Consider the following 50,090-nt stretch of genomic DNA (forward strand, 5'->3'; position numbering starts at 1 on the left):
TCGTTCGGGATCAGCGGCACGAACGCGCATGTGATCCTGGAGGAGGCCCCGGACGAGGACATCCCCGTGCACGACGGGACCGAACCCCACGCCCCCGCCGTGGTGTTGCCGCTGTCCGCCCGTTCCGCGCGCGCCCTTCCCGGGCAGGCCGAACGGCTGCACGCCTTCCTCATGGATCGTCCCGAGCTGCCGCCGTCCGCCGTCGCACGCGCCCTGGGCACCCGCCGCGCCGCGCTCGGCCACCGGGCCGCCGTCACCGGCACCGACCGGGACCGGCTCCTGGCCGGCCTCCAGGACCTCGCCACCGGCCGCCCCTCGCCCGGCGTGGTCACCGGACGGGCCCGAACCGGCGGACGCACCGCTTTCCTGTTCACCGGGCAGGGTGCCCAGCGCCCCGGCATGGGTCTCGAACTGCGTGCCCACTACCCGGTGTTCGCCGCCGCCTTCGACGAGATCGACGCCCTCCTCGGACTGGACCTGGTGGGCGTACTGGGCGGCGACGACCCGGAGGCGGTGCACCGCACCCAGTACGCGCAGACCGCCCTGTTCGCCTACGAGGTCGCCCTGTTCCGGCTGCTGGAGTCGTTCGGCGTCAGGCCCGACGCGCTGGCCGGGCACTCCGTCGGCGAGATCGCCGCCGCCCATGTCGCCGGGGTGCTGGACCTGGCCGACGCGTGCGCCCTGGTCGGTGCCCGCGGCCGGCTCATGCAGGCGCTTCCCGAGGGCGGCGCGATGGTCGCCGTACAGGCGGGCGAGCACGAGGTGCTGCCGCTGCTGGACGACCGGGTGGGGCTCGCGGCGGTCAACGGACCGGAGTCGGTGGTGCTGTCCGGGGAACGCGACGCGGTGCTCGCCGCCGCCGCGACGTTCCCGAGGACCAAGCGGCTCAGTGTTTCGCACGCCTTCCACTCGCCCCTGATGGACGGCATGCTCGACGACTTCCGCGCGGTCGCCGGACGCCTGGCCTTCCGCGAGCCGCGCGTCGAGGTGGTCTCGGCCCTCACCGGGCGCCCCGCCACCGGGGAGCAGCTGTGCGACCCGGAGCACTGGGTGCGGCACGTGCTCCGCACCGTGCGCTTCGCCGACGCCGTCACGGCCCTCGCCGCCTCGGGCGTCACCCGGTACGTCGAGCTCGGCCCCGACGCCGTGCTGACCGGCCTCGCCCGGGAGAGCGCGGGGGAGAGCGGCGGCGTCTTCGTCGCCCTCGGCCGGCGCCGCGGCGGCGAACCGGAGGTCCTGCTGTCCGGCCTCGCCCGCCTGCACACTGACGGACTGCCCCTGGACTGGGCCGCGCTCTTCCCCGGTACGCTTCGCGCCGAACCGCCCACGTACGCGTTCCGGCACGAACGGTACTGGCTGAACGCCGACGTACCACTCGTCCCCGACCGCCCGGCCCCGCAGGGCCCCGCCGACGCCGCCCGGGCCACCGGATCCGTCGACGCGGCCCACCTCACCGGCACCACCGAGCCAGCTGCAACCACCGAGCCCACGGACGCCGGCGACCTCACCGACGCCGTCGGCCCCACCGACACGCAAGCCCTCCGGCAGCGCCTGGCACAGGCCCCGCCGGCCGAGCAGGAGGCCCTGCTGACCGATCTCGTCCGCTCCCGGGCCGCCGTGATCCTCGGACACCGGGAACCGGAGGACATCGAACCCGACGCCGTCTTCCTGGAGATCGGCCTGGACTCGGTCTCGGCGGCCGAACTGCGCGCCGCGCTCGGCGCCGCGCTCGGCCTCGACGTCCCGGCCGGTGCCGTGTTCGACCACCGCACCCCTCTCGCGCTCGCCGCGCATCTGCGCGAACGCATCCTCGGCGGCGGTGGCGGAGCGGAACCGGCCGACGCCGACGACCTCCGGACCATCGGCGGACTGGTGCGGCGCGCGGCGGCCGACGGCCGGTGGGAACGCGCCCTGACGCTGCTGCACGCCGTGGCCGACATCCTGCCCGGCTTCTCCTCGGCGGCCGAGTTCGGCGACGTGGCCGAACCGGTGTGCCTGGCCACGGGTGACGCGGGGCCGCGCCTCATCTGCCTGCCCTCGCCGATGGCGCTGGGCGGCGCCCACCAGTACGCCCGGTTCGCCCGGCACTTCCGCGGACGGCGCGACGTCCTGGTGCCGGACGTCCCCGGCTTCGTGCCCGGCGAGCCGCTGCCCCGGTCCGTGGACGCGGTCGTGGAGGTGGTGGCCGAGGGCATCCGCAGGGCCGTCGCCGGGGACGATCGGCCCTACGTACTCCTCGGGTACTCCTCCGGCGGACAGCTCGCCCACGCGGCGGCCGAGGTGATGGAAAAGGCCGGACGCCCGGCCTCCGGCGTGGTCCTGCTGGACACCTATCTGCTGGGCGACGGCGACACGGAACACCTCCGGCGCGAGATGTTCAACGGACTGCTCGACCGCGAATCGGCCGTCGGCGGCTTCGGCACCGCGCGCCTCGCCGCGATGAGCCGCTACAGCGACCTGATCCCGTACTGCCTGCCGGGCGCGCTCACCGCACCGGTGCTGTTCGTACGGCCCCGGGACCCCTTCGCACCGGGCCTCGACGACTGGCGGGCCGTCTGGAACGGCGCACACGAACTCGCCGAGGTGCCCGGCACCCACTTCACGATCCTGGAGGACCGCGCCGGATCCACCGCCGAGGCCGTGGAGAACTGGCTGCCCGGCACCGCGGCGCGCTGACGCGGCGGCGGACGGGAGAACGTCCGCGGATCGAAGGAGTCCCCGGCCGCCGGACCCGCCGCGGGGCGCCACGGGCCTCTCGCCCCGCGGCGCCCCGCGGCTTCCTCATCCGCCCGCCCGTGGCTTCTCCGCCCGCCCGCTCGCGGCCCCTTCACCGCGCACCCGCGGCTTCTTCACCCACCCGCCTCACGAAAATGCGACATCCAGGCATCTATATCGCACCGAATACTGTCCGGATCCACACCCAATCGAAAAGCGACTTCTTCCGCGGCCAATTCTGACCGCCAATCGCTCCGTTGCAGGGCCAGCCACATCGTCGTGCCCTGCGGGCCGCACCTGTGACGCTTTCCGGTGCGCGGTGAGAACAGTTCCAGGTATCCGTCGGGGCGTACACTCGCGATCAGCCCCTGGTCATTCCCCATACCGCACCGACCCCGTGCATGACGTGCGGTGCTGCCTCTCGGCCGTGAGGAGGCCGGCTGTCCTGGACACAGAGAATCCCATCCCTAGAGGGTTCGTCGGACGCCTCGACGTTACCCGTTTCCCATGCGCCGGGGCACTGGCGGTGCCTGCATTTTCCGAGAGGGGAAATGATCCGGACAAGGTGGTGGAACCTGCTGTGGCCGACGAGCATTTCCGTCCGCTTGACAGAACGCCCGTACGACATTCGAAGGTCTTTTCCATAGCGGGTCGGAAATCGTCGGACCACTCCACTTACGTGCCGTATCGAGGTAGAGAAACCTCTACCTCGAATCGGCGAGACAAGGCCAATGTGCGGCGGCTTCCCCCCGCCTAATCTGATCCGCAGAAACCGCGTGGCAGGCGCGTCATCTCATTGGGGAGCCCGAGTGCACACAACACACGACCTCCGCCGGGCAGAGGCGGTACGGCTGGACGCCGTGTCGAAGATCTACGGCCGAGCCGACAGCCAGGTGACGGCGCTCCGGGAACTCTCCATGAGCTTCGCCGACGCCACCTTCACCGCCGTGATGGGACCCTCCGGTTCCGGCAAGAGCACCTTCCTGCACTGCGCCGCGGGGCTCGTCCGGCCCACGTCCGGCACCGTCACCGTCGGCGGCGACGGCCTTGACGGCCTCGACGACACCCGGCTGACCGAACTCCGCCGCGACCGCATCGGCTTCATCTTCCAGTCGTTCAACCTGCTGCCCGCCCTGACCGTGATGCAGAACATCATGCTGCCGCTGCAACTCGCCGGACGGCGGCCCGACAAGGCCCTCATCCATTCCGTGGTGCAGCGCGTCGGTCTGGGCGAACGCCTCGGCCACCTGCCGTCCCAGCTGTCCGGCGGTCAGCAGCAGCGCGTCGCCATCGCCCGCGCCCTCGTCACCCGCCCCGCCGTCGTCTTCGCCGACGAACCCACCGGGGCGCTCGACACCCGCACCGCCGCCGCCGTCCTCGCCCTGCTGCGCGAATCCGTCGACACGGCGGGCCAGACCCTGGTCATGGTCACCCACGACCCGGTGGCCGCCTCGTACGCCGACCGCGTCGTCTTCCTCGCGGACGGCAGCCTCGCGGGCGAACTGCACCGGCCCACGGCCGACGCGGTCGCGGCCCGGATGACCCGGCTCGGCGCCTGGGAGGACGAGACCCGCGAGCAGCCCACGCCGCTCACCACCGGAGGACTGTACTGATGTGGCGGCTCGCCCTGCGCACCCTGAAGTTCCGGCGGACGAGCTTCGTCGCCACCTTCCTCGCCATGTTCCTCGGCGCCGCGATCGTCATCGGCTGCGGCGGCCTGATGGAGACCGGCGTGCGGATGGCCGCCGACCCGCAGCGCCTCACCGGCGCCCCGGTCGTGGTCACCGGTGAACAGACCTACGACTCCAATGCCCTGACGGAACGTCACCGCATCGACCCGGGCCTGGTCGACGAGGTCGCCCGCGCCCAGGGCGTCCGCGAGGCCGTCGCCGACGTGTCGTTCCCCGCCACCGTCCTCAAGGACGGCAAGCCCCTGACCGGTGAGGACGCCTCCTACGGCCACGGCTGGGCCGGCGCCCGCCTCACCCCCTATACCCTCGCCGCCGGTGCCTCCCCCGTCACCGGCGGCGAGGTCGCCCTCGACACCCGGCTCGCCGAACGCGCCGGCGCCCGCCCCGGCTCCTTCGTCGATGTCGTCGTCCGCGGCGAGACCCGGCGCTACCGGGTCAGCGGCACCGCCGCGCAGCGCGGCGACCACAATCCCGACGCCGCCGTGTTCTTCAGCGACGACGAGGCCCGCGCCCTGGCAGGCGGACGCATCGACTCCATCGGTGTGCTGCCCGAGACGGGAGCCCCCACGTCCGCCGTCGCGGCCGCCGTACGGTCGGCCGTCGGCGACCGGGCCGAGGTCCTCACCGGCGAGCGGCGCGGCCTGGCCGAACTGCCCGGCACCCTCTCCAGCCGACGCACCGTCGTGATCCTCGCGGCCATCTTCGGCTCCTCCGTCGTGCTGATCGTGATGTTCGGCGTCGCCTCCACCCTCGGGCTCTCGCTCCAGCAGCGCTCCCGCGAGATGGCCCTGCTGCGTGCCGTCGGTTCCAGCCCGCGCCAGCTGCGCCGCATGATCCTGTGCGAGACGGCCGTACTGTCCGCGGGCTCGGTGCTGCTCGCCCTGTACCCGGGCCAGTTGCTCGGCCGGCTGCTGTTCGGCGTACTCACCTCCAGCGGCGTCGTGTCCTCCTCGATCGTCTACCACGCGGGCTGGATGCCGATGGCCGTCGGCGTCGTCGTCACCGTGCTCGCCGCGGCCGGGGCCACCCGCTTCGCCGGCCGCAGGGCCGCCCGCACCGAACCCGTCGCCGCCCTGGCCGAGAACGACGCAGCCAGCCGCTGGTTCAGTGTCCCCCGTCTGCTGCTCGCGGTGTTCTTCCTCGTCAACGGCATCGGCCTCGCGGTCGCCACCGCCACCGTGATGGAGGACGGACCCTCCCTCGCGAGCACCGCCGGACCCGCCTCCGTGCTCTTCTGCATCGGCCTGGCCCTGCTCGCCCCGGGCATCGTCAAGGCGATGACCGCCCTGCTGTGGCTGCCGGTGCGCGCCCTGACCGGGGTCTGTGGCCAACTCGCCCTGCGCAACGCCACCACCGCCAACGTCCGCATGGCGGGGGCGGTCGCCCCCATCGTCCTGCTGATCGGCATCGCCACCGGCACCCTCTACATGCAGGCCACCGAGGACGCCGTGTCGCAACGCTCCTACGACCGCAACATCCTCGCCGACTACGTCCTCGACTCCACCACCGGCGGTTTCGCCCCCGACGTCCTCGACCGCGTCCGCGCCACCCCCGGAGTGGCCGCCGCCTCCGAGTTCGTCACCAGCCGCGGCTTCGTCGACGCCCCCGACGGACCGGCGGACGTCGACCTGCGCGGCGTGTCCGCCGACGGCGTGGCCCGCAGTCTCGATCTGCGCCCCGTCGCCGGCTCGCTGACCGACCTGCGGGACGACACCGTCGCCCTCTCCGACAAGAAGGCCCGCGAATACGGTGTACGGGTCGGTGACCGGCTGCCCATGCACCTCGGCGACGGCACCGCCGTACGCCCCACCGTCGTCGCGCTCTACACCGACAACCCCAAGCAGCAGTACCTCACCCTGCCCGCGTCGGCACTCGCCCCGCACACCGGCGACGGGCTCCCGCACCAGATCCTCGTCCGGACCGCGCCCGGCGCCCTTGCCGAGGCCCACGACCACCTGGCCCGGCTCGCGGCCTCCGTACCCGGCACCGAACTGGACGACGGCTCCTCACTGGCCGGCCGCAACAACCAGATCCAGCAGATCCTGGTCGCCGCCAACTACACCATCGTCGCCATGATCGTCGGATACGCCGCCATCACCGTCGTCAACACCCTGGTGGCCGTCACCCGCAAACGCCGCGCCGAGTTCGGCCTGCAGCAGCTCACCGGAGCGACACGTCGTCAGGTGCTCGGCATGCTGACCGTCGAGGGCGTGCTCATCGGAGTCATCGCGACCGTCCTCGGCACGATCGCCTCCGCGACCACCATCGTCCCGTACAGCATGGTCAAGGCCGACTCCTACCTGCCCTCCGGATCCATCGGCATCTACCTCGCCGTCGTCGGCGGATCGCTGCTGCTGGTCTTCGGCGCCACCCTGCTGCCCTCGTGGCGCGGCATGCGCACGCCCGCCGTCGAGACCGTGAAGGCAGCGTGAGCCGTACCGAAGCCGGGCCGTCCCCCTCGCCCCCGTGCGGGGACGGCCCCTCCGCCGTCGCCCCGTCCCCCGTCACCCGGTCCTCCGTGGCCCGGGGATGGAATCATGGGCGCATGCGACTGCGCCGCGCCGCCCTCGACACATTGATCGGCGTGCTGATCGCCGCCGGATCCCTGATCTCGCTGGTCCTGTTCCTCACCACCAGCTACTTCATCATCCTGTGCCTCATCGGGATCGGCTTCCTCACCCTGCCCTACCTGACCACGGCGGTCCGCCGGGTCTGCGACCTGAACCGCCGGGCCGCCGCACGCTGCGGCGTCCCCGTGGAACGGCCGTACCGGCCCGAACCGGAGGAGGTCGAACGGGACATCGTCGGCTGGACGCGCCGCTGCAAGTGGATCCTCGCCGACCCCGCGACCTGGCGGGACCTGCTCTGGCTCCTCCTCAACTCCGCCGTCGGGCTGCTCCTCGGCTTCGCCCCGGCCGCACTGCTCTACTACGCGGGCGAAGGACTGGTGCTGGCCTGCGGGCTGTGGCGGCCCCTCGCCGCCGACGGCGTGGGTCGGTGGTACGCGTTCATCACCGTCGACAGCGGGTCCGACGCCCTCGCCGCGGCCCTGGCGGCGCTCCTCGTGCTCACCGGCTGGCTCCTCCTCAGCCCCTGGCTGCTCAAGGGCCACGCCTACTTCGTCCGCTTCCTGCTGGGCCCGACCGAGCGGGCCCGCCTGGCCTCCCGGGTACGGCACCTGGCCGAGACCCGCTCCGGTGCGCTCGACATCCAGGCGGCCGAACTGCGCCGCATCGAACGCGATCTGCACGACGGCGCACAGGCCCGGCTGGTCAGCCTCGGTCTCGAACTCGGCGCCGTGGACCGGAAGCTGGACCAGGACACCGAGGAGGCCCGGCGGCTGCTGCGCCAGGCGCGCGAGTCCTCGGTCCAGGCCCTGCGCGAACTGCGCGACCTGGTCCGCGGCATCCACCCCCCGGTCCTGGCCGAACGGGGCCTCGCCGACGCCGTGCGCGCCCTGGGCCTGGCCAGCCCGCTGCCCGTCACGGTCGTGGCGGACCTGCCGGGGGACCCGCCCGACCCCGTGGCGTCGGCCGTCTACTTCTCCGTGTCGGAACTGCTCACCAACGCGCTCAAGCACGCCGAGCCCCGGCACGTGGACGTGGTCCTCGGATATGCCGACGGCGTCCTCCACGGACGCGTCACCGACGACGGCCGCGGCGGCGCCGCGATCTCGGCCGGGAGCGGTCTGGAAGGCATCCGGCGACGACTGGCATCCTTTGACGGGGTGCTGGAGATCGACAGTCCCCCCGGCGGCCCGACCGTGATGAGGATGGAGTTACCGTGCGCGTTGTCCTCGCCGAGGACCTCTTCCTGCTGAGGCAGGGGATCATCCAACTGCTGGAGGCGTACGACTGCGAGGTGGTCGCCGCGGTCGACAACGGGGAGGACCTGAGAGCCGCCCTCGCCGAACACCGGCCCGACGTGGCCGTGGTGGACGTCCGATTACCTCCCACCTTCACCACCGAAGGGCTCCAGGCGGCCCTCCGCGCCCGCCGCGAACAGCCCGGCCTGCCCATCCTCGTACTCTCCCAGCACGTCGAGCAGATGTACGCCCGCGAACTCCTGGCCGACGGCACCGGCGGCATCGGCTACCTGCTCAAGGACAGCGTCCTCGACGACGAACAGTTCATCGACGCGGTGCGCCGGGTCGCCGCGGGCGGTACGGCCATGGACCCCGCCGTCGTGGCCCAGCTGATGGTCTCCCACTCCCGCGACGAGCCGCTGTCCGCGCTCACCGCCCGGGAACGCCAGGTACTGGAACTCATGGCGGAGGGATGCTCCAACACCGCCATCGCGCAACGGCTCACCGTCACCGAGGGCGCCGCGGCGAAACACATCTCCAGCATCTTCTCCAAACTGATGCTCCCGCCGTCGAGCGACAGCAACCGCCGCGTCCTGGCGGTCCTGGCCTACCTCAACGCGTGAACGCCGCACTCCGCCGGACCCGTTCCCCGTCCCGCCGCAACGGGCTGGGGACGGTAGGGGTGGAGATCCGCACCCGCCCCGACGAGACTGCCGGGGCACACCCCGTATCCCGTGCCCCCGGCACCGCACACCCCGCACGCCCCGGTACCGCGCCGCCACGAAGGGAACCCGCACCCCATGACCACGCCCGCCGAGCAGGACCGCCTGTGGATTCGCCGCTACCACCCCCGCCCCGACGCGGCGGTCAGGGTGGTGTGCCTGCCGCACGCGGGCGGTTCGGCGACCTTCTACCGGCCGGTGTCGGCGGCCCTGCCCGCCTCCACCGACGTACTCGCCGTGCAGTACCCGGGGCGTCAGGACCGGCGCGCCGAACCCTGCGTCGCCACCATCGAGGAACTCGCGGACCGGGTCACCCCCGTACTCCTGGCCTGGACGGACCGCCCGCTGGTCCTGTTCGGCCACAGCATGGGCGCCACCCTCGGCTACGAGATCGCGCGCCGTCTGGAGCACGACCACGGCATCGTCCCGCACGCCCTGTTCGCCTCCGCGCGCCGCGCCCCCTCCGTGTCCCGCACGGAGACCGTCCACCTGCGCGACGACGACGCACTCGTCGAGGAGATGCGGCTGCTGAGCGGGACCGAGTCGGCGATCCTCGACGACACGGAGCTGATCCGCATGGCCCTGCCCGCGATCCGCGCCGACTACCGGGCCGCCGAGACCTACGTCCACCGGCCCGGACCGAAGCTGCGCTGCCCCGTGTGGAGCCTGGTCGGCGACAACGACCCCAAGGTCGCCCTCGACGAGGCGCGGGCCTGGTCCCGGCACACCGAGGGCGCCTTCGAGTTCCGTGTCTTCGAGGGCGGACACTTCTACCTGACGGAGCATCAGCAGGAGATCGTCCGGCTGATCACCGAGCGCGCGGCCGTCCCGGCGGCCACCACCGGCTGAACACGGCCGGGGCGCGGTCCCCGGCCGCCACGCGCGTGCCGGCTCAGAGCACCCGGCGCAGCCAGCCGTGCTTGTCCTCGGCACGCCCGTACTGGATGTCCAGCACGTGCTTGCGCAGGGCCATGGTCCGCTTGCCCGGGGTGCCGTTGCCGACGGTGAACTGGTAGCCGTTGCCCTTGAAGCCGGTGATCGGGGTGATGACCGCCGCCGTGCCCGCGGCGAACACCTCGGTGACGGAGCCGTCGGCGGCGCCCGCGCGCAGTTCGTCCAGAGTGACCGACCGCTCCTGCGGGGTCAGGCCGAACTCGGGGGCCAGGGCGAGGACGGTGTCGCGGGTGACGCCCTCCAGGATCGTGCCGAGTTCCGGGGTCACCAGGCGCCCGTCCGAGGTGACCAGGCACAGGTTCATCGTCCCGGACTCCTCCAGGTGGCCGTTGCCCGCGCTGTCCAGGTACATGACCTGGTCGCAGCCGTGTTCCTCGGCCTCGGTCTGCGCGGCCAGGCTCGCGGCGTAGTTGCCGCCGCACTTGGCGGCGCCGGTGCCGCCGTCCGCCGCCCGGGTGAACCGTTCGCTCACCCACAGGGTGACCCCCGTGACACCGGACGCGAAGTAGGGGCCGGCCGGGCTCGCGATCACCGAGTAGACCACGCGGGCGGCGGGCCGCACACCGAGGAACGCCTCCGAGGCGAACATGAACGGCCGCAGGTACAGGCTCTCCTCACCGGACGACGCCGGGACCCACGCCTCGTCCGCGCGGACCAGCTCCTCCACGCTCGTGAGGAAGTCCTCCTCCGGGAGCGCCGGCAGCACCAGGCGCTCGGCCGAGCGGACGAAGCGCCGGGCGTTGGCCTCGGGACGGAACAGCCAGACGCTGCCGTCCGCGTGGCGGTACGCCTTCAGCCCCTCGAAGATCTCCTGCGCGTAGTGCAGGACGGCGGCGCTGGGGTGCAGGGAGAACGGCTCCAGCGGGCCCACCTTGTGATCGTGCCAGCCGGCTTCCCGCGTCCACATGGCCGAGGCCATGTGGTCGGTGAAGTGACGGCCGAAGCCCGGGGCGGCGAGGATCTTCTCGCGCTCGGCCGTCGGCGTGGCACGCGTCGTCCGGGACAGGGGGAAGCCAGTACTCATAGCCAATTCCTTACGCCGGAGCGGTCCTTCGGCGGGTGCGGATGCCGCCCGCCGGATCCGGGCCCCATGGTAATGGCCGTCACACCCGGGAGGACCGGCGTGGAGACTCGCCGATGCCGCCCACGACGGCGTGCAATCCGCCGTCGGCGTGGACCACTCGACCGGTGGTGCACCGCGCCGGGCCGGACAGCAGGAACAGCACCGCACCCACCACCTGCCGGGGATCGGCGCGGTCCTGGCCCAACGGGGCCCAGCGCTCGTGAGGGGCGTCGCGTCAGCGCGTCGCCGGCCGCGCCGTACGTGCGCGGCGGGCGGCCCGGTACGCCTCGACCGGATCGGCGGAACATCCGGCGGCCGGCCGCCACTCCCCGCCGAACGAGGTGAGGGGGAACCAGCGGCCGTCCGGTCCCGGGCGGAGCTGGACACCGGCGGTGGTGTCGGTGAGGGCGCCGTCGACGACATCGATACCGCCGAGGGACAGCGCCCGGGACGTGCGGACGGCGTCCCGGGCCCGTTCCAGGACGGCGTCCGGGACCGGGGCCGGGGCCAGGGCGGCATGGGCCCCGGCCGGGCCGCCGTGCCGGTATCCGATCATCGACGCGCGCAGCGCGGCCTCGTCGTGGCCGGTGGCACGGACGGCGTCCGGGATCCGGTGCACACCGTCGGGCGTGGCCAGGACCCTTACCACGTCGGCGAGTTCGTCGTGCGGCCGACCCGCCGCCCCGGCCCCGGCCAGCAGGGCGCGGGCGCGGTCGGCGGCGTCCTCGGTCATCCACGCCAGTTCCCGCGCCGGGGGGCAAGGCGCGGGCGGGTCGTCGAGGGCGTCGGTGATCGGGTCGACGGAGTCCGGACCGTCCCCGGCCCTCCGCCCGGCCCCGGTCTCCGCGCAGACCCCGGCCCCGGCCTCGTTCCTGTCCTCCGCCCCGGGCCTCCGCCGCGGGCGGTGCGTCCAGAGCGAGTAGGCCTGGTCCGCGCGGACGGTTCCGTTCGCGTCGGCGGGCAGCGCGCCGGGAACGGTGTCGGTCACGCGAGCACGGAGGAGCGCGGCGAGATCCCGGGTACGCATGCCCCGGGCGGTGAGCAGCAAGGAGGCGCCCCCGGCGAGGCGTTCGGCCACGGCGTGGCCGACGGCCGCACTGTGGTCGCACACGCGGCCGGAACGCCCGGGCGGGCAGGTGCACGAGAAGCGGATCTCGTCTGCTCCCGGGACGACGCAGACCCCGTCGACGCGGGAGCCCGTGGCCCCGTCCCCGCCCCCGGCGGGAGCGTCGGCCGTGACCGGTACGCGTTCGGCCAACAGGTCCGCGATCGCTGCGGACAGGCGTCCGGCCAGGAGGTCGGCGACCGCGGCGGGAACGTCGACGAGCCGGGCGGTCAGCGCCTGCCCCTGCTCCTCGGTGAGTTCGGGGAAGGAAAGGGCGGCCTTGAGAGCGGCCTTCTTCACGGTGACGGCCGCCGAGAACCGTCCGGGGGCGGCGTGGATCTGGCCGACGGCGCCGTTGCGGTGCAGGGCGAGGCCCTTCGCGTGGGAGGCGGAGCCGTCGGTGGCCAGATGGAAGTGCCGCTTCCAGACCGTGACGAGGGGCTCCGTGCTGCGGGGGCCGGCGGAGGTGGTCATCGGGTTCCCTGGAGGGTGACGAGGGCGGCGAGTTCGGTGTCGTCGAGATCGGCGAGGGCGCTCTCGCCGGAGGTGAGGACCGCCTCGGTCAGGGCGCGTTTACGGGCGAGGAGTTCGGCGATGTGGTCCTCGACCGTGCCCTCGGTGATCAGGTGGTGGACCTGGACGGTACGGCGTTGGCCGATGCGGTGCGCGCGGTCGGTGGCCTGGTCCTCGACGGCGGGGTTCCAGGGGCGGTCGTAGTGGACGACGTGCTCGGCGCGGGTGAGGTTGAGCCCGGTGCCCGCGGCCTTGACCGACAGGACGAACAGCGGGGCCGGGTCGGGGTCGTGCTGGAAGCGGTCGACCAGGTCCTGGCGGCGGGCGGGCGGCGTCTGCCCGTGGAGGAAGTAGACGGAGCGGTGGCCGCGGGCGCGCAGGTGGCGTTCGAGGATGCGGCCCATCCCCACGTAGCCGGTGAAGATCAGAGCGGCCTCGCCGCGGCCGGCGAGAGTGGACAGCAGCTCGTCCAGCGCGGCCAGTTTGCCCGACCGCCGTACGGAGCCGGCCGGGCCGTCGGCGCCGTCGTCGAGAGGTTCCTTGAGGTAGAGCGCGGGGGCGTCGCAGATCTGCCGCAGGGCCTGGAGGAGCCCCAGGACCAGGCCGCGGCGGGCGATGCCCGTGCTGCGGGCGATCGCGTCCATGGTGTCGCGGACGGTCGCCTCGTACAGGCCGGTCTGCTCGTCCGTCAGGGACACGACCCGGGTGTGGTGGACCTTGCCGGGCAGTTCGGGGGCGATGCCGGGGTCCGACTTGTGTCGGCGCATCATGAACGGGCCGATCAGACGGGCGAGTTGCGCGGCGGCCGGTGACCCGACGTCCTTCTCCACGGTGGCGTAGCGGGCGCGGAAGGCGGTCTGGGAGCCGAAGAGGCCGGGGTTGGTCCAGTCGAGGACGGCCCACAGCTCCGTGAGGTTGTTCTCGACCGGAGTACCGGTGACGGCGAGCCGGGCCCGGGCGGGCAGTTCGCGCAGCGCGACGGCGGTCGCCGAGGCGGGGCTCTTGGCGTGCTGGGCCTCGTCGGCGACGACGAGCCCCCAGTGGAGGGCGGCGAGCGCGAGGGTGTCGCGGCGCAGCGTGCCGTAGGTGGTGACGACGACGCAACGGTGGTCGAGGGCCTCGGCATCGAGGGCGCGTCCGGTGCCGTGGTAGCGCACGACGGTCGTGCCCGGGGCGAAACGGTCGATCTCCCGCTGCCAGTTGGTCATGAGGGAGGCGGGACACACCACCAGGGTCGGCCCGGCGTCCGGGACGGTCTCGGCGCGGTGGAGGTACAGGGCGATGGTGGTCAGTGTCTTGCCCAGACCCATGTCGTCGGCCAGCAGTGCGCCGAAGCCCATGCCCGTGGTGTGGGCCAGCCAGGTCAGGGCCCGTTGCTGGTAATGGCGCAGGGTGGCCTTCAGCCCGGACGGCGGCGGGACGGGCCGCGGGTCCGAGGGGGCCCGGCGCAGCTTCTCGACCAGGGCGGCGAGGGTTCCGGCGGGCCGTACCCGGAGCATCTCGCCGTCGACGGCGAGCGCACCGGACAGGGCGGCGGCGAGGGCGTCCAGCGACGGCAGCGGCGCCAGAGCGCGGTCGCGGGCGCGGCGGGCGGTGTCGGGGTCGACGAGCAGCCAGCGGCCGCGCAGCCGGATCAGCGGCCGTACGGCCTCGGCCAGGGCGGTCATCTCCTCGTCGGTCAGCGGCTCGCCGTCGAGGTCGATGTGCCAGCGGCAGTCCACCAGCCTCTCCAGGGTCAGACAGCCGCCACTGCCCGCGGTCGGCGCGCTCTCGTCGTGGCCGCCGACGACGGCGGTGGAGGTGAGGGTTCCGACGAGGAAGGCGGGCCACTGGACGGCGACGCCGAGACCGGAGAGCGGGCCGGCCGCGTGGAGACGGAGCCGGACCAGGTCGTGCGCGGACAGGGTGGTCCCGTTGGGTCGCTCCTGCACGGCCAGGTCGGCGAGGGGAGGGAAGACGCGGGCGGCTCGGCGCAGGACCCGGCGCACGCCGGGCAGGAGCGCGGGCGTGAGGTCCGGATGCGGCGCGTGCCCGTCCCAGACGCCGATCGCCGACACGGTCTCCCGCCCGTCCGGGGCGCCGAGGTGCAGGGTGACGGGCACCGAGGGTGCCTCCCCGGTCGCGTCGGGCTGCTTGACGCGCAGCACCAGACCGGGGACGGGGCGGGGGTCGACGGTGTCCTCGATCGCGTCGGCCCACTTCCACAACTCCGGCAACGGCCCGGCCTGCTGCTCGGGGGGCCCGCAGTAGGGGCCGGCCCCGAGGAGCACGGAGGCGCCCGGGGTACGGAGCATGCTGTCGGCGACGGCGTCCAGGAGGGCCCACACCGCCGCTTCGGGCGCGGGCACGCGGGCGGGCGTCGAACCGGCGAGGAGGCAGTGGCCCTCGGGGGCCAGCCGCACGGCGACTTGGGCCGCGGCCCGGCGCAGCACGTCGGTGACCGGCCCGACGCGCCAGCAGTCCTGGCCGTCGGCGGTCAGGGCGGGGTGGACGCGTCGCCGCGCCACGCATTCCAGGCCCAGCCGGACGGCGTGCCGCCATCCGGTCACCGACGGATGCTCCCCGTCCCGGGATGCCAGCAGGGCCGGCAGGGCGAGGCCGAGCGGGACGGCGATCCCGGTCACGGTGGCGCGGCGCGGCATGATGCCGCCCGGGCCGGCCAGGACGAGCTCGCGGGTGACCGCCCGCAACGGCGCCGCGGGGGCCTCGGCCTCGGCGAGCGGTGAGCCGTCGGGCCGGAAGGCCATCCACGCGGTGCGCGCCGGATGTGTGGAGGACAGCAGGGTGAAGGCCGCGCCCCCGGCGAGGAGCCGGTCGACGAAGGCGCGTGCGCCGAAGAGTTCGGACGCGCTCGCCGCGAGGGCCCGCGGGGGTTCCTGGGCGGACGCGGGCGGGACCGGCGGCCCGGCCGGAACCGGTGACGCGGGTGGGACCGGTGGCGCGGGTGGAACCCGCGGTGCGGGGGCGCGCCCCGGCGCCCGCGCCGGGGGCGGCACCGCGTCGATCGGTCCGGGCCACGCCCCGGTGTGCCCGGCGAAGGGATCCTCCATCCCGGCGAGCGCGGCGACGAGGCCCGCCATGGCCCGCTGACGGGCGGCCTTGCGCGTGTGGGCCCGCTGGACGCTTCCGGTGACCTCGTGCCCGTCGGACGCGAACGCCGCCCGCGCTACGAAGGCCGGCTCGTTCCCGGGTTCGTGCCCTTCCCGGACCGTCGCCGAGGGCAGACGCAGCAGTTGGGCGTGCAGGGAGACGACGCGGGGCGCGAGGGCGGGATCGGAGGCGATCGCGCCGAGCGCCGCCCGACGGGCCCGCGCCCACAGCTCCGTGGCCGGGGCATCGAGTAACAGCAGCCGCAGATCGGGAACATGGAGGGGCTCTTCCCCGAGCCGCCGTACGGCCTCCGCCGCGACCCGGGCGACCGTGCCACGAGGCGCGTCGGCGGCGAAGGCCCCACGAAGAGCACGGTGGAAGGCATCCGCGTCCAACGTCTCCGGCCCCGGCACACCCAGGGACCCGCTCGACGTCTCCGGCCCCGATGCCTCCGCGGACCCGCTCGACGTCTCCGGCCCCGGCGCCTCCGCGGACCCGCGAGAACCGTCGTCGGCGCGGGCCGACGGAATGCCGGGTGTGGCAGGGCGGTCGCTGAGGGCGGCAGGCGCGCCGACGCGCCGCGGACGCTCGATGGACAAGAAGCACTCCCCAGGGACCCGGATGCCGTCGGAACCGCCCGCCATTGTGGCCCGCTCCCTCGTCGGGCCGCACAACAGTACAGATCAGCCCATCCATGGCGATCAACCTCAAAACGGGCACTGGCGGGCGGATGTCAGAGGCGGTTGTCGACCGCACACCCGCGCAACTCACCCTTCCGGGCTACTATTCGAACGACAGTTCCCTCACCCTCACTCCGTCCGGCCGTTGCGTAGGCGGCCGAGGAGCAGCCAGAGCAGGTACCCGCCTCCGGCGCTCACGGTGGCGGCACCGGTGGGGAGTTGGACCGGGGCGAAGGCGTGAGCGGCGACCCAGTCGGCCCCGGCGGGCAGGACGGCACCGACCGGGGCGGCGCCGGGAAGGCTGATCCCGGGCGTGCGGCGGTAGAGGGCCCTTGCGACGATCCGGCGTTGTCGAACGCCCCCTCCAGACGGCCGCCGCTGGCGGGTATCGGACCTGGCATCACCTCGCGTGCCCCGGCCCGCTTGACGGGTCGGCCCGTCAAGCGGGCCCGCGGACGGCGGCCGTGCGGGAACGGTGTGGCGAAGCGCTTCGTTGACGGGGCATGAGCATGAGCGAGGAGCCGCCCGGGACGGGCGAACCACCGGTGCTGGCGGGTGTCGAGGACCTCGGTTCCGAGGGACGTTTCCGGCGGGCCCGGGCCACGGGCAGTACCGGAGTCGCCCCGCTGGAGATCTGGCCCGGCGAACCCGTCGTGCTCCGGATCGACTTCGTCCCCGCCCGCGACCACACCGCGGCGCCCGTCCGGATCACGGCGGAGACGTCCACGGGCACCACACCGCTCGTGGACGCCCTGACGGGCCCGCTGACCGCCGGTGAGCCCACGACTCTCGTGGAATCGCTGCGGTTCGGCGCCCGGCACATCGAGTCGCTGCGTTCCGTGCACGTGACCGTCGCAGAGACCGAACCGGCCTTCCGGTTCCCGGCACGGGTTCTCAGGATCTGAGGGAGGGGCAGGTCGAGCACCCTGCCCGGGCCGCCGCCATCCCGTACAACGACTGGACTGGTACCGACACATGACCGAGCAAGCACCCGTTGTCCGCGCCGCCACGCGCGAGGATCTGCCACGGGCCGTCCGCACCCTGGGCCGCGCCTTCCTCCACTACCCCCTCACCCGCCACACCATCGCCGCCGACGACCATGCCGCGCGGCTGGAGCGGTTCAACCACCTCTTCGTCTCCCGGATCGGCCTGGAGCACGGCAGGACATGGGTGAGCGACGACTGTGCCGCCGTCGCGGCCTGGACGACCCCGGCGACGGACGCCGCCGCGGTCTTCGCCGAGATCGGCCCGGAGCTGGACCGACTCGCGGGCGACCGCGCGCCGTTCGCGGCCCGCGCGGAGGAGACCATGCGCCCGCACCGGCCGACCGTGCCCACCTGGTTCCTCGCCACCATCGGCGTCGACCCCGGCCGACAGGGCCGGGGCCTGGGCCGCGCGGTGGTCCTTCCCGGGGTGGAGGCCGCCGAACGAGCGGGCGTCCCCGCCTTCCTGGAGACCTCCGACGAGCGCAACGTGCGGTTCTACCAGGGCCTCGGCTTCGAGGTGACCGCCGACTACGCCCTGCCGGACGGCGGCCCGCACACCTGGGCCATGACCCGCGAGCCCGGCGCCTGACCGGCGGAGCCGAGCGCGGTCCGGCTCCGCCGACGCCCACCCCGTTGCCTCCCGCACCCCATCGAGATCCTCGGGTGGGAACGGGCCGCGGTGGGCCGCTCGTACGCGGGCCGGTCCCGGTCGACGCCTCGCATGCGCTATAGTTGATCTTGTCAGTCCGCAGCAACTCACGGCGACTGACGATGCGTTGGTGGTCCAAGGAAAGACGCCCCGCTTCCTGCGGGGAGATGCAGGTGCAAGGCCTGCCCAGCGCTCGCTCACGAAGCCCTTCCCCTGCGGGGGAAGGGCTTCGTCGCATTCTCCGTACGTCCCGAATTCGCGTGTCCGACCGGTCGCGCCCGCGAGCAGCGGGTCTACCGCGTCACCACCTGTCGACACCCATCGCCTTCGCCGCGCTGTGAATCGCGTTGTAGTGCGCAGTCGACATGCCCGACTTCTTTTGGTTTGCCGGGAGGTTCCGGTCGGACTGTCGGAACTCGTCGCGCGCCGCGGCCAGCAGGCTGGTTCCGTAACCGACCGGCACATCGTCCTTCCCGTGCACGGGATGCGACTTGGCCGCTGTCTGGCTCCCGGCGTTGGCCAGGATGCTCCGCGCCTGGTTGTACGCGGCCGGCTTGATCGCCTTCGGATTGGCCGAGACGGCGTGCGCACCGGCCACCGCGTGGGCCCTCCCGGGGCCGAAGGCGGCGGAGGCGGGGGCGACGGCCGCCGCGACGAATCCGGCCGCCACCACCGCGGCGAGCCCGGTCCGGACGATGAGTTTCATACGATGCCTCTCTTAGGGCTGTCCCGTAATCCCTGGCGGGCGCGCGACGACAGCTGCGGCACCTCGCCGCGTTGTCGGAACATCCGCATACATCCAGTATGTGGACGCCCCTCCGCCTTGCGATGCACCACATTCGACGCCGCGCGCTGGTCCGCCACGGATTACGGGACAGCCCTTTGCGCGACGGCAGGACTCCAGGTTGTTTCAGGAGGAATCCTGCCCACACAGGCGGAGGACTTCTGGTGTCGCTGGTCCGGCGATGACTTCCAACCACCCGACCGGACGCCGGATCACCCTGCATCCGGAGCACCGGACCACCCGACCGGAGGTCAACGCAGAATCCGTGCATGGGGAGTTCGAAGCGCCCTTCTGCCTCCGGCCATCACTGCGCCGACCCCGTGCGGGCGGGGGCCCGCAGGGCTTGTCCGTTTCGCGCGGAGCGGACCGGTGCCCCGGGTTCAGTGCTCGCCGTCGTCGTGCCGCCGCGAGGGGCGCAGCCCGCCGGGCGGCTCCGGCAGCTGGGACGAGCCGGGGCGATGCCCGCCCGTCACGGGTGGCGGGGTTCAGGTCCAGGTACAGGGTGTCGCCGCCGCGGGTCAGCTACACGCGGCTCAACGGTGAGACACCCTTCCGGGCGTCGAGCTGCCGCGTGAAGTGGCCGAGGAGATCGAGGAATTCCTCGAAACGGAGTGACCTCGTTTCTCCAGGCCGTTCTTCACCCGAACCCGGATGCTCCGCCGGCCACTGGGCCGGCGGAGCATCCGGGTCTGCGGCGGAGGTGGTCAGACGGTGGCCAGGCGAACCTCGGCTGTCTTCCCCGGGAAGGTGAAGCCGAACTGTTCCCGGACACCCGAGCTGCACGCCTTCTTCGTCTTCTGCGTGCCACCGCCGACGACGCGAACGATGGCGCACTTGCCGTCCATACTGGTGTCCTCCACCCACCCGGTCACTCGTACGCTCTTGGTGGTGCAGGTCAGCTTCCACGAGGCCTGCGCCCCGCGGATCTTGGCCTCCTTGGACGTATTGCACCCGGCGGCGTTCGTCTGGCCGGCGGCACCGATGGTCAGACCGCCGGCGAGGACGATCGCCGACAGGAGGGAGGTGAGGGCCTTGCGGGCAGTGGGCATGGTGCACTCCTTGAGGAAGAAACGAAGGGGGACCGCGCGGAATCAGGCCCCGACGTGTACCTTCGATGCCCTCCAACGAGGGAGGACTGTCCGGGGCCGTTCGGCGCAGCATCAGACTCCCCCACATGAACGGCCGGGAATGCCTGTCACCGTCTGCCTTTGTAGGCACGTGTATGCAGGGCGTTGAGCTGCGGTTATGCAGTAAGAGGTCGCGCGCATAGGTGGGGCGGAGGAAGGAGCGTGGCGAGGGGCAAGCCCGGCAAGGCGGAGAAGGGAGGTGATGCGAAGGGGGCCCCTCCCATGCCTTTCGGGCCATGGGGGAGTCGTCGACCGACGACAACGCCGCCGGGCGCCGCCCATCGCCCCGCGACGCCGACCCACCTATGCGCGCGACCTCTGAGGCAGCGGAGACGGGCCATCGCGCCTCGACGCCGCCTCACGTGTGCTGCGCGCGACGAGCTGGGGAGTCGGCACCGTCGCCAGTGCCCTCGTGACACGGTGGCCGACCGACGGGACCGTTGGCACCGGACGGAGCCCCGCCGTCCGGTGCCAACGGTGCCGCCTACTGCTTCCAGTTCGCGGGCTGGCCGGGGTCGAGCGTCCGCCAGTGGGCGAGGGCCTCGGGGTCCTGTGCGTCGAGCCAGTCGGTCAGCTCGCGGAAGGACACGCAGCGGACCTCCTTGCGGGGACAGATCTCGCGCATCGTGTCCTCGACGGCATCCATGTAGATCCCGCCGTTCCAGTCCTCGAAGTGGTTCCCGATGAACATCGGCGCACGGCTCCCGTGGAACACCCGCTCGAAGCCCGCGACGTACGAGTCCCGTGCCTCCTTGCGCCATGCTTCGTACTTGGCGGGGTCTCCCTCGGTGTTGCCCTCCGACTGGTTGTAGAGGAAGTTGAAGTCCATGGCCAGCACCTGGAAGTCCTTGCCGGGGAACGGCAGCATCTGAAGCGGCAGGTCCCAGATGCCGTTCTTCTTCGACGGCCAGACCTGGAAGTTCCCCGGGGAGCTCGCGTCGTAACGCCAGCCGAAGGGCTTGAGGGCGGGCAGCAGGGTCTTCTGGCCCTCCAGACAGGGGGCACGCCCGCCGACGACCTCACGGGTGGGGTCGAACGGCAGCGGATCGAGGTCCTTGAAGCCCGTGTTCGTCTTCCAGTTCTGGACGAAGGAGTAGAACTGGTTGATCTCGCTGGTCCACTCGTCCTTGTTCCAGTCCCCGCCGCCCTTTTTCTCGCAGAAGTGGCCGTTGAAATGGGACCCGATCTCGTGGCCTTCCTTCCAGGCACCGCCGAGCTGTTCCAGCGTCGTGCGGATGTGCTCGCGCGTCGGGTACGAGATCGCGGCGGCCCCGGCCTCGTGCTGGGGCGGCCGGTAGAGGTTTCTCTTCTCCTTCGGGAGCAGATAGATGCCGGTGAGGAAGAACGTCATGTGCGCGTTGCTCTCCTTCGCCACACGGCGGAAGCGCGAGAACATGCGGTCGTCGCCCTCGAGCGCACCGTCCCACGAGAACACCACGAACTGGGGCGGCCGTTCGCCCGGCTTCAGGCGCTCCGCCTTCGGCCGGCCCGGCTGCGGTCCGGTGTAGGACGTGGAGCCGTCCCCCAGGATCTCGACCCTGCCGTCCCACTCCTCGTCCTTCTCGTCTCTCGCGTCGCGGCTGTCCCGGCTGGTCGGTGTCGGTGCGGCGACGGTGTGCGTGGTCCGTTCCGGCGTCCGGCTGTCCGCGGAATCGTCGGAGAGCAACGGGATGAGCGTCGCGGAACCCGCCGCCACGATGCAGGCCGCGAGTCCCAGGGCGGCACCGGGGGTGAGACGTATCTGCTTGCGGCGGGACGTGGACTTCGCTCGGGCTCTTGTCATTTCGTCATGGCCTTCGTGTACGTGTTCCAGATCTGGGCCGGGAAGTCCCGGTCGCCCGCGGAGGCACCGCCCAGCCCCTTGAGCGGCAGCGGGGCGAGGCTCCGGTTCAGGTCCATGCGGTACACGACGACGGCGGTGGCGACGGCCGGGTCGTATCCGACGTACCAGCGCGCGGTGTCGTTCTCGGTGGTTCCGGCCTTGGTGGCGACCGGAGCGGACGGGGCCCCACCGCTTCCGCCGGGCCGGGTGAGCGCGGCGGTCACCTCGTCGGCGACGGTGGACCGGATGGCGCGCTTCGCCCGCGGCAGGTCGAGCCGGACCGGCGCGCCGTTGCGCGTGGCCTTGCCGACCGAGTACGGGTCCGTGTGTATGCCGTGGGCCGCGAACGTTCCGTATGCGTCGGCCATGCGAATGGCGCTGGGCGTCGAGTTGCCCATCGCGAACGCCGGAACGGGCGGACCGAAGCTCGACGGGAGCAGTCCCGATGCCTCCGCGGTGCTGCGGATCTGCTTCAGGCCCGTGTCCATGCCGAGCTGGAGGAAGGGGGAGTTCACGGACTTGGCCATGGCGTCGTGCAGGCTGATGCGACCGTAGGAGCGGTTGCCGTCGTTGTTGCCCTTGACCATCTTCCCGCTGCGGTCCCAGTAGGGGCCTTCGGGAGTCGTGATCGGGATGTCGTCGTCGCCGTCGTACACGGTCGACGGGGTGACGGCGGACCGCGGACCGTTGCGCTCGCGCGTGACCCCGTGCTGCAGACCGGCGGCGTAGACGAAGGGTGTGAACGCCGAGCCGGCCGGGACGGTGCTCGCGTTGGACTCGTTGAAGGCCTGGCGCTCGAAGTCCGGCCCGCCGTACACGGCGAGGATGCGGCCGTCCGGGGCGACGGACGCGGCCCCGAACCGGACATGCCGGTCGGCCGTGCGTTTTTTGGGATCGAGCGCGTCGCGCGCCTCGCGCACGGACCGGGTCAGCGCGGTCATCCGCGGCTTCTCGAACGTCGTGTAGATCTGGTAGCCGCCGAGGTCGAAGCGCGCGTCGGAGATGTGCCCGGCCCGCTTGGTGTACGACTCGGCGAGCTGGACGAGGTAACCAGTCTGCCCGCCTGTGCTGCTGGGCCCGTGCGGCGGCTTCGGCTCGGGGAAGGTGGTGTACTTGGCGCGTTCGGCCCGGCTCAGCCTGCCGATCTCCACCATGCGGTCCAGGGTCCAGCTCCACCGTTCGACGGCCCGTGCGCGGTTGCGGGGGTTGATGGCCGGATCGTAGAGCGAGGCCCCCTTGAGCAGGGACGCGAGGAACGCGCCCTCGCTGGCGTCGAGTTCGGTGACCTCCTTGCCGTAGTACGCCTGCGCGGCACGCTGGAGACCGTAGGTGCCGCGGCCGAACCAGCTGGTGTTCAGGTACTCCTGGAGGATCTCGTCCTTGTCCACGTGGCGGTCCAGCTTGACCGCCAGCAGCATCTCGGTGAACTTCCGCGAGAAGGACTGGTCCTGCGACAGATAGACGTTCTTGACGTACTGCTGGGTGATGGTGGACCCGCCCTGGGTGTCACCGTCACTGACCGTGCGCCACAGCGCGCGGGTGATCCCTTGCATCGATATGCCGTGGTCGGAGTAGAAATCGGCGTTCTCCGCCGCGAGCACGGCCCACCGCACGTGGTCGGGGATCTTCGACAGCGGCATCTCCTGGCGGCTCACCCAGCCGGTACGGGCCATGGGAGTGCCGTCGGCCCAGTAGTAGACGGTGTCCTGCTGGGTGGCGAACGCGTTGAGGTCCTTGGGAATGTCCGTACGCGCGTAGGCGATGCCCACCACCGTCAGCAGTGTCGCGACGAGCGTCAGGCACGAGCCCAGGACCAGCCGCCACGAGGGCACCCATCTCGGCCAGCCGCTCCGGCCCGCGCGCGGATAGTCCGGTCTGCGCGGCAGACGGCCGCGCGAACGCCTCGCCTGCTTGCGACGCCCCGTCCCAGGGGCCAGCATCCCTCGTGTGGCCCGCTTCGTCCTGCCGAATAGTTTGTGCTGCGTCATTCCGTCCAGCCATGACAGTCCGGGCCAGCCTCGAACTCTGACAGCGCCCGTACACGTGCAGTGGTCATTGCCCGTCCGCCGCCATGAGTCGGCACGGCCGGCCCTCCCCGGGGCCTGCGGACGCCTGCCCGCGTCGAGCGGGCAGCGGGGTCACTCGTCCCGGCCGGTGTGTGCCATGCGCATCCTCAGCTTCAGGTCAGCCCGTTCGGTTGCAGATCGGGACCGAAAAGCGCCGGAGGGCAGTCGTGCGCTTCGCCTCCGCCGACTTCACCGCGGTAAAGGCCAAAGCGTGACCGAGAGTTCTGTGGTGAAGTCACGTAAAGATAACAGCCCTCGGGAGCCGCTCCGTACCCCTCTCGTCATCCGTAGGCGCACGGAGTCGCAGAGAGGCTCCGGAAGTCGGCCGGCGGCACCGGGCATCCCGTCACCGAACCGGTCAATTCGGTGTGCCGGACCCGCCTCCGGCCCGCCGGAACACTGCGGCAGGAGCGCCGCAGGCGGTACGGGGCGCGGATCGGTCGCATGTCTGGCGCAACCTGAGCGAAACAGCCTGCGGGGCGTCGCCCAGTACCGGCGCGGCCGAACCCGGTGTGAGACCGTCGAGTTGGCAATCCGGGGCAAGGCCGAGCAGGTCGCGGTGGAGCCGGCCGGCCGAGGCCGGTGAAGCGATCGCGGCCTGGCATCAGGGGCTTGGCCCAGGGCGTGTTCCGAAAGGAGCGTCGTCCGCCCGAAGGGCGGGGCCCGCGGCGTCCGGTGCGGTGCGCCGCAAGGTGGAGGGTCGTTCTCGTACGGGGCGTATGTGGACGATCCCGACAACGTGGCGAAGCCCCCGCCGAGGGCGGCTGAGCCGACGGGAGCGGATCACGCCGACGAGAGTGAACGAGGCATGGAAAGGCCCCCGGGAAGGCCGGCGGACCAGTGATCGCCACGGTCTCGCCGACCCGGACCGCTTCGCGACACGACCTGCTCGGCGCGGTGCGCCCGACGTCCGACCGACGAAGGCCGACGATGGCTGAGGTCAACTCCCGTCTTTACAAGAGTTTTGAGATCCAGCTGGCACTCAGGACAGTGAATCCTCGGTCAGCAGGTCCTTGTCGTCGTCGGTGGCGACCTGGCGGGCGACCTCCACGAAGGACTCGGCCCTGCCGCCGCTGACACGGGCGAACAGATGGGACTCGAAGGTCAGCTCCGCCCCTTCCGACGAGACCATGCGGAACAGGAACCGGCCGGCCGCCATGCTGTCCGTGCCGATCAGTTGGAGCGTGCGCAGCTCACCGCCGTCGGCGACCCGCGCCCGCATCTCGCGTACATGCGCGGCGAATTCGGACCGCTGGTGCACACGGCCGTTGATGCGCTGAACGAAATCCGGTGTGAGTAACCTGTCCAGGGTGTCTTCGAGCGGCTCGGTCGCTTCGTCTCCGTGGAGCAGTTCGGTGAGCACGGCCTTCAGGTCGAATGTCTGGTTCATGGGCGTCTCTCCTTCGCTGTTCAGTGCTTGATGAAACCGAGCAGTGCGTGGCCGACTTCGTCGCGCGTCCACGGCAGTCCGTGCGGTGCGCCGCCGATCTCGACGTATTCCCGCGGCTGGTCCGGCGTCCTTGAAGCGCCCGCCGGTCGCGTCGACCGGCAGGACGCGGTCCGCGGTCTCGTGCGGAATCAGGACCGGCTCGCCGTTCTCCCACACCGGTGCGGCGTCCGCACGCAAGTCTTCGAGTCAGGCCGGCACCACGACGTGGGCGAAAACCGGGGCCGAGTGGGCGAAAACCGGGGCCGAGTGGGCGAAAACCGGGGCCGAGCGCGTCGCCGTGTTCCGATGGGCGGTGACCACCTCCTGGCTGATGCGTTCGCCCAGGTTCACGTCCGGATTGTAGAACTTCCCGTAGAAGACGGTGAACCACGCGTACCGGTCAGTCTGCGCGGCGTGAACGATGTCGTCGAGCACAGGCCGCGGCACGCCCTGCGGGTCGCCCTCGCGCTGTACGAGGAACGGTTCGAGGGAGCCAGGAAGGTGAGTCGGCGACACGGGCGCGTCCGTCCCTGTGCACGCAGCGGGCGAGTTCGCCGGTCCGGCGCTCACAGCGGTGGCCGCCGACGTAGGTGTCGATTTCCTCGTCGGGCAGGGCGGCGTTGAGCCGGCCGTACTTCTCGGCGAGGTCCGAGCCGTAACGACCTGGGGAGCAAGAGGGAGTGGATTGGCGAGCGGCGTCGTGCGGCTTCGGATCCAGGGCGGAGGAGGGAGGCGGAGGGGGTCTGTCCTGCTCGAAAGCAGCTGAGAGCCCGGGGAAGGAGCGTCGGTGACCGACGACGACGCCGGAGGCGGAGTCGCAGGGCGTCGGGAGCCCGTCCCCGCCACACTTCCGCCTCTGCCGGACCGTGGGAGCGCCCCGCGTAGATCCGTACCGTGTGATCCGTTCGTCAAGGAGTACCGTCGCATGACCTCCGAAGCCGCCGGCACCGACCGGACGCTCGACTTCCCCGCCGCACGCGCCGCCGCGTGCCCCTTCGACCCGCCGCCCGCCTACCAGCACGCCCTGCGTACCGAGCCGGTGGCCCGGGCGCGTCTGTGGGACGGTTCCACCTGTTGGCTGGTGACCGGCTACCCACAAGTGAGATCCATGCTCGGCGACCGGCGCCTGAGTGCCGACGTCCGGGTGGACGGGTTCCCCCTTCTCTCCCGGGGTCGGCGCGAGCTGGTGAACCGCTCCGCCCCGTCCTTCATCCGGCTGGACGACCTCGAACACGCCCGCCAGAGACACATGCTCACCGGCGACTTCATCGTCCGGCGGGTCGAGGCGATGCGGCCGCAGATCCAGCAGGTGGTGGACGAGGCGCTCGACCGGATGATCGACGAGGGCGGGCCCGCCGACCTGGTCACCGCCTTCGCGGTTCCGGTGTCCTCGCTGGTCATCTGCCGCCTGCTCGGCCTGCCCCACCAGGATCACGCCTTCTTCCGGACACACAGCCGCGTCCTGGCCGACATCGACTCGGACACCGAGACGCTGCGCGCGTCCATCACCGCGTTGACCGGGTACCTGACCGACGTCGCCCAGCACAAACGGCGCTCCCCCGACGAGAGCGTGCTCGGCCATCTTGCCGCGCGCGAGGACATCTCCGTCGAAGAGGTCGCCTCGATGGGGCGGCTCCTGCTGACCGCCGGCCAGGAGACCACCGCCGAGATGACTACGCTCGGTACCCTCGCCCTGCTGCGGAACCCCGAGCAGGCCGAACTCCTGTGCACCGAACCGGAGCTGACGAAGGGAGCGGTCGAGGAACTGCTGCGATACCTGAGCATCGTGCATCTCGGCGTACCCCGAGTGGCGGTGGAGGACATCGACCTCGACGGCACCCTGATCCGGGCAGGCGAGGGGGTCCTGCTGATGCTCTCCACCGCCAACCGCGACGCCGGGCCGTTCCCGGACGGCGACCGGCTCGACATCACCCGCGACGCCCGCCACCACCTGGCCTTCAGCTTCGGGGCCCACCAGTGCCTGGGCCAATCACTGGTCCGGGCGGAACTCCAGACCACCTTGCCGACCCTCTTCCGCCGCCTCCCCGGGCTGCGGCTCGTCGTCCCGTTCGCCGAGGTCACCTATCGCACGGACATGGTCTACGGCGTCAACAAGCTACCCGTCAGCTGGTGACCCGAGAAGACACCGGCGGCCGGGCGGAGGACAGTATGGCCCGCTCACGTGGCCTCCGCTCGACCGGACATCGGACATCGGACACCGGACGCCGGGTAGCGGTCGTGGACGGCAGACCGTGGACGGCGGACGGCAGACCACGGCCCGCCGGGATGAGGGGCCTGGTCACGTCACCGTGTTGCCGGCCTGTTGCCGCAGCAGCTTCTTGTCCGGCTTTCCGGCTTCGGCGAGGGGCAGTTCGGTGGCGCAGGTGATTCGGCTCAGGGGTGATCCGCTCGCGTTCGGTCGCCTCCAGGACCTCGGCGGGCTCGAAGTCGCCCAGGAGCATCACCGATCCGCCGGCCGCGCCTCCGGGGCGGCGACGCCGCGATCCCGGCCGCGCCGCTTCCCCGCGGATCTGGGGGCCGAGGGCGGGGCGAGGTGCGGCGGCCGGCCCGCTGGGGGATCCTTGTGCACGAACGCGCGCCGCAGAGCGTGGTACGACGATCGCGGATCGAAGAAGATCCGCCGCATCACGGTCAGCTCCTCCGCCCGGTGGGCGGCCAGAGGCTTGCGGGCCTCGTCGCTGTCCCGTTCGGCCTTCTTGGCGGCGATACGCAACCGAGTCGCGGGCGACGCGGCGAACTGGGCCGCCAGCCGGGCGACTTCGTCCGAGAAGGACTGCGCATCGCAGTCGACCGTCCGGTCGACCAGGCCGAGCCGCACTGCGGCCTCGGCGCTCACCGGCAGCGCAGTGCCCGTGAGGCGCTCCGCGACAGCGGCCCCCACCCGGCGCGGCAGTGTGTACGTCCAGTACTCGGATCCGTACAGCCCCATGAGGCGGTAGTGCGGGTTCAGCACCGTCGCCTGCCTGCACCAGACCTCGTCGGCGGCGAGGGCGAGCATCACCCCGCCTGCGGCGGCGTTGCCGGCCACGGCGGAGACCACCAGCCGGTCGCTCGTGGTGAGAACTGCCTCCACGAGGTCGTTCATGGCATTGATGTTGGCCCAGGACTCCTCGCCGGGATCGGCGGCGGCCTCGATGACATTGAGGTGGATGCCGTTGGAGAAGAAGTCCCGGCCACCCCCGAGCACCAGCACCGAGGTGGGCCGTCGGCACGCCATCCGGTACGCGTCGAGCAGGCGTCGGCACTGTGTGGTGCTCATCGCGCCGCCGGGGAAGGAGAACGCGAGGAAACCGGCCCGTCCCTCCTCGCGGTAGCTGATGTCATTCCAGCCGCTTCGGCGCCCCTGCTCGTGCGGCGGCGCGGAACGTCGCGGAAGCGCGGGCAGACGCCCGCCGAGTGCCGTCGTCGCAGGCAGTTTGAACGTGGCGGGACCATCCGGTCGACGGCAGGCCCGGAGCTCGGGGATCCATACCGCGCCGTCGGCCGTCGCCCGGCAGACGGCCTCCGCCCGTACGGCCACCAACTCGCCCGGCCTCCCGCGCAGTTCGTGCTCCGGATGTCCCCCGTGCAGAAACCACTCGTCCCCCAGCAGCTCGTCACGTACGCCGGGGGAGGAGTCGGCGGCACGCAGCTTGCGAAGAACCGTGTCCGTGGAGTCGGAAGCCCAGTCGATACGCCGATGCTCCTGGCGCAGGTACGGTCGCGTACGGATGAGCAACTCTGCGCCTGCGCCGCTTTGTGGACGAGGAACGTACGTACCGGAGGAGAAGCGTTCGACGGCGAGGTGCACGGCCCGCGACGCGGCGTCCGAGACTTCGTTGCGGTACAGATCGCTCTTGCCCACCGGGGGCACCGGGAAGGTGGCCGACGCCCAGATGGCCCCGGCGTCCATCTCCTCGTCGGCCTGCAGGACGGTCACCCCCCAGGTGTCCGCGCCCTCTTGGACGGCCCGGTCGAGAGAGGAGGGCCCGCGGTCGCCCGGTGGGCCGGGATGGACGACGAGACAGGTGCGCGTCGCCCACACGTCCCGCGGGATGGCGGTCTTCAGCATGGGGGCCACGACGAGGTCCGGCGCGAACTCCCGCAGGGCCTGCCGCAGCGACGCGTCACGCACCGAATCGTCCGGCAACGCGATTTCCACCGCTACGGTATGGCCGCGGTCCCTCAACTCGGCATGAATACGCTGAGTGAGGCTGTTGAATACGCTCGCCACGAGCAGGATGCGCACAACGATCTCCCAACGCCCCGGACCGTCCCGGCCCGTCCCAGTCCGGACGGGTCCGGACGGTTGCGATGCTGGGGCACCGCCGACGGGGCACGGGCAGCAACCGGCTGGCAAGTCACCCGAAAGCGGACGCAGCGGCGACCACTCAGGGGAACCCGGGCGTCGGACCGCTCCCGCTCGCCCACCGACCTCGAGGGAGAAGAACCGGCTCGCCGCCGCATCGCCGGGCGCCGGAGCGCCAGGGGCTCATTCCTGCCGCGTTCCGAGCCGCTCGGCCAGGAAGGCGGTGATCTCGTTCCGGGCCTGCATGGTGGGGTGACCGTCCTGATCGACGAGGTGCGCCGTGACGACGCTGTGGGCGCAACCGACGACATCGCGGAAGAAGGGTGGCGGATTCGTGTTCGCCGTCTCGGCCTTGAGTACACGGCCGTCGAATGCGTCCCCGAGCAGTGCTCGGTAGGCGGCGAACCGCTGGCCAGTGCACCACCTGTCTTTGTCGAAGCGGTAGGCGAGAACCTTCAATCCGTCTCGCGCTACACGTTCAGCCACGGCAGCAGCGTCTTCGTCACTGATCTCCAGACCGCCGGCATCGTCGAGCGGAAGCGACGGATGGTTCACCACTGGTGCGATGACGGCGGGTTCGAGTGCCATGGTCAAGGCGAAGTTGCCGGTAAAACACAGACCGACGGCGCCGACGCCGGGCCCGCCGCACTCGGCGTGCGCCAGGCGAGCGAGGCCGCGCAGCCATGTGACGACGGGGCTGGTACCTCCACCGGCGAACGCTCGGAACTCGGCGCTGACACACGCGCGTCGAACGATGGTCTCCTGTGCCTCGGCGAGCGGATAGGCGCCGTCGACGCCGAAGAGGGAGGGCAGGTACACGGAGAAACCGGCGTCACGCACCCAACGCGCGAACCTGGCGACGTCGGGGCTGATACCCGGCATCTCGGGCATGAGGACGACTGCCGGTCCTGACCCGGCAACGTGCACGGTCTTGTTGACGTCATCGACGCTGACGACTCTTCGCGAGAAGTCGTCCAAGGGGTCGTTCTGCCCTCGCATGATTGTCATGACCGAGATGATGGCGAGTGGCCGCCCGCTCTGAGAAGCGGCGGTATCGCCACGTATCCCGGTAATATCGCCACCCGTTCCCAAGGTGCCGGAGGGGCAGCATGAGCCCGCTGCGAGTCGGTGTGCTGGCCTACCCCGGCTGCTTCGCGTCGGAGGTGTTCGGAGTTCCCGACCTCCTGACGATGGCCACTCACGTCGCCGCGGTGCACGGGTCGGTTCAGTCGGGTTACGAGACGTCGGTCATCTCGCCCCGGCGGCGGGTGATCGCATCCGGTGGCTCGGTCATCGATGTCTCGGCGGTCCGTCCGGTGGACGTCCTGATCGTGCCGGGCTTCGAGCTTTCGCCCATGCTCGATCTCGACGCCACACTCGCAAACCTGGGACCGGAGGTGGCATCGATTCGATCGCAGGCGGCCTCCGGGACCGCTGTCGTATCGATCTGCGTGGGCGCCTTCCTGCTCGCCGAAGCCGGGCTGCTCGGCGGGCGCGAAGCGACCACGTCCTGGTTGTTCGCGGACCGCTTCGCCCGCCGGTACGCCGACGTGCGCCTCCGCCCGGAGAAGTTGGTCGTGACCGACCGGGGGGTGACGACCACAGCGGCCTTCAGCGCCATGTACGACTTCGCGCTGCAGTTCGTCCGCGAGCACGACGGCCCCCGCGTCGCCCGCAGTACCGCGCGCATCGCGCTCGTCGATGACGCACGTTCGACGCAGGCTCCCTATGTCGACTCGCGGCTCGTACCCACTGCGGGCGGGGAGTTCTCGCTCGGCGTCAAGCGGTGGCTCGACCAGAACCTCAGTGCTCGCTACGACCTGTCCGCACTCGCCCAGGAGTTCCACGTCAGCACGAGAACCATGCTCCGTCGCTTCGGCGACGAAGCCGGCGAGACGCCACTCGCCTATCTGCAGACGGCCCGGGTGCGTCGAGCCAGACACCTGCTGGAGACGACCGACAAGACCGTCGCCGGCATCGCCGCCGATGTCGGGTACCTCGACCCCGGGGCGTTCGGCGGCATCTTCGCCAGACACACGGGCCGGCGGCCGGGGGAGTATCGCGCGATGTTCCGTCGTCGCCGCGACGGGTAGAGCACCTGCACCGCAGCGCCGTCGGCTCACCCCGCAGACTTGGCCTCCACCCTGATGGACGCGCCCGGTTCAGTCAGGCGGGTGAGAGCGGCGAGTGCGTGAGGCGGTCCGTAGCGGGCGAGGACGGGGAGCGCCTGGGTGGTGGAAAGGGCGTCGTGGTCGGGTACGGGCGGGCCCCGTGCGGCTCGCCCGTACGCCGTGCGCCCAGCGGTTCGGAAGACGGCACAGCCGGCGGAACCGGTGGGGCGGAAGACCGGCCGAGACCGCGGCAGCCGCGCTCGCCGATGCCCTCCGCGCCCACGGGGCAGGCGCGTACGCACGAGTCCTGACCTCCGGGCAGGCCGGCGCCGGGCTCGCCCCGCAGTCCGCGCGAGCCGTGGTGGCCGTGCTCACCTCCCGGTCGACCACCGTGCCCCGCCGTCGACGGCGGGACTCGGGCCCGGCTTCAAAGGTGTGGCGGACCCGTAGAAATCCTCCGGGCTCGGTTCGACGCCATGACGTCGTCTGCCCCTCGTCGTCGTGCGTCAGCTGCTGTGCAGGATCTCCAGGCGCTGTCGTGCCACGTTCAGGTGTCGGTGGTCGAGCGTCGGCAGGGTGCGCAGCAGGCCGATCAGCTCGGGGCCGCACTCGCGGGCCTGCCTCGGGTCTCTGATCTGCGTCCAGCAGTAGTGGGCGCTCTTCACCGCGGCGATGACCTGCGGGGCGTCGGGCGACTGGTGGGCGAGGCGGGTCCGGCAGGCAGCGATCCACAAGTGGGTGGCCAGTACCCAATTGCCCTGCATCTTCGCGAGGTCCGCGCGGATCTCGGTCCACTGGATGGCCTGAGGAGAGGTGACACCGTAGGTGGTCAGGGCATGCTGCTCCCACAGTTGGGCCAGTTGTATCGCCTCGGGATACCGGTGCTGCTCGGCCAGTGCGTGGATGTACGGACGTGGGTCGGTCCGGAGTGGCGCAACCGGCTGCTGGACCGCCGGAACGTGCTGCGTTGCGGGAGCCGAGGCCGCCACGGGCACGGGGTGCGGAGCCCGTACCGGGGCAGCGGGTTCCGCACGCTGCCCCTGCTGGTCGACGTCGTCGTGACCGGGCCGGGACGCCGGCGGCACGGGCGCGGTCGGCTGGGACTGCTGGGGCAGGAGCGACTGTGGCACGGGGCCCGGGCTGGGCGCAGCAGGCTGCGGCGGCGAGCTTTGGAACAGGAATGGGGAGCCGGGCGCGGGCTGGGCCGGGTGCCGGTCGAGGCCGGGCATCGCCTCGCCCGGCTCCTGCTGCTGGTCGTCCGCGAGTAGCGGCAGGTTCGTCCTTGGATGCCGGGGTTCGGTCTGCGGGGCGCTGATCTCCGGGATGTGCGGGAGGACCAGGGCACCGGGTGGGAGCGCCACGGAGCCGACGGTCTGTGCGTGCAGCTGGGCGTTCGGGGGCCGGTCGGGGGTGAGACGCAGTTGCTCGACGAACCCTCGTGTGTAGGTGCTCACGCCGTTGCTGCCGGCGTAGCCGGGAGGGGTGATCACTCCGTAGACCTCGGCGGCCGGGGGAGTGGCGAGAGCCCCGGGCTCCTGGAGGTGGGGCCATGCGTGCTTGTCCGCGGCGAGGTCGACCAGGACGGTCGTCAGTCCTGCGGGGCGGTGGCGCAGCTCGGTCCCCAACCATTCCCAGGGCAGTGCGGTGTAGCGGATGGTGGATGCCGTGGTGTGCGTCAGTGCGAGGTAGAGCTGGTGGTCGCGGCGGGCGAGGGTGAGCCGGCCGGAGAGGTAGACGAGCAGCGGGCCCGGCGTGGCGGCGGCGCTGCGCAGTTTCATCAGCAGGGCCTGCTGGTCCTTGACGCCGTCGAGGTACGTGGTGTCGGCGGGCACGTTGCTGGCGAGCAGCACGGGCACGGGCACCATCGACAGGGCTGCGAGGTTGGCGCTGGGCTCGACCTGTACGGCGCGCCGTCGTATGGCGGTGTCACCCGCGATGAGGAGGACGTGCCCGCGCTGTTCCTGACCCGCCCCGGTGGTGGTTTGCATGTACTGCACCGTACTCATCAACAAAGGTGATTCCGGCGTGGTTTCCCCAGGGAAACAAGCAGATCCTGCTGGAAGGAGCGGCGGCCGTCGGCGCGGTGCCGGTAGCCGTCTTCCAGTCGCGCAGGCTGAGCATCGGCGCTGAGGGGCCAAAAGGCTGTGGAGCGCTACGGTGACGAGGCTGTTCCGCTACGCCGATGCTCAGGTGGATGCGAGTGGGAGTCGCTCCGGGCGCCGCCGGTTCGTTTCCTGGCGTAGTGAGGCGAGTGGATAAGGAGGGTCTGGGTGTTGGCGTGAGGAGGAGCGGGCGAGGCGGTGGAAGGTGTTCTGCCAGGCGTGGGTGCGCTCCACATGCCACCTCTGGCTTGCCTGGATGGGCGCGTTCCCGCCCTCGCGTGCGGATTCGACCGTGCAGGCCGCGTTCATCCAGCAGGGCGCGAGTCTTGTCGGAGTCGGAGTCGGAGTCGGAGTCGGAGTCGGAGTCGGAGCCGGCGTCCGGGTGGACGGTGATGTTGTCGGGCAGCGGGTCGAGGTCGTCCAGGCGGTCCGGAGCCGGGGTGAGCAGCGGGGAGTCGTGGCGGTTGGCTCCGGCCAGGACGCGGCCCGGCGGAATGCCGTGATCGTCCGTCATGCCCGGGAGTTTCAGGGCCTGTTCGCTGTGAAGTGCTGGGTGCAGATCGCTGTGACCTGAAGGCGGGCAGGTGCGGTTCGTGCGGGTCAGTGGGCGCCGCATGCGATGAGCGGCACATCGCGGAGGAGGAGTCGGGGCCGGAGGGCGCTGAGCGACTCAGTCGTGGAGAGTGACATTGGGCAGCGGGCGGCCAGTGGCGTCGAACAGCGCGGCTCCACAGTCGCAGCGCTCGTCGGCCAGGGTCTGGTCCGCCGGCAATTGCCAGACCAGCATCTGCGAGCAGTTCGGACAGTCCAGGCTGACCAGGGTCTCTTCGGGTTCCGAGCCCCAGGCCCGCACCGGGAGGCCCTGGTGCATCAACCCGGTCGGCTCACGCTCATCGGTCAGCGCGACCAGTACCTCGTAGGTGTCGGTGCCGTTGTCCCACACCACGAGCGTGCAGCCGAGATCTGCCAGCACACCGGACAGATGATCGAGCTGACGGACCGGCAAATCACCGCGGCGCAGAGTCGGGTCGGTCTCGGCCGCGTGGTAGACGGCGTTGGTGTCGACGTCTGTCGGCTCCGCCCCGAAGGCCCGTACCCGACCAGCCACGAACGCAGCCAGCTGGCCCGGGTAATCCTCACCGGCCCAGTCCATCGTGAACATCACACCGTCGACTTGAACCCCCCGGGCCCGCTCGCCGGGGGTCAGGACCAGCTCTTCCAGTTCTGTCACGACGATCACGCTATCAACTGCCGGGCGGCGGACCGTACCGTCGTTGTGCCGTTGTCGTGCATGGCCAACACCAGCCTCCGCACCCGTCTGCGCGACTTCTGAGCCGAAGACTGCGGGCACAGGGAGCAGGCACCGCGCCCGACCCGAGGACAAGACGGGACGCCGACGCAGCCGGAGCGAGGGGGCAGTCGGCGCCCCGTCCCGTTCCCGGTACGGGGCCGGAGCCCGGACCGTACCGGGCGCACGCGGACGATCCCGACAACTAGTGCCGCATCAGGCAACGTTTGCCCCGTCGCGCCGCCCAGCACTTCCCCAAGCTCTCAGCTTCGTTCGAGCAGGGGAGGCCCCATCCGAGGGCTTCCGGCCGCCTTGCGATCGCACGCACCGGTCGACGCTCCTTCCGGGCAAACCTTGCCGGTCGCGGCACTAGAAACGGGAGCAGCGGCCGGTCGGCCGGCCGGCGGGAGGGCGGCACTGGAGGGCGTCGTCGGCCGAATTGGTGCTCAGGTAGCGGCCGATGCACGCGTTGGCCGTGGTTCTGCCGCGCTCGGCACAGAAGGCGAGTGCGGAGCGCCCATCGGTGAAAGGGCCTGGGGCATAGAACACCCAGTATCCCGGGCGCAACGACGGATAGTCGTCGCTGCGGAGAACCTCCGCTTCGGGCACCGACCGCCGAACCGCGGCGAGCCGTTGACCACGCGCCGCGACGCCCGCGCTGATGGGCTCGGAGTGGAGCTGGGCGATCCAGCGGCCGCTGGGCAGGGGAGGTTGTTCGGCCGGGGCGGTCGATTGCGGCTTATCAACTGTAGGGTCCGCCGTCGCCTCCGCTGTCGCATCTGCCGTCGGGTCCGGCGTTGCGCTGGGAGTCTGCCTGGGCGGGCGGCTCGGTGCGGTGGCTGGAGATTGGGAGGACGTCGTGCTCGGCGGAATGCCCACTTTCCTGCTCGCCTCGCCGTCTTCCGGACCGCGAGGCAGGAGCACCAGTGCGGTCGACGCTGTGGCCACCAACGCTGCAGCGATCACGGCGATGACGACCGGCTTTCGGTTCCATTGTCGCTCCGACACGGGGGCAGGCCTTGGGCTGTCCAGCTGAGTGGGTGGATGCCCGAGGGAAACAGATGGTGGCACCGAAGCGGTGACCGTCGGCTGTGCCCAGTGGGGCGCCGAGGCGGCCTCCACCTGCGCCAGCATTGCGTCCAGTTGTTCCGCGTTCGGGCGGGCCGCCGGGTCGCGTACCAACAGCGCTTGGAGTACGGGGGCAAGTGGGCCGGAGCGCACCGGCGGCGGCACTGGTTCGTCGAGCACTGCGGCGAGGGTGGCAAGCGTCGTAGCACGCCGCATCGGGCTGACACCCTCCACGCTCACGTACAGCACCAGGCCGAGCGACCACAGGTCGGACGCGGGATCGTCGTCGTGGCCGCGAATGCGCTCAGGAGCGATGTACTCGGGTGAGCCGACAAGTTCGTGGGTTGCTGTCAGCGAGGTAGAGCCCCGCAGCCCTGCGATTCCGAAGTCGGTGAGCACGGCGGTTCCGTCGAGGCGCAGCAGAACATTGGCGGGTTTGACGTCCCGGTGGTGTATGCCTGCCATATGGGCGGCCTTGAGCGCGGACAACACCTGTCGGCCCATGCGGGCCGCCTCCGCGCACGTCATCGGGCCCGCCGAGAGCCGTTCCTGGAGGGAGTGGCCGGAAACCAGCTCCATCACCAGCCATGGGTGCGGATCTGCATCCACGATGTGGTGGATGGTCACGACGTTGGGGTGGTTGAGCCGGGCCAGCGCCCGTGCCTCGCGCAGAACACGCTCACGCGATACATCCGACGCCTCTGCGTCCGACCGCACAGCCTTGAGTGCGACTTCCCGGTGCAGCACGGTGTCGCTCGCCCGCCACACCGTGCCCATTCCGCCACTTCCCAGCTGCTCGATCAGCCGGAAGCGTCCATCTATCAGATGTCCACCTGCGCCCATGCGCCACAGAGTAGGGACTGAGTCAATTCTTGATCAAGTTCACGGAACAGCTGCTGTGAGGAAGTCGCGAGGCTGCTGACTCACGGTCTGGAACGGGTCGGCCCACGGACGGCAGCCGGGCCGGGCAGTCGTCCGTTCCTCTCGCACATCGATGCCCGTGCGATCCGCCGACGATCCGAGAAACGCGGTACCGGTCGGTGGAATTCGGCGAGAGGGAGTGCGGGTGCAGGTCTCGCACGACAGGGCGAGCATGGAAGGGCCCGCGCCACCGAGGCCGACGGCAGGAAGGCATCCGATGCAGCCGAGCAAGGCGGTCAGGATTGTGATCGTCGGAGGGTCTGTCGGGGGCCTCGCGGCGGCCCATGAGATGCGGGCCGTGGGTGTCGAGGCCGCTGTGTACGAGCGTTCCGCGGGCAGGATGGAGGCCCGCGGCGCCGGGGTCGTCATGCAGCCCGAGGTGGAGGCACTGTTCGCTCGTCTGCACATGTCGGTGCGAGCGGTGAGCGTCGAGCTGTGGGAGCGCCAACAGCTTCACCTCCACGGCAGGGCCACCCGGTACGAGGCCCCTCAACTGATGACCGCGTGGGACACCCTCTACCGGGCGCTGCGGGAACCCCTTGCCGGCGTCTGCTATCGCCTGGACAGTGCCTTGAGACAGGTCCGGGTGGAGGGCTCCGTGGTCACAGCCGGGTTCGCGGACGGGTACACGACGCAGGGCCACTTCCTGGTGGGCGCCGACGGTATCGGCTCGGCGACGCGCCGACTGCTCGGTGGCGCCGCGCGCCCCTCGTACGCCGGCTACGTGGCCTGGCGGGGCCTGGAGCCGGAAGCGGCCCTGCCCGGGGATCTGCTGGAGCTCCTGACGGGCCGGTTCACATTCTTCGGCTCGGACGGCATGCAGATGCTGTGCTACCTCGTGCCGGGGCCGGAAGGCGAGCTGACGGAAGGCTCCAGGCGGGTGAACTGGGTGTGGTACATGAACGTGCCGGAGCCGCGACCTGCCGAGGCTGCTCGCGAGCCGGTCCGGGAAGCCGTACACGGCTTTCCTGCCACCCGGAGAAATGCTGCCGGATACGGCGGCGGAACTCGACGCGACGGCGGACGCATCGCTTCCACCGCAGTTCGCGGAGCTCGTACGGCGCTCCGACGTCTTCATGCAGCCCGTCTTCGACCTTCCGCCCCACCGGATGGTCGCCGACCACGTGGCCTTGATCGGTGACGCTGCCGGAACGGTCCGTCCCCACACCGCCTCCGGAACCTCCAAGGCCTTCGCCGACGCGGCCGGGCTCGCGGCGGCTCTGCGCGGATGGACACCTGGCCAGGACGAGCCGGGCGGGCGGCTTGCGGACTGGGAACAGGAACGGCTCCTTCGCCTGGCTGCTCTGTCGCGCGCCGGGATTGGCCTGGCCAACCAGTCATCACTCGGGACGGCGGACGGCCGGCGCCTCTTCGCTTCCGCCTGACGCGTTCGGCGCGCCGGTACAGGCAGTGAGGGTGAACCTTCCCCCTTGATCGTGGACACCTGGAGACTGGGACGTGAGAGCCCAGAGGAAGCAGTGCCAGGTGGGAAGTAATGACACGAAGTGGTACTCGGAGGAGTGCAAGCGGGACGCGATCGAACTCGTGCGGTCGTCGGGACGGACGGTGGCCGCGGTCGCCCGGGAGCTCGGGGTCAGTTCGGAGTCCCTGCGGGGCTGGGTGAAGAAGGGGCCGTTGGTGGGGGCATGCATGGGAAGACCTTGCCGAGGTCGGCCGCGAAGACCCCGATGTGGAGCAGGCCCAGTACCAGTGCTGCCGCGAACGCCCGGCTCTGGTTCGCCAACGCGAAACCGGCCACGACAAAGCCGGCCAGCGCCTGGCTGTCGGGTCCGAGTCTCCCTTTCACCCGAACCGCCCCGTAAAACGGACCCGTGTCCGTGGAATACATGGAGGTGTTCACACGTGGAGGGTCCGTGAGACGGACCCGCCGACCAGGAAGGACACGAAATGGCCGACTACAACAGCAACGACGAAGGCGGCACGATCATCCGCGGCGAGGACGGGTCGCTCTATTTCCTGCGCGACGAGATGCTGGATGCCTGCAAGGTGACCGAGCCCGATATGGCGCAGTTCTGTGCGAATCTGCTCGACGCGGTGCAGGTGGCCGGCGGCGAGGAGGTCACGGGCAACGGCTTCCGGATGGGCACGGGCAAGGCGGCCCAGGCGCAGTCGTTCGTGGGCCCCTTCCAGCGGGCCGACCTGGCCGAGGACGTGAACTGGAAGGCCTCGGGGACGGTCATGTGCCCGGGCACGATGGGCCTGGCCAAGTTCAGGGTCAATCCGAGCACGGTCTCGCGCTGACCGGGCCACCGCTCCCACCGCCCTCCCTCCTGTCGTTCGGCCCCCGGAGACCGCCCTCGTGCACGCAGTACTCCTGTTCCCGCCAGCAGCCGACCCCCGCAGCCCGCACCTGGCCCTTCCATCCCTCACGTCCCGCCTGCGCCGCAACGGCGTCGAGGTGACCCAGCGGGACCTCGACGTGGAGGCGGTCGACGCGCTGCTGCGCCCCGCCGCGCTGGAGCGAGCGGCCGGGGTCTGTCGCGACCGCCGGTCCCGACGGGTCCCGGTCGGCGAGCGGGACCGGCTCGACCGGGTCCTGGCCATGGCCGAACGGACGCTGGAACTCGCCCCGGGAGCCGCCGACACGCTGCGCGACCCTGTGGCCTTCTACCATCCGCTGGCTCTCGCCGAAGCGCGTGAGGCGCTGTCCCACGGACTGCGCATGGTGGGGGCCGCCCACGGTGTGGACTGGGACATCGCGCCTGTGACCTACGCGGTCGACGCCATCGACCCGGCCCGGCTGCCGGACCTGGACCGTGCGACCGCCGACCCTGCGGTCAACGTCTTCGAGGACCACTGGTCGCACGGGATCCTCGCCGATCTGGAAGCCGTCCGTCCGGACCTGGTCGGCATCTCCATCCTCAACCACCAGCAGGTCATTCCGGGTCTGACGCTCGCGCGGCGGTGCAAGAGCGCGGGCCACACGGTCGTGATCGGCGGCACCGTCTACGCGAAGTTCGCATCGGCGCTCCTGCGGCGGCCCCGTTTCTTCACGCTGTTCTGCGACGCGCTGGTGCCATACGAAGGGGAGACCGCCCTGCTGGGTGTCCTGGAACGCCTCGCGGACGGCCGGGACCTGGCCGGCGTGCCGAACACCGTCGCGCTCGACGCGTCCGGGGCCCCGGTGGCGGGGCGGGTGGTGGCCGAGGACGTGGCGGCCCTGCCGACCCCCGACTTCGAAGGCCTTCCCCTGGACCGCTATCTCACCCCTGTTCCGGTCCTGCCGATCCTCACCGGCAAGGGCTGCTACTTCAACAAGTGCCGGTTCTGCGACATCCCGCACATCAACCGGGTCGCCCCGCGGCCCTACCGCACCCGCCCGCCCGCCGTCGTGGCCGAGGACATCGCCCGGCTGACGGAACGCCACGGCTGTCGGCACTACGAGATCACCGACGAGGCGCTGTCCCCCCGCTTCCTCCTCAGACTGGGCGAGGCCCTGGCCGAACGGGACCTGGACGTGTCGCTGGTCGGCTACGCCCGGCTGGAGCCCGGCTTCGACGCCGCCACGTGCGAACGCCTGGCCGCCATGGGGGTGCGCAAGCTGTTCTTCGGCCTGGAGTCGGGCTCCCAGCGCATGCTCGACCACATGGTCAAGGGCGTCCGCCTGCCTGTCGCCTCGCAGGTCCTGCGCACGGTGCACGAGGCCGGGATCTGCCTGCACCTGTTCAGCATGGTGGGGTTCCCCCAGGAGACCGAGCAGGACGCACAGCAGACGCTGTCCTTCCTTCTCGATCACGCCGACGTGCTCGCCGACCCCCGGCACAGCTTCGACGTGCACGGCTTCAGCCTCGACCTGCGGACCGACTACTTCGAGCAGGCGGACCGCTTCGGCATCGAGATGGACGCGGAGGAACTGGCCGGTGCCGACTTCCCGCTGTCGGTGCGGTCGTGGACATCGACCGGGGGGCTGTCCACACAACGGGCACAGCAGCTCATCGCCGACTTCCAGGCCGTCCTGCGGGCCCGTTTCCCAGTGCACCGGCAGTTCCCCGCGCACCTGTGGCCGAGTTTCGAGGAGTACGCCATGTTGTACGCCGAGCGTTACGGAACCGACCGGTTCCCCTGGCAGCTGTGCCTGCCGCCGCCCGGGGACCCGCTGCTGTTCCGGCTGGAGTGGCCGCGCAGCACGCGCTTCCGGCCCACCGACGAGGGCTTCGCCGCCGAGTCGTTCACGGGACGGGTGCGCACACCGCGGCAGTTGCTGCAGTTGCTCGCCCGGCCCGCCGAACCGTGCCGGGTCGACGACCTGCTGAGCGCGCTCGCCTCCCAGGTCGCTCCGGGCGGCGACCGCGACACCCACGACCGCGCGGTGATCGCCAAGGAACTGCGCGGCATGATCGACGAGATGCTGGCCGCCGGCGTGCTGTGGCTGGTGCCGGCCGCCGGCACCCGGATCGGAGCCGCCGCGTGAGCGACGCCAACGCCGCCCTGCGGGACCTGCTCGCTGCGGGCTCGGCCGCCGTCCCCAAGCTCTTCAAGGGCGGGACCCACCGCTGCGTCCGCCCGGAGGACACCGTCCGCCGCGTGAGCCCCCTCTTCGACATGATGGGCATCACCCGCGTGGCGGACGTCACCGGACTCGACCACATCGGCATCCCGGTCGTCGTGGTCAGTCGGCCCAACTCCCGTTCGCTGTCGGTCTCACAGGGCAAGGGCGTCGACCTGCCCGCCGCGCGGGCCTCTGCGGTCATGGAGTCCGTCGAGGCCTGGCACGCCGAGCGGATCGCCGCGCCCGTGAAGCTGGCCACGTACGAGGAACTGCGCTGGAGCCACACCCTGGCCGATGTCACCGCGCTGCCCGCCGACGCCGGCTCGGGGTTCCATCCGCATCTGGACCTGCTGTGGACGGAGAGCTGGGACCTGCTCGGGCAGACCCCGACCTGGGTGCCGTACGAACTGGTCCACACCCGCTTCACACTGCCCCGGCCCACCGGCGCCGGCTGCTTCCTGGCCTCGTCCAACGGCCTGGCCTCGGGCAACCATGTGATCGAGGCCGTGATCCACGGCATCTGCGAGGTGGTCGAGCGCGACGCCACCACCCTGTGGCACCTGCTGGACCCGGACGCGGCCGCCGCCACCCGCGTCGACCTGGCGACCGTGAGGGACCCGGACGCACGGACCGTGCTGGACCTGTACGAGCGGGCCGGCGTGGACGTGGCGGTGTGGGAGACGACGACCGCCGACATCGGTGTGCCCTCCTTCTTCTGCGTCATCACCGAGGGCGACGACCTCTTCCGCCGCATGCACTCGGCGGCGGGCATGGGCTGTCATCCGGTGCGTACGGTGGCGCTGCTGCGGGCGCTGACCGAGGCGGCGCAGAGCCGGCTCACCATCACCGCCGGGTCCAGGGAGGACGTGGCCCGCGACGACTACGACCGGGTGCGCAACCCCGATGTGCTGGCCCGGGAGCGGGCGCTGCTGCGAGGGACGCCCGCCCGGTCCTTCGACTCCGGTCCCGGCTTCGACGCCGACACTTTCGACGCGGACCTGGCCTGGCTGCTGGAACGGCTCAAGAACGCCGGCATCACTCAGGTCCTCGCCGTCGACCTGACCCTGCCACATCTGCGCATTCCGGTCGTGCGGGTGGTGATTCCCGGGCTGGAGTCGGCGAGCATGCTGGACGGCTGGGTGCCCGGGCCACGGGCCCGGGCACTGCGCGGCGGTGTCGCCGGCCCGCCTCCCGTCGCCTCCGGCCACGCCTGCGACAGCGAAGGGAGCGCCCGATGAGCGGGCTGAGGGGCGCCATCTGCGTCTTCGTGGGGCCCACGCTGGCAGCCCGGACCGTCACCGACACCCTCCCGGACGCCGTCGTGCTGCCGCCCGCCGCGCAGGGGGACGTGTACCGCGCGGCCAGGGAACGGCCGCGGGCCCTGGCCGTCGTGGACGGCTACTTCGAGCGGGTCCCCTCGGTGTGGCACAAGGAGGTCCTCTGGGCCCTGCACGAGGGCATCCCCGTCTACGGCGCCTCCAGCATGGGAGCGCTGCGGGCCGCGGAGCTGCGGGCCTTCGGCATGGTCGGGGTCGGCTGGATCTTCGAGCAGTTCGCCGCCGGCACGCTCACCGACGACGACGAGGTCGCGGTGGCGCACACCGAGCAGGCTCTCGGCTACCGGGCGGCGTCCGAGGCGATGGTCAACATCCGCCGCACCCTGGAGGCGGCGGCAGGCGAAGGAGTCATCGGCGACGACGACGCCGACACCCTCACAGCGCTCGCCAAACAGCGCTTCTACCCCGAGCGCTCCTGGTCCGCCCTCCTCAAAGAGGCGAGCGCGCGGGGCCTCGCCGACAGCGCCGCCGCTCTGCGCGCCTGGCTTCCGCACGGCAGGGTGGACCAGAAGCGGCAGGACGCCCTGGCGCTGTTGGACCTGCTGCGCACCCACCCGCCGGAACCCGTCGGTGTCCCCTGGACCTTCCAGCACACCCTGTGGTGGGACGACCTCGTACGGAGCGCCGGCCCGGCCCCCGTCACCGGCGACCACGGCGCGCTCACGATGCACCTGATCCTGGAGGAACTGCTCCTGGATCCGGAGGACTTCACCGACGTCTACCGCGGGGCCCTCGTCCGCACCCTCGCCTCCGCCGAGGCGGAACGCTGCGCGGTGCGGCCCGACACCACGGCAGTACGCGAGCATGCCAACGACCTGTGCACCGCCCTCGGCCTGACCGACCAGGCGGCCTTCGACGCCTGGCTGGCGCACAACCACCTCGACCTGGACGGATTCAACGCCATGGCCAGGACCGACGCGGCGGCCACGCTGGTCGCCGCGCGTGCCGGGGCCGACGTCCTCGCCCACCTGCCCGACCAGCTCCGGGCCACAGGCCGCTTCGGCCGACTGGCGGCGAGGGCCGAGGACAAGCAGCGCACGCTCGCCGCGGCCGGCCTGGAGAACCCCTCGGCCGAAGCAGCCGGAGGCGGCACGCGCGAGCTGTATCAGGAGTGGTTCGACCGCCACGGCATCCCCGTCCCGTCCCATGTCGACCGGTGGGCCAAGACCGCCGGCCACCGCGACGAGGACGCCTTCCGACGGGTGCTGGCCCGCGAAGCGGTGTACCGGAGTCTGAAGGAGAACGTATGACGCGGACGTGGCTGCGTGCCGATGTGAGCATCAACGTCACCTACGAGGACCGGACACGCTTCGGCAGCCCGGTCACGGGGAATCCGGAACTCGCGGCGCGTCGGCTGTACGCGCCCCTCACCGAGCACGCCGAAGCCCACGGCCACGCCTCGCTGGTCTCGGCGGCCCCCGGGCTGCTGGCCGAGGTGGTGCGGGGGCAGGCGTTCCGGGCGGTCGCCGACGCATCGGCGGACGGCGGCTGGTACCTGCACGAGGACGTCCGCCACCCCGACCCCGCGCTGGCCCGGCCGCGCCTGCTCACGCTGGGCCGCGAGGACCTGGCGGACGGCGAGGCACTCGTCCGGCTCCGCCTGCCGGACAGCCACTGGGCGCCGGCCCACGCGCTGATCGCGGATCTGAGCAACGACGGCCTGACCGAGGCGGCCGTCCGGGAGCTGCACCCCGACATGCGCACCCTGCTGACCGGCCTGCGCGAACAGAGCCTGCTCGCCGCGGTGCCACCCGGCCGCCGCGCCCCGGAACTGGAGGAGGCGGACGTCACCTTCTGCGGCCACAACACCGCCCTGGTACAAGGACGCCAGGCCCGGGTGGTGGTGGATCCCTGGCTCCCCGCCCGCCGCGCCATCTACCCGGAGACCTATCAGCCGATGCAGCCTGCCGACCTCGGCCGTGTCGACGCGGTCCTGCTGACGCACAGTCACCCGGACCACTTCGACCCCGCGTCGCTGCTCCGGCTGCCGCCCGACACACCCGTCGTCGTCCCGGTGGTCGAACGGGAGAGCATCCTGACCGCCGACCTGGCCCTGCGCCTGACCGAGCTCGGCTTCACCACGGTCGTACCGCTCGCCTGGCACACGTCCTGGCAGGTCGGCGACATCACGGTGACCGCCCTGCCCTTCTACGGGGAACAGCCCACCGACGCCAAGCGGCTGCACCCGGAGGTCACCAACGTCGGCAACACCTATCTGGTCGAGACCCCGCGCTCCCGCTCCGTCTTCCTGGCCGACGCGGGGCGCGACGACCGCGGGGACATGCGGGATGTGGCCCTGGAGGCGCGCGCCCGGCTGGGCGATCCCGACCTGCTCTTCGCCGGCTACCGCGGCTGGCGCATGTACCCGGTCCAGTTGCTGTTCTCCTCCATCGCCCGCTATCTGCCCTTCGTGCCTCCGGAACTGTGGGCCTGCCGCATGCAGTTGATGACCGACGCGGACGGTGCGCTGGACCTGGCCGAGCGCTGGGGCGCGCGAACCGTCGTGCCGTACGCCGACGGCGGAGCGCCGTGGCACTGGAACCTGGGTCTGGGACCGCGGCTGGACGGGCACGGCGAGGAGATCGCGGGAATCGACCCGTTCCCCGAGTGCGTGGCGCGGACAGCGCGGTGTCGCTCGTCGCTGCTCGACGGTCAGGTGAGCTCCACCGGCGTGGAGGTGTGCCTTCTGCGCCCCGGCGACTCCCTGGCGCAGGTGCGCGGCCGGCGCCGCCTGGTGCGGGTGCCCGGCCACAGCTGGCCCTGGCCGGAGGGGGTACCGGAGCCGGCGGATGTCCCCTGACCGCGGACGGGCCGGGACATGGACGTGAAGGTGATCGGCGCGCCGGTTCTGCGAGTCGCGGCCTGGCCGATCGACCTGCTCGAATCCTTCGCCGCCGACGCTCTCGCCCGCCGGGCCGACCAACTCCTCGCGCTGCGCGAGGCGATCACCGCCCGCAGCGGTGAACTCACCGACGCCCTCTTCCCGGTGGTGCCCGCTCTGCCCCGGCGCGAACGCCGCGCCGTGCTGGCTCTGCGCCGCGCCCTGCACGCCGGCCCGGAGCCCGTACGGTGCGACGCGTCGGTGGCGACGCTCCTGGACGCCCACGGCGACGTGGGCCGGCGGATCCGGGACGACCTGGAGCAGCGGCGGCACCTGGCCGCCCTGACCGAGGAGTTCGCCGTTGCCTGGGCGGCCGAGGACGGCCGGCAGCGCGCCCTGCTGCTGCGGATCGCCCGCTCCGACCGGTTCCGTACCGCCCTGGCGGTGGGCAACCCCGCCGTCCACGACGCCTTGGAACGGTCGCGGCGCGACGACGGCGGCCCGGCCAGACGCAGACGGCTGGAGCACACCCTCTGGCGGCTTTTGAGCCGGGCCTGCGCCCGCCCGACACCGCAGGGCCTGTGGTCCGGCGTGGTCCACCCGCACCGCACAGAACGCCCGGAAAGGATCCGTTACGAGGTCGGGGTACGCCTGGCCCCCTTCCGCGCCGCCGCCGAGACACTCGCCCACCGGGACCCCCTGCGGGGCCGGCTGCGCCGCGACCCGAGCGTCCACCGGGAGGGGGACGCCTGGTGGTGGCTGTCGTTCGGGCCGGAAGGCCCGGTGTGGAGCCGCATCGGGGGACAGCCGCTGATGGACGCCGTCCTGACCGCCTGCGACGGCGGCCGGAGCGTCGACCCCGGGGACCTGCTCGCCGCTCTGGCCGGGGACGACACCGCGGCGCGGCCGGCGCTCGAACGTGTCCTGCGGGCCCTGGTGGCGCGCGGGCTCCTCCAGCCGTGCGCGGGACTCCCCGGCACCGCCGAGGACGTGTGGCAGGCCCTGGAGGCCGTCACCCCCGGACTCGGGGCCGAAGACGCGGAGATGTGGGCGCTGTCGGTGAAGCGGATCCGGGCGCTGTGCGAGGAGTTGGCGCTCGGCCTGGCCGAGTGGTCCCCGCGGCGGGTGCGCGAGCAGGTGCGGGCCTGTGACAGGGAGGCAGCCAGGCTGTTCGCGTTCGCGGACGTCCCGGCGCCGGAAGGCACGGTCGTCACCGTCGACTGGGAGCCGGGAGCCGCGTTCCGCCTCTCCTGGACGGCCGCCGACGACCGCGCCGCCGAGGAGACGATCGCCGGGGCGCTGGCGAACGCGGGGGCCGACGCGACCGCCGAACGGTACCGGCACGCGTCGGTCGGGGAACTGGCCGAGGCGCTCGCGGGCCTGCCACCCGTACCGCTCGGGGAATCGATGCGCCGCTGGGACGCCGTACAGGCCGCACGGCACCACCCCGGCGCGCGGCCCGCTACCGCGGACAGCCCGGACACCCGGCCCGGCGTCCTCGACCTGCGGTTCGGCCCGCGGCCCTTCACCGCCCTGGGAGTGCAGGAGGACTGCGATCTGTGGGAGGAACGTCTGCTCGCCGACCGGCGCCGCCCTGTGCACACGCTCGCCGCGACTGCCCGCCCGACGGGCGGCGGGCAGGGCGCGGCCGTGCTCACCGCGGACGGCAGAGGGCACCTGGCCTTCCTGTGGGGACGCCCCCAGCCCGCCGTCTTCCATGCCCGGCACCGGCCGGGAGCGGCGGACCGGGCGGCGTTCCGCGCGGCCCTGCTCGGCCGGGCGGTGGAGGTCGTCGGCCGCGACTGCGCCGAGCCGGGCACGGCCGTCCGCCCCGACCTGACCGGCGCGCGGCTCGACCTGACGGCCGCCGGGCGGGCCTCGGCCGACCGGTGGCTGCTCACGGTGGACGACGACGGCCGCGTCTGGTGCGTGGACGCCCGGGAGCCGTCCCGGCGCCTGATGCCGGTCTACAACGCGGCGGCCGAGACGGGTCACCGGGATCCGCTCAGCCATCTGCTGTGGACAGCCGCCATGAGCCACGGCTGGGAATGGCTGTCGCTGGGGCTGCCGGCACTGCCGGCCGAACGCGAGGTCTGGCGGCACCACCCCGAGGTCAGGACACACGGCGGCATCCGCATCGGCACCCGCCGCTGGACCGTTCCCCCGGCGGCGGTGGACGGGCTGGTCCGCCTCTCCGGTCCGGCCCGCTACCTCGCCTGGAGACAGGCAGTACGGGACATGGGGCTGCCCGCCCTGGTGCAGGTCCGCCCGGAGCACCCCGCCGCCACTCCCTTGGCCCTGCCGCCGTCGAGCCCCCTGGCCCTGGACGCCCTCGTCCCCCTGGTGTCCCAGGCGGACCCCGGACCGCTGGTCATCACCCCTGTGTCCGGCCGGAAGGACCCCCGGCGCCGGCTGGTCGACGGCGAGCGACGCGAACACCTGTGGGAGGCCGCCGTGGCATGGAGTACGTCCGACGCGCCCGCCGGGCACTGCCCCGGCGCGGGCAAGCGGCCCGTGCTCGATCCGTACATCGCGCTGCGCGGGCCGGAGAGCCTGCGGGCCACCGGCGAACCCTGGGTGCAGTGCGACTGCGATCTGCCGACCGACCGGGCCGGGTGGTCCCGGCTGAGGGACGGAGTCGCGCGGTTGCGGGACGAAGGGCTCGTCTCCCGCTGGTGGTTCCTGCACAAGCCTCCGGGGATCCGGCTGCGGCTGGAGTCCCCGGACCCCGGCTCGCTGCGCCGCGCGACGGCGGACGCGACGCCGCCCGCCCGGCTCCCGGGGCTGCGGACGACCGGCGTGTACGAACCCGAGACGTATCGCTTCGGCGGACCGGCCGGCCTCGATCTGGCACACACCCACTGCGCGGCCGACAGCCGCCTCGCCCTGTCGTGGAACACCTGCCCGGGCGGCGGAGAGACCTCGCTCGTCCCCTTGGTGGGCCTTGTCACCGCGCAGACGCTGCTGTCCAGGATCGCCGAGGACGCGGACGAGCTCCGGGACCTCTGGCTGCGCCTCGACCATGCCCTGCGCACGGCCCTCGGCCCCCACGTCGCACCCGACGGCCCGCCGTACCTGGACCCCGCCGTGGCGGGCTCGCTCCTGACGGGGCGCGTACCGGTCACCGGTGACGCGGTGGCCGACACCCACCTGGTCCGTGCTCGGCGGTGGGCGGCACGCACGGGCGACGCCGCCGCCCTGCTCCGGCGCGCCCAGGGCTTCCCCGTACGGGCCTGGGCGACGGCGCTGGTGCTCTTCCACTGGAACCGGTGGGCGCTCACGCCCGAGCGTCTCCTTCCGGTGGTGCGGGCCGGACTGTCCCCGTACGAGGACTCCGCCTGCCGACAGGAGTACGGCTCACAGGTGCGAGGGAGCGGGACCGCGTGACGCCTTCCCGCCCCCGGCAGACCAGGCCCGACCGGCCGAACCGGCCCGACCGGCCCGACTGGCACGCCTGGCGGGTCCGGTGCGCGTCGGCGTCCGCGCGGGGGCGGCTGCTGGTCCTGGTCGCCGGTGCGGCGCGAACCCCGTGGTTCTGGGCCGACCTGCTCGACGGGGGTGCCTCGATGGAGTTCGCCGTCCCCGTCACCGAACCCCTCGACGCCCAACTGGACTGGATCACCGGCGCCTTGCGGCGCGGGCTCGTCACCGCCGCGCAGCCCCGCTCCTGTGCGGCGGTGTGCAGCCCTGGCCTGTTCCCCCACGGCCGCCCGCCTCTCGTCTGGGGCGATCTGCTGGCGGCGACCAGCGACCGTGCGCACGGTGTCCTGACGTCCGGCTCCGGTGACCCGAGCGGGTACGCGCCGCAGGACGTGATCGCCGGAGAAGTGACGAGCCTGTACTCCTGGCTGGTTCCGGAGCGCCATCGGTCCGCTGCGGCCGACTGGCACCTGGCGTGGCTCGAAGCCACCGCCGGCCACCGTGCTTCCGGCGCTCCCCTGCCCTCACCGCCGCCCGCCGCTTCGGCCTTCTCCCGGCTTCCCGGCCCCGGCCTGCCCGCCGGCCTCGCGGTGGGCCTGCGCACCTGGTCCTCCTGCGTCGCCCGTATGGTCGGCGTCCCGGCCGAGGACGTGTGGACGCCGGTGGTCGCCAGGCTCTGCCACATCCAGGCCGTCCGCCTCGGCGGTACGGACGCGGGGCGCCGCGCGGAGACGGCAGCTCTGCTCGCGTTTCCGCGGAGGTGACGCCGGCGGGGCCGGGAGGCCGGCCGCCTCGCACAGGCCCTCTACGTCTCAAGAGACTTACGGCCTGGGGAGCAATAGGGAGTGGATCGGCGAGCGGCGTCGTGCGGCTTCGAATCCGAGGCGGCGGAGGGAGGAGGATGGGGTCTCCCCTGCTCGAAAGCAGCTGAGAGCTCGGGGAAGGAGCGTCGGTGACCGACGACGACGCGGGAGGCGGAGTCGCAGGGCGTCGGGAGCCCGC

The 50,090-nt window shown here is 72.0% G+C and carries 34 protein-coding genes and 2 pseudogenes; 20 read left to right on the top strand and 16 right to left on the bottom strand.

The window, feature by feature from the left end; translation table 11 throughout:
- The 6 genes from ACFYXM_RS32485 to ACFYXM_RS32510 form a co-directional block, all read left to right on the top strand.
- On the top strand, positions 1-2,676 hold a 2,676-nt coding region (locus ACFYXM_RS32485; RefSeq protein WP_389294829.1), incomplete at its 5' end, for an alpha/beta fold hydrolase.
- 848 nt (positions 2,677-3,524) lie between these two features.
- Positions 3,525-4,328: an ABC transporter ATP-binding protein gene (locus ACFYXM_RS32490; RefSeq protein ID WP_389294831.1), complete on the top strand. Its 804-nt coding sequence runs from the start codon at positions 3,525-3,527 to the stop codon at positions 4,326-4,328.
- The gene (locus ACFYXM_RS32495) at positions 4,328-6,838 is read left to right on the top strand and encodes an FtsX-like permease family protein (protein WP_389294833.1); all 2,511 of its coding nucleotides are present in this window, start codon (positions 4,328-4,330) and stop codon (positions 6,836-6,838) included. The genes ACFYXM_RS32490 and ACFYXM_RS32495 overlap by 1 nt, the downstream gene beginning before the upstream one ends.
- A gap of 113 nt (positions 6,839-6,951) precedes the next feature.
- Positions 6,952-8,226 (top strand): sensor domain-containing protein, encoded by a 1,275-nt coding sequence (locus ACFYXM_RS32500; protein ID WP_389294835.1) that lies wholly within the window; start codon positions 6,952-6,954, stop codon positions 8,224-8,226.
- Positions 8,190-8,834, top strand: a complete 645-nt coding sequence (locus ACFYXM_RS32505; protein WP_073788021.1) for a response regulator transcription factor — start codon at positions 8,190-8,192, stop codon at positions 8,832-8,834. The genes ACFYXM_RS32500 and ACFYXM_RS32505 overlap by 37 nt, the downstream gene beginning before the upstream one ends.
- A 177-nt stretch (positions 8,835-9,011) precedes the next feature.
- A complete protein-coding gene (locus tag ACFYXM_RS32510) occupies positions 9,012-9,782 on the top strand; it encodes a thioesterase II family protein (RefSeq protein ID WP_389294837.1) in 771 nt (256 codons plus the stop codon).
- Between the two features lie 43 nt (positions 9,783-9,825).
- On the opposite strand, the gene ACFYXM_RS32515 is transcribed toward ACFYXM_RS32510, so the two are convergent.
- From ACFYXM_RS32515 to ACFYXM_RS32530, 4 genes and pseudogenes are all read right to left on the bottom strand, one after another.
- Positions 9,826-10,911 (bottom strand): branched-chain amino acid aminotransferase, encoded by a 1,086-nt coding sequence (locus tag ACFYXM_RS32515; protein WP_389294839.1) that lies wholly within the window; start codon positions 10,909-10,911, stop codon positions 9,826-9,828.
- Positions 10,912-10,990: 79 nt separating this feature from the next.
- Positions 10,991-11,161: pseudogene (locus tag ACFYXM_RS32520) on the bottom strand (SDR family oxidoreductase); the annotation flags it as partial.
- Positions 11,162-11,185: 24 nt separating this feature from the next.
- Positions 11,186-12,529, bottom strand: a complete 1,344-nt coding sequence (locus ACFYXM_RS32525) for a hypothetical protein (RefSeq protein ID WP_389294840.1) — start codon at positions 12,527-12,529, stop codon at positions 11,186-11,188.
- Positions 12,526-16,257, bottom strand: a complete 3,732-nt coding sequence (locus ACFYXM_RS32530; protein ID WP_389294841.1) for a DEAD/DEAH box helicase — start codon at positions 16,255-16,257, stop codon at positions 12,526-12,528. Before ACFYXM_RS32530 ends, ACFYXM_RS32525 begins: the two co-directional genes overlap by 4 nt.
- Positions 16,258-16,841: 584 nt before the next feature.
- Here ACFYXM_RS32530 and ACFYXM_RS32535 point away from each other — a divergent pair.
- Complete coding sequence (locus ACFYXM_RS32535; RefSeq protein ID WP_389294842.1) at positions 16,842-17,243, top strand: hypothetical protein; 402 nt, start codon at positions 16,842-16,844, stop codon at positions 17,241-17,243.
- A gap of 70 nt (positions 17,244-17,313) precedes the next feature.
- On the top strand, positions 17,314-17,913 hold the full coding sequence (locus ACFYXM_RS32540; protein WP_389294844.1) for a GNAT family N-acetyltransferase: 600 nt from the start codon (positions 17,314-17,316) through the stop codon (positions 17,911-17,913).
- A 361-nt stretch (positions 17,914-18,274) separates the two neighbouring features.
- Here ACFYXM_RS32540 and ACFYXM_RS32545 read toward each other — a convergent pair whose 3' ends face one another.
- From ACFYXM_RS32545 to ACFYXM_RS32570, 6 genes are all read right to left on the bottom strand, one after another.
- Positions 18,275-18,679 (bottom strand): hypothetical protein, encoded by a 405-nt coding sequence (locus tag ACFYXM_RS32545; protein WP_389294845.1) that lies wholly within the window; start codon positions 18,677-18,679, stop codon positions 18,275-18,277.
- 782 nt (positions 18,680-19,461) lie between these two features.
- Positions 19,462-19,806: a hypothetical protein gene (locus ACFYXM_RS32550; protein ID WP_389294846.1), complete on the bottom strand. Its 345-nt coding sequence runs from the start codon at positions 19,804-19,806 to the stop codon at positions 19,462-19,464.
- Between the two features lie 562 nt (positions 19,807-20,368).
- On the bottom strand, positions 20,369-21,667 hold the full coding sequence (locus ACFYXM_RS32555) for a hypothetical protein (protein WP_389294848.1): 1,299 nt from the start codon (positions 21,665-21,667) through the stop codon (positions 20,369-20,371).
- Positions 21,664-23,694 carry a transglycosylase domain-containing protein gene (locus ACFYXM_RS32560; RefSeq protein WP_389294849.1) on the bottom strand — a complete coding sequence of 677 codons (2,031 nt, stop codon included), beginning with the start codon at positions 23,692-23,694 and terminating at the stop codon, positions 21,664-21,666. Before ACFYXM_RS32560 ends, ACFYXM_RS32555 begins: the two co-directional genes overlap by 4 nt.
- Before the next feature lie 1,060 nt (positions 23,695-24,754).
- Positions 24,755-25,162 carry a nuclear transport factor 2 family protein gene (locus tag ACFYXM_RS32565; RefSeq protein ID WP_389294851.1) on the bottom strand — a complete coding sequence of 136 codons (408 nt, stop codon included), beginning with the start codon at positions 25,160-25,162 and terminating at the stop codon, positions 24,755-24,757.
- Positions 25,163-25,408: 246 nt separating this feature from the next.
- On the bottom strand, positions 25,409-25,717 hold the full coding sequence (locus tag ACFYXM_RS32570) for a hypothetical protein (RefSeq protein ID WP_389294853.1): 309 nt from the start codon (positions 25,715-25,717) through the stop codon (positions 25,409-25,411).
- A gap of 409 nt (positions 25,718-26,126) precedes the next feature.
- Here ACFYXM_RS32570 and ACFYXM_RS32575 point away from each other — a divergent pair, with 409 nt between their 5' ends.
- Positions 26,127-27,335, top strand: a complete 1,209-nt coding sequence (locus ACFYXM_RS32575; protein ID WP_389294855.1) for a cytochrome P450 — start codon at positions 26,127-26,129, stop codon at positions 27,333-27,335.
- 327 nt (positions 27,336-27,662) lie between these two features.
- On the opposite strand, the gene ACFYXM_RS32580 is transcribed toward ACFYXM_RS32575, so the two are convergent.
- Together ACFYXM_RS32580 and ACFYXM_RS32585 are read right to left on the bottom strand one after the other, a co-directional pair.
- Positions 27,663-29,450 carry an enoyl-CoA hydratase-related protein gene (locus ACFYXM_RS32580; protein ID WP_389294857.1) on the bottom strand — a complete coding sequence of 596 codons (1,788 nt, stop codon included), beginning with the start codon at positions 29,448-29,450 and terminating at the stop codon, positions 27,663-27,665.
- A 243-nt stretch (positions 29,451-29,693) separates the two neighbouring features.
- On the bottom strand, positions 29,694-30,488 hold the full coding sequence (locus ACFYXM_RS32585; protein WP_389294859.1) for a dienelactone hydrolase family protein: 795 nt from the start codon (positions 30,486-30,488) through the stop codon (positions 29,694-29,696).
- 131 nt (positions 30,489-30,619) lie between these two features.
- Between ACFYXM_RS32585 and ACFYXM_RS32590 the strand changes: the two genes are divergently transcribed.
- Positions 30,620-31,603, top strand: a complete 984-nt coding sequence (locus tag ACFYXM_RS32590) for a GlxA family transcriptional regulator (RefSeq protein ID WP_389294861.1) — start codon at positions 30,620-30,622, stop codon at positions 31,601-31,603.
- A 524-nt stretch (positions 31,604-32,127) separates the two neighbouring features.
- On the opposite strand, the gene ACFYXM_RS32595 is transcribed toward ACFYXM_RS32590, so the two are convergent.
- The 4 genes and pseudogenes from ACFYXM_RS32595 to ACFYXM_RS32610 all read right to left on the bottom strand — a co-directional run bounded on the left by ACFYXM_RS32595 (position 32,128) and on the right by ACFYXM_RS32610 (position 36,922).
- Positions 32,128-33,609, bottom strand: coding sequence for a hypothetical protein (locus ACFYXM_RS32595; protein ID WP_389294862.1), 1,482 nt, complete (start codon positions 33,607-33,609; stop codon positions 32,128-32,130).
- Positions 33,610-33,894: 285 nt separating this feature from the next.
- Positions 33,895-34,276, bottom strand: a pseudogene (locus ACFYXM_RS32600) (IS5/IS1182 family transposase); the annotation flags it as partial.
- 117 nt (positions 34,277-34,393) lie between these two features.
- Positions 34,394-34,963 carry a hypothetical protein gene (locus ACFYXM_RS32605; RefSeq protein ID WP_389294864.1) on the bottom strand — a complete coding sequence of 190 codons (570 nt, stop codon included), beginning with the start codon at positions 34,961-34,963 and terminating at the stop codon, positions 34,394-34,396.
- A gap of 417 nt (positions 34,964-35,380) precedes the next feature.
- A complete protein-coding gene (locus tag ACFYXM_RS32610; RefSeq protein ID WP_389294865.1) occupies positions 35,381-36,922 on the bottom strand; it encodes a protein kinase in 1,542 nt (513 codons plus the stop codon).
- Between the two features lie 295 nt (positions 36,923-37,217).
- Between ACFYXM_RS32610 and ACFYXM_RS32615 the strand changes: the two genes are divergently transcribed.
- From ACFYXM_RS32615 to ACFYXM_RS32660, 10 genes are all read left to right on the top strand, one after another.
- Positions 37,218-38,141: an FAD-dependent monooxygenase gene (locus ACFYXM_RS32615; protein WP_389294867.1), complete on the top strand. Its 924-nt coding sequence runs from the start codon at positions 37,218-37,220 to the stop codon at positions 38,139-38,141.
- A complete protein-coding gene (locus tag ACFYXM_RS32620; RefSeq protein WP_389294869.1) occupies positions 38,131-38,385 on the top strand; it encodes a hypothetical protein in 255 nt (84 codons plus the stop codon). Before ACFYXM_RS32615 ends, ACFYXM_RS32620 begins: the two co-directional genes overlap by 11 nt.
- 100 nt (positions 38,386-38,485) lie before the next feature.
- Positions 38,486-38,878, top strand: a complete 393-nt coding sequence (locus ACFYXM_RS32625; protein WP_389294871.1) for a transposase — start codon at positions 38,486-38,488, stop codon at positions 38,876-38,878.
- 30 nt (positions 38,879-38,908) lie between these two features.
- Positions 38,909-39,262, top strand: a complete 354-nt coding sequence (locus ACFYXM_RS32630) for a hypothetical protein (protein ID WP_389294873.1) — start codon at positions 38,909-38,911, stop codon at positions 39,260-39,262.
- 58 nt (positions 39,263-39,320) lie between these two features.
- Entirely contained in the window at positions 39,321-41,432 is a 2,112-nt protein-coding gene (locus ACFYXM_RS32635; RefSeq protein WP_389294874.1) for a B12-binding domain-containing radical SAM protein, read from the top strand.
- Positions 41,429-42,748: a YcaO-like family protein gene (locus ACFYXM_RS32640; RefSeq protein WP_389294876.1), complete on the top strand. Its 1,320-nt coding sequence runs from the start codon at positions 41,429-41,431 to the stop codon at positions 42,746-42,748. The genes ACFYXM_RS32635 and ACFYXM_RS32640 overlap by 4 nt, the downstream gene beginning before the upstream one ends.
- Positions 42,745-44,097: a TfuA-like protein gene (locus ACFYXM_RS32645; protein ID WP_389294877.1), complete on the top strand. Its 1,353-nt coding sequence runs from the start codon at positions 42,745-42,747 to the stop codon at positions 44,095-44,097. Before ACFYXM_RS32640 ends, ACFYXM_RS32645 begins: the two co-directional genes overlap by 4 nt.
- Positions 44,094-45,647, top strand: coding sequence for an MBL fold metallo-hydrolase (locus tag ACFYXM_RS32650; protein WP_389294878.1), 1,554 nt, complete (start codon positions 44,094-44,096; stop codon positions 45,645-45,647). The genes ACFYXM_RS32645 and ACFYXM_RS32650 overlap by 4 nt, the downstream gene beginning before the upstream one ends.
- An 18-nt stretch (positions 45,648-45,665) precedes the next feature.
- The gene (locus ACFYXM_RS32655) at positions 45,666-49,055 is read left to right on the top strand and encodes a thiopeptide-type bacteriocin biosynthesis protein (protein ID WP_389294880.1); all 3,390 of its coding nucleotides are present in this window, start codon (positions 45,666-45,668) and stop codon (positions 49,053-49,055) included.
- Positions 49,052-49,852 (top strand): hypothetical protein, encoded by an 801-nt coding sequence (locus ACFYXM_RS32660; protein WP_389294882.1) that lies wholly within the window; start codon positions 49,052-49,054, stop codon positions 49,850-49,852. Before ACFYXM_RS32655 ends, ACFYXM_RS32660 begins: the two co-directional genes overlap by 4 nt.
- Positions 49,853-50,090 lie beyond the last annotated feature (238 nt).

The sequence above is a fragment of the Streptomyces sp. NPDC002476 genome (assembly GCF_042889785.1).
GTDB lineage: Bacteria > Actinomycetota > Actinomycetes > Streptomycetales > Streptomycetaceae > Streptomyces.

Excerpts from the sequence above, each read along its gene's own strand:
- ACFYXM_RS32510 (WP_389294837.1), top strand. The coding sequence starts at position 9,012 with ATGACCACGCCCGCCGAGCAGGACCGCCTGTGGATTCGCCGCTACCAC.
- ACFYXM_RS32645 (WP_389294877.1), top strand. The coding sequence starts at position 42,745 with ATGAGCGGGCTGAGGGGCGCCATCTGCGTCTTCGTGGGGCCCACGCTG.
- ACFYXM_RS32555 (WP_389294848.1), bottom strand. The coding sequence starts at position 21,667 with ATGACAAGAGCCCGAGCGAAGTCCACGTCCCGCCGCAAGCAGATACGT.
- ACFYXM_RS32565 (WP_389294851.1), bottom strand. The coding sequence starts at position 25,162 with ATGAACCAGACATTCGACCTGAAGGCCGTGCTCACCGAACTGCTCCAC.
- ACFYXM_RS32560 (WP_389294849.1), bottom strand. The coding sequence starts at position 23,694 with ATGACGCAGCACAAACTATTCGGCAGGACGAAGCGGGCCACACGAGGG.
- ACFYXM_RS32595 (WP_389294862.1), bottom strand. The coding sequence starts at position 33,609 with ATGCAAACCACCACCGGGGCGGGTCAGGAACAGCGCGGGCACGTCCTC.
- ACFYXM_RS32535 (WP_389294842.1), top strand. The coding sequence starts at position 16,842 with ATGAGCATGAGCGAGGAGCCGCCCGGGACGGGCGAACCACCGGTGCTG.
- ACFYXM_RS32495 (WP_389294833.1), top strand. The coding sequence starts at position 4,328 with ATGTGGCGGCTCGCCCTGCGCACCCTGAAGTTCCGGCGGACGAGCTTC.
- ACFYXM_RS32575 (WP_389294855.1), top strand. The coding sequence starts at position 26,127 with ATGACCTCCGAAGCCGCCGGCACCGACCGGACGCTCGACTTCCCCGCC.
- ACFYXM_RS32500 (WP_389294835.1), top strand. The coding sequence starts at position 6,952 with ATGCGACTGCGCCGCGCCGCCCTCGACACATTGATCGGCGTGCTGATC.
- ACFYXM_RS32615 (WP_389294867.1), top strand. The coding sequence starts at position 37,218 with ATGCAGCCGAGCAAGGCGGTCAGGATTGTGATCGTCGGAGGGTCTGTC.
- ACFYXM_RS32525 (WP_389294840.1), bottom strand. The coding sequence starts at position 12,529 with ATGACCACCTCCGCCGGCCCCCGCAGCACGGAGCCCCTCGTCACGGTC.
- ACFYXM_RS32610 (WP_389294865.1), bottom strand. The coding sequence starts at position 36,922 with ATGGGCGCAGGTGGACATCTGATAGATGGACGCTTCCGGCTGATCGAG.
- ACFYXM_RS32650 (WP_389294878.1), top strand. The coding sequence starts at position 44,094 with ATGACGCGGACGTGGCTGCGTGCCGATGTGAGCATCAACGTCACCTAC.
- ACFYXM_RS32655 (WP_389294880.1), top strand. The coding sequence starts at position 45,666 with ATGGACGTGAAGGTGATCGGCGCGCCGGTTCTGCGAGTCGCGGCCTGG.
- ACFYXM_RS32545 (WP_389294845.1), bottom strand. The coding sequence starts at position 18,679 with ATGAAACTCATCGTCCGGACCGGGCTCGCCGCGGTGGTGGCGGCCGGA.
- ACFYXM_RS32630 (WP_389294873.1), top strand. The coding sequence starts at position 38,909 with ATGGCCGACTACAACAGCAACGACGAAGGCGGCACGATCATCCGCGGC.
- ACFYXM_RS32540 (WP_389294844.1), top strand. The coding sequence starts at position 17,314 with ATGACCGAGCAAGCACCCGTTGTCCGCGCCGCCACGCGCGAGGATCTG.
- ACFYXM_RS32590 (WP_389294861.1), top strand. The coding sequence starts at position 30,620 with ATGAGCCCGCTGCGAGTCGGTGTGCTGGCCTACCCCGGCTGCTTCGCG.
- ACFYXM_RS32550 (WP_389294846.1), bottom strand. The coding sequence starts at position 19,806 with ATGCCCACTGCCCGCAAGGCCCTCACCTCCCTCCTGTCGGCGATCGTC.
- ACFYXM_RS32515 (WP_389294839.1), bottom strand. The coding sequence starts at position 10,911 with ATGAGTACTGGCTTCCCCCTGTCCCGGACGACGCGTGCCACGCCGACG.